Origin of the sequence: Streptomyces sp. NPDC005574, assembly GCF_040605435.1 — a bacterium.
Lineage (GTDB): Bacteria > Actinomycetota > Actinomycetes > Streptomycetales > Streptomycetaceae > Streptomyces.
On sequence record NZ_JBEXCW010000002.1, the window covers coordinates 225,974 to 274,173 of the forward strand.

Sequence of the window (48,200 nt, forward strand, 5' to 3'; positions counted from 1 at the left end):
GGGGCGGTCAACACGATCAGGGTCTCGCGGAGTACCTCGGGCACTCCGGCCCCAACACCAGGGGGCTGAGGTCCCAGAGGGGTTCCCGCGCATGAAAACGCCTCCCGCCCGCGCCGAATGCGCAGGTGGGAGGCATGATCACCAAACTTACTTCTTCTTGCCCTGGGTCTTGCCGGGGATCTTGGTGACCTGCGTTTTCGCTGCTCAGGGGCGGGGGACTCGTGCGCCTAGTGGTCGTTGTTGGTCGTCATTGGCCACTGTCGAGCGACGTCGGACGGCCCAGGGACGGCCCAGCTACGCCACACTCACTTGACGGCCGGCACCCTCGATGCGCCCCGTCTGAACCTCAGCTGGCGACAGCCAGCCACGATGCCGGGTGCGCCGACCGACCACGCACGCGTATGCCTCGCTACACCCCCACCGGCCTTGGCCACGCTGCCCTTGCCGTCGACCAGAGAGAGCCACGACGGCCGGGCCGCTATGACGGTGCTGAGCCATCAGCTTGGGAAGCTGCGGCGCTTGAAGGGGCGTTGTCACGCGGACCTGTGCAGATGCCGTCCCTGCGGGGTAGCGTGCCGGTCGGATCGCACCGCTGTTGACCGCGGTTGTCCGCGCTTACGGGCACGCTGTGGGCACGGTTTCGAAGGACGGCGGGCAGAGAACGCGGGCGAACGGGCTCTGGGGCCGGGTCCGACGCGGAGGGGCGTCGGCGTGCCTCCACGTGGTCATGCCTGTGCCTGGGCCGTGGTGTACGCAGGCAGGGGCCCCGGCAGCGGTTGCTCGGTCCATATGCACTTGCCGTCGGATGTGTAGCGCACGCCCCAGCGCTGGCTGAGCATGGCGACCAGTTGCAGTCCGCGCCCGCCTTCGTCGGTTTCCCGGGCGCGGCGGATGCGCGGGGTGGTAGGGCTTCCGTCGGAGACCTCGCAGATGAGGCTGCGGCTGCGGATCAGGCGCAGTTGCAGGGGACCTCTGGCATGGCGTACGACGTTGCCCACCAGCTCGCTGGCGAGCAGTTCCGTCGTCATCGCCAGCTCGTCGAGCTGCCATTCGGCGAGTCGGCGACGGATATGGGAACGGGCCTGGCCGGCCGCGATCGGATCTTCCGGGAGCGTCCAGACCGCCACGTCTTCGGGGCCCAGAGCGTGGGCCCGGGCGACGAGTACGGCCGCGTCGTCGCCGGTCTGCTCGCCCTCCGGCAGCAGGGCCGCGGTGAGCGAGGCGCACAGCCGGTCCAGGCGGTGGGCCTCCTCCGTCTGCTCCTGCCCGTCCGGCCGTGCCCCCGGTCCGGTCGCGGGGGCCGGGAGCGCAGTGGCGCCCGCGGTGGTGGCGAGGAGGGTTGTCAGGTGCGCGATGCCGGTGTCCATGTCGCGGCGGGCGGACTCGACGAGCCCGTCGGTGTAGAGCACCAGGAGACTCCCCTCGGGCAGCACCAGCTCGGTGGTCTCGAAGGGGGGTGTGGCAGCCCCGAGGGGCGGGTCGGCCGCCAGATCGAGGAGGCGGACCGTGCCGTCGGGGCTGACCACGGCCGGCGGCGGGTGCCCCGCGCTGGCGACGGTGCAACTACCGGTGGCCGGGTCGTACAAGGCGTACAGGCAGGTGGCGTAGAAGTCGTCGCCGAGATCGCTGACCAGGTCGTTGAGGTGCGAGACCAGCTCGTCGGGAGGCAACTCGAGGCCGGCGAGGGTGTGTACCGCGGTACGCAGCCGCCCCATGGTGGCGGCCTCGGACAGGCCGTGACCCATGACGTCTCCGATCACCAGCGCGACGCGGTCGCCGGAAAGCGGGATGACGTCGTACCAGTCGCCGCCGAGCGTGCCCTCGCTGGCGGGGAGGTAACGGGCGGCGACCGTGACGGCGGGCAGCAAGGGCAGTGCTCGTGGCAGCAGACCGCGCTGCAACTCCTGTGCGCGGTGATGCTCGGCGTCGTACAGCCGAGCGCGCTCGAGGGTCTGCGCGATCAGTCCGCTCAGCGCGATCAGCAGTCCGCGCTCGGTGTCCGCGAGGCGGCGCGGCCGTTCGAAGGAGATGATGCAGCCGCCCACGACGCGCCCGGAGACCGTCAGTGGGAGGAAGGCCCAGGCCCGCTTTCCGCCGAGGGCCGCGAAGGAGGCAAGCCCCGGATAGCGGGCCTCCATTTCCTGCGGTGAGTCGATGAACCGCGGCACACCGTCGCCGAGCACCTGGTCGAGAGGGTTGCTTTCGGGCCGTTCGGGGAGCCGGTCGATGTACGAGCGGGGGTAGCCGACCGACTGGAGCGTCCGTCCGCCGCCGGGGCTGGCGGCGTGCACGATCAGCCCCGTGGCCCCGACGAGCGGCAGCAACCGCTCAGCCACGGCGTCGATCACGTCCTGCACGGTGAGCGCCTCGGCGAGTGTCCTCGTCAGGTCCCCGATACGGGCGGTGCGCTCGGCGGCTGCCCGCTCCTCGGCGGCGCGTCGGGCCTGCATCTCGCGCTTCTCGGTGACATCGGTCAGATAGACCGTCAGCCCGTCGGGCACCGGGATGATCCGCAGGTGGTACGAGCGCCGGTCGGTCGGCGACCGTACGTCGAGACCGGTGGCGACGCGGTCCGCCATCGCGCTGCGGCACCGTGATTCGAGGGTGGGCACGGCGACCGTCGGCAGTTCCCACAGCGCGCGGCCGGTGAGGTCGTCCGAGGGACCGAGGAGCTTCTGGGCCCGCTCGTTGACGTACATGATCCGCCCGTCGGAGTCGACGGCGAGGAAGCCGTCGCTCATGTGCTGCAGGGCCCGGCCGACCGAGTCCATGGCGGCTCGCGTCTCGGTGGTCTCCCACAGACGGCCGACCATACGGGCCGCACGGCCGTCGTCCCCGTCGATGACCCTGCCCCTGGCCTCCACCCATCCGACGGTGCCGTCGGGGCGGAGCACCCGGTGTTTTACGCCGTATTCCCCGTCCTTGCGCAGCGACTGCTCCGCCTTGGTCACCACAGCCGGCAGATCTTCGGGATGGATCAGTCCCCGCCAGGTCTCGATCCGCCCGTCGAAGTAGTCCGGGGGTATGCCGAGCACGAGCGGCATCTCCTCGTCCCAGACGATGTCGCCGGTGCGGATGTTCCAGTCCCACGCGCCGATCCGCACGGCTTCCCGTGCTGCCTGGAGGGGGGCTGCCGCGTGCCGGTCAGCGGCGCCGGCCCCCAGCAGGTCGGCGATCCACCGTGCGGCCACTTCGAGAAGGCTTCGCTCCGCGGCGGTGGGTGGCCCTGGCCGGGTGATCACGACGGACAGCGCGCCGAGCGTGCCGTCGTCGCGGCACAGCGGAACGGCCGCCACGCCGGCGAGTGAAGCCGACGTCAGGCTGGGAGATGCCGGCAGCCACACCACCGTGCGCTCACGGATCGCCCGAGCGGTCGCCGCCGCCGTCTCGGCTTTGACCTGCTCCTCACCGAGGTGGAGACCCTCCGGATTTCCGCAGGTCAGCGCTGGTTGCAGACGCAGGCTGCCGCCGGGCCTGTCGAAGAGGTACACCATGCCGACCAGGGCGTCGACGGAGGTCACCGTCTGCTGCAGTGCCGATCGCAGCGGAGTGGTTTCCGATGTTTCGTACACTTTTATATCGTCGCACCGACGGACGGAAGTGGCGGTGCGGCTCCCCATCTCGCGTGGTGCGCACCTGGCGGCGCCGGGCGGCGGCTCTCCTTGCCCCGGAGGGCATGCCCAGCCCGGCGGGAGTCGGTGTCGGTCAGGGGCCGGTCGGCCGGCAGTTCGGTCAAAGACCCGGTGCAGGTCGGGACCGGTGAGACGACGACCGACCGCAGGGGCCTCGGCACGACTGTCCGTAAAGCACGCCGGAAGTGCAGGAAGACGCTCTCGGGCGCTCTTTCGGCGAAACGGTCAACGACCGCGTCACGGCTTACGCCTGCGACCCCATGGGCCGCTGTGTTCGCCGCGCGACTCCATCCGGACTGGTCTCGCCGTGGACGTACGACGCGTTGGGGCGGCCCTCGAAGCTTCGGTCGGAGGCGGGCGCCCGGGCCTTCACCATGATGCTGCCGGACACGAGACGGAGCGTCGTCTCGGTCCCGATGTTCTGCTGACCCAGACCTGGGATGAGGTCGGCCGCCTGACCGCCGGTCCCTCACCGCAGGTTCGGCCGATGCGCAGAACCTGATTCAGCACCGCGTCCATGCCTACCGCGGCGACGGCTGTCTGACAGAGATCCGTGAGCTCACCGCGGGCACCCGCCGTTTCGAGCTGGACACGATGTGCCGCGTCACAGACGGGCACGCCCGCGGCTGGACCGAGACATACACCTACGACCAGGCCGGCAAGGGAGAGCCGCGCTGATCCATCATCAGCACCCGACGAGGAGCGGCAACGCGAGGTCGCCTCCGAGCTGGATGACCTTGTCCGCGCCGAGCGGGAGAAGCACCACAAGGGCAACGCCGCGCACCACAACGAGGAACCCACGGGCGCGTAGCTCCGCCTTATGGTGCGGTTGTGGTGCGCGCCCCGCCCACCGGTCTGGACAACAAAGAACCCCCGGGTCATCGACCTGGGGGTTTCATCATGGAGCGGGTGACGAGAATCGAACTCGCGCTCTCAGCTTGGGAAGCTCGGGTTCTCCAGCCATGATTGCGGCGCTTGGCTGGGCGTTCGGGCCGACACTGACGTAGCAGTCGCCGCCCTGGTGGCGCTCGTCGTTTCGGTTCGCATGACGATCACCCGTATCTAAGCGCCACGGCCCAGCGACGGCCCCAGCGCAGCAACGAGCCCCCTAGCCGCGAAGAAACCGCAGGTAGGGGGCTTGTTCGGCTCTGCTTACTTCTTCTTGCCCTGGTTCTTGACCGCCTCGATCGCTGCCGCTGCCGCGTCCGGGTCGAGGTAGGTGCCGCCCGGGGTGAGGGGCTTGAAGTCGGCGTCCAGTTCGTAGGCGAGGGGGATGCCGGTGGGGATGTTCAGGCCCGCGATGTCGGTGTCGGAGACGCCGTCGAGGTGCTTGACGAGGGCGCGGAGGCTGTTGCCGTGGGCCGCGACCAGGACCGTGCGGCCGGTGAGGAGGTCGGGGACGATGCCGTCGTACCAGTACGGGAGCATCCGGATGACGACGTCCTTCAGGCACTCCGTGCGGGGGCGGAGCTCCGGGGGGATGGTCGCGTAGCGCGGGTCGTCCGACTGGGAGAACTCCGAGCCGTCCTCGATGGGCGGCGGCGGGGTGTCGTAGGAGCGGCGCCAGAGCATGAACTGCTCCTCGCCGAACTCCGCGAGGGTCTGCGCCTTGTCCTTGCCCTGGAGGGCGCCGTAGTGGCGTTCGTTGAGGCGCCAGCTGCGGTGGACCGGGATCCAGTGGCGGTCGGCGGACTCCAGGGCGAGCTGCGCGGTGCGGATGGCGCGCTTCTGGAGCGAGGTGTGGACCACGTCGGGGAGCAGGCCGGCGTCCTTGAGCAGCTCACCGCCGCGGACTGCCTCCTTCTCGCCCTTCTCGTTGAGGTTGACGTCCACCCAGCCGGTGAACAGGTTCTTCGCGTTCCATTCGCTCTCGCCGTGGCGGAGGAGGATCAGCTTGTACGGTGCGTCGGCCATGCGTATGAGCGTAATGGAAGGCTTCGACCGCCTGCGCGTCCGCTCGAGGGACGGACGGTTGACGGGATCTGTTAATCGGGTGGCCTGCCCCGACGCCCCCTTCGTAATGTGTGCCTACCGCCTGAGCCGCTTACATCGCTGACATCCGTGGGGGATCCGTCATGTCCGTCGCCGCCCTGAGACGTGCCGCCCGCGAGAGTGTCTCCGGTCTTCCCCGGGCGTTCTGGTGGCTGTGGATCAGCACCCTGGTGAACCGGCTCGGCGCGTTCGTCGCCACCTTCATGGCGCTGTATCTGACCCTGGACCGCGGCTACTCCGCCTCGTACGCCGGTCTCGTCGCCTCGCTGCACGGGCTCGGCGGGGTCGTCTCCTCGCTCGTCGCCGGGGTGCTCGCGGACCGGCTGGGGCGGCGGCCCACCCTGCTCGTCGCCCAGGCGTCGACGGCCGCGTCCGTCGCGCTGCTCGGCTTCGTGCACGACCCGGTCGCCATCGCCGGTGTCGCCTTCCTTGTCGGCATGACGTCCAACGCCTCGCGGCCGGCCGTGCAGGCGATGATGGCCGACATCGTGCGCCCCGAGGACCGCGTCCGTGCCTTCTCGCTGAACTACTGGGCCATCAACCTCGGGTTCGCCGTCTCCTCCATGGGCGCGGGCTTCGTCGCCGAGTACAGCTACCGCGCCGGGTTCCTCGTCGAGGCGGGGATGACGGCCCTGTGCGCGGTCGTGGTCTTCCTGAAGCTGCCCGAGTCGCGGCCCGCCGTACCGGTGGGCAAGGAGGCCGTGACCGGCGTCGGACTCGGCACCGTGCTGCGCGACGGGCGTTTCATGAGCGTCGTCGGACTGTGCTTCCTGGTCGCCCTGGTCTTCCAGCAGGGCGCCGTCGGGCTGCCGGTCGCCATGGGCGAGGCCGGCTTCACCCCCGCCGACTACGGCATGGCGATCGGCGTTAACGGTGTCCTGATCGTCGTGCTGCAGATCCCGGTCACCCGTCTCATCGAACACCGGGATCCCAGACGGCTGCTGGTCGTCTCGTCCCTGCTCGCCGGCTACGGCTTCGGGCTCACCGCGCTCGCCGGGTCCGTCGGCGTCTTCGCCCTCACAGTGTGCGTGTGGACACTGGCCGAGATCGTCAACGCGCCCACGCAGACGGGTCTCGTCGTCCGCCTCTCCCCCGTCCACGGGCGCGGCCGCTACCAGGGCGTCTACACCCTGTCCTGGTCCGTCGCGGGCCTGGTGGCCCCCCTCATGTCCGGGTTCGTCATCGACCGGTTCGGCGCGGACTGGCTGTGGGGGCTGTGCGCGCTGGTCGGCACCGCCGCGGCCGTCGGATACGGCTTCCTGATGCGACGGCTGCCGGACGAGGTGCCCACAACGCCGGCCGTGAGGACGGCGGCGACCGCACCGGCACCGCCACCGGTACACGCACCGGTCCCCGCCCCGGCCCCGGCCGACGGTCACCCCGCTCCCGCCGCTCCCTGAGCACGGCGGGCCCGCGCCCCGGTCCCCTCACGGATGCATCCGCGCGCCCTTCAGGACCTTGTCCACCGCGTTCTTCGGGCCGTGCACCGCGAGTCCCACCAGGTCGAGTTCCGCCGTGCCCACGGCCCGCACCGCCGCCCGGTTGTCACGGTCGTTGCCCGTGGCGAACAGGTCCGACGTGAAGAGGGCCCGGGGCAGCGCGCGGGACAGCGCGCGCGTGTGCGCGGCCTTCAGCGTCTCCTTGTCGCCCTCGAAGACCAGGACCGGCTGGCGGAACATGGGCAGGTACCGCACTCCGCCTGCGTCCTCGTACGGCTCGCCGATCACCTCCGGGACCTCCGTGCCGAGGCCGCTCACCAGGAACGCGGTGACGTTCAGACGCTGCCAGGTCTCCAGGTCGTCCCGCAGCAGGACGGCGATCTTGGTGTCGAAGCGGATCATGGGTTCGGGGTGTGTGCCTGCGTTCATGCCTTGAGACTGCCGACCGGGGTCCGACGCCGTCTTGTACGTTCTTTGCATGGCCGCTCAGCGTGAGGTCACCGCGTGGCGCCCCCGCATCCCGGGGGTCGTCGAGGTGTTCCACGCCCATTTCACCGAGTACGCCTACCCGATGCACGTCCACGACGCGTGGACGCTGCTCATCGTGGACGACGGCGCCGTACGGTACGACCTCGACCGGCACGAGCACGGCACCCCGCACGACACCGTGTCCCTGTTGCCGCCGCACGTCCCGCACAACGGTTCCCCCGCCACCCCGCACGGCTTCCGCAAGCGGGTGCTGTACCTCGACGACAGCCGGCTCGGCACCGACCTCGTCGGGGCCGCCGTGGACGCGCCCGACCTGCGGGACCCCGTGCTGCGGCGGCGCGTCGGCCGGCTGCACACCGCGATGACGCACCCCGGTGACGAGCTGGAGGCGGAGAGCCGGCTGACGCTCATCGCCGAGCGGCTGCGCGCCGTACTGCGGCCGGCCACGGGGGCGGGCACCCCGCGCCCCGACCCGGCGCTCGCCCGCCGGCTGCGGGAGCTGCTCGACGAGCACGTCGTGGACGGGATCGGCCTGGAGGAGGCCGCGGGACTCGTGCACGCCCATCCCGCGCATCTCGTACGGGCGTTCAGCGGCGCCTACGGCATCGCCCCGCACCAGTACCTGACGTCCCGCCGGGTCGACCGGGCCCGGCGCCTGCTGCTCGACGGCCGTCCGCCGGGCGAGGTGGCCACGGCGACCGGTTTCTTCGACCAGTCCCATCTCACCCGCCACTTCAGGAAGTTGGTAGGGGTGACGCCGGGACGGTACACGCGGACGGGGGCGGGGTGACCGCCACTCCGCGGACGCTCACCGGCGTACCGGCTGACGAAGGCCGGTGATCAGTCGGCCGGGCGCTGGGTCAGGTGGGCGAACGCCTCCAGGTTGCGGGTCGACTCACCGCGCGAGACGCGCCACGCGTACTCCTTGCGGATCGCGGAGGCGAAACCGAGCTCCAGAAGGGTGTTGAAGCTTCCGTCGGCCGCCTCCAGCACCTGGCCGAAGAGCCGGTCGATCTCCTCCGCGGTGACCGAGCCCAGCGGCAGCTTGCCGGTGACGTAGACGTCGCCGAGGGGGTCGACGGCGTAACTCACGCCGTAGAGCTTGAGGTTGCGCTCCAGGAGCCAGCGGTGGACGCCCGGCTCGTTCTCGTCGGGGTGGCGCACCACGAAGGCGTTGAGGGAGAGCGAGTGTCTGCCGACCAGGAGCGAGACGGTGGTGGACAGCTTGCGGGTGCCGGGGAGTTTCACGACGTAGTTGCCGGGAGCGGGGCTCTCCCAGTCGAGTTCGGCGTCCTTCAGGAAGCCCTCGATGACCTGGGCCGCCGTCTTCGCATCAGCCATGGTGGGAGCGTACGCGACGCCGGTGGGACTGGGTCGCGGCGGTGTAAACGTCGGCCGTGGCCGCGGCGGCGGTGTCCCAGCCGAAGGACTGGGCGTGCCGCGCGGCGGCCGCGCCCATGCGGGGCGACAGCGCGGGATCGTCGGCGAAGTCGCGCAGCACGCGCGCGTAGTCGGCCGGGCGGTGCCCCTGGACCAGGAAACCGGTCTGCCCGTCGCGTACGGCGACCGGGAGGCCGCCGACCGAGGCGGCCAGCACCGGCGTACCGGCGGCCTGGGCCTCTATGGCGACCAGGCCGAAGGACTCGCTGTAGGACGGCATGACCAGGACGGAGGCCGCCCGGAACCAGTCCGCGAGCTGCTCCTGCCCGACGGGCGGGCAGAACCGTACGACATCGGCGACGCCCAGGCGCGAGGCGAGCTTCTGCAGCCCCTCGGGCTTCGCGAGGCCGCTGCCGCTGAGGCCGCCGACCACCGGGACGACGAGGTTCGGGCGCAGGTCGGGGCGCTCGTCGAGGAGGACCGCCACCGCCCGCAGCAGGACGTCGGGGGCCTTGAGGGGCTGGATGCGGCCCGCGAAGAGCGGGATCAGCGCGTCCTGGGGCAGGCCGAGGCGGGCGCGGGCAGCGGCGCGGCCGTCGGCGGGGCGGAAGCGTTCGAGGTTCACGCCCGGGTGGACGACGGCGACCTTGCCGTGGTCGGCGGCGTAGTGCCGGACGAGTTCGTCGGCCTCTTCGGCGGTGTTGGCGATGAGGCGGTCCGCGGCGGCGACGATCTGCGTCTCGCCGATGACGCGGGCGGCGGGCTCGGGGGTGTCGCCGTCGGCCAGGTTGGCGTTCTTGACCTTCGCCATGGTGTGCATGGCGTGCACGAGGGGGACGCCCCAGCGCTGGGCGGCTAGCCAGCCGACGTGACCGGAGAGCCAGTAGTGGGAGTGCACCAGGTCGTAGTAGCCGGGGCGGTGGCCGGCCCAGGCCTGCATCACCCCGTGCGTGAAGGCGCACAGCTGGGCCGGGAGGTCCTCCTTGGCCAGCCCCTCGTAGGGGCCCGCGTCGATGTGGCGGACCAGGACGCCGGGGGCGAGGTCGACGGTCGGCGCGAGGCCGCCGGTGGTCGCGCGGGTGAAGATCTCGACCTCGATGTTGATCGCGGCGAGGCGCTGCGCGAGTTCCACGATGTAGACGTTCATGCCGCCGGCGTCACCGGTGCCCGGCTGGTGGAGCGGCGAGGTGTGCACGGAGAGCATGGCCACCCGCCGAGGCCGGCGGTGCAGCCTGAGCCGGGACGGTGCCGCCGGGGAGCGCCGCCCGAGCCTGCTGACGTACTGGCTCACGTGGCGTTCCTCCTTGCTGCGGACATGCCTGTCGGAGGGCGTGGGGCACCCCCCAGGGGCTTGCAACACCGGAGGACGCCGCTCCATTTCCCGCCTCCCCGTATTTGCCGAATCATTACCGAACCTCGCTCAACCGTTCGAGGGCTCCCTGCGTGGGTCGACGTGGCCCCGCCCGGTCGGGCGCGCGCGGGCAGGGCGCATGCGCTCGCGCGCGTTCGTGCCCGCGAGGTCGCGGTTCGGATCCCGTCCGCGCGTCCCGCGTCCGACGATTCACGGCCCGCGCCGGGTACCCGCATACCCTCGTACGCATGACAGCCCGCCCAGCCGCCCTCACCTACTCCCGGCTCCGCCCGGGCGGGGGGAGCCCCGTCGTGGGCACGGTGACACGCGGGACGACCAACCCCAACCGGCTGCGCCGCATGGACCGCTGGATCGCCGCCACGCACGGCGCGGAACTGCGCCGCGCCGCCGACCCCGTCGCCGTCGACCTCGGCTACGGAGCGGCCCCCTGGACGGCCGTCGAACTGCTCGCCCGGCTGCGGGAGACCGCCCCCCGCGCGCGGGTGGTCGGCGTCGAGATCGAACCCGCGCGGGTCGCCGCCGCGAAGCCCTACGAGCGCGACGGACTCACCTTCCGGCACGGCGGCTTCGAGATCCCCCTCCCCCAGCGGCCACTGCTCATCCGGGCGGCCAACGTCCTGCGGCAGTACGACGAGACGGAGGTCGCCGCCGTCTGGGAGCGGCTGCGGGCGCGGCTCGCGCCGGCCGATCCGGCGGCCGGCTCCCGGGGCGGGCTGCTGGTCGAGGGGACCTGTGACGAGATCGGGCGCCGGCACGTGTGGGTGGCGCTCGGCCCGGAGGGTCCGCGCACGGTCACCTTCGCCACCCGGCTCGGCTCACTGGAGCGCCCCTCGGACCTGGCCGAGCGGCTGCCGAAGGCGCTCATCCACCGCAACGTCCCCGGCGAACCGGTGCACGCGTTCCTGCGCGACTTCGACCGCGCCTGGGCGGCCGCCGCTCCCTACGTGTCGTACGGCGCCCGGCAGCGCTGGATCCGGGCGGTGCGGGAGGTGGCCGCCGACTGGCCGGTGACGGACGGGCCGGGGCGGTGGCGCCAGGGTGAAGTGACCGTGCGCTGGGAGGCGTTGGCCCCGCGCGGCTGAACCCACCGACCGCTCCTGCCCCTCACCCGACCTGCGGGGAACGATCTCCGTGAGTCGTTCGTCACACAGGCGGGGAGATCGTCGTGCCGCCGGGAGGGAGGGGAAGGGATCCGCCGAGCGCGGCCTTGCGGTACCTCTGTCGCTTTGCGCGACGACATGGCACGATCCCCGGGCGTCCGTAAGTTACTGACGGTAAATCAGGTTGCGGCCCAAGGAATGCGGGGGCAGGGATATGGGAGCGGGCAGGCGCGGGCTGATCACCGCGGCCGTGGCGGTGGTGTGCGCGGTCACCGTCCTCGCGGCACCGGGCGCGGCGTTCGCCGCCCCGGACCCCACACCGACACCGGCGGCGACACCGGCGGCCGGTTCGGGCACCGCTGCGGCGCTCCCCCCGAACAGGGACCTGGAGGCCGTCCGCGAGCGGCTGGAGAGGCTGTATCACGAGGCCGCCGTCGCCACCGACGCGTACAACGCGGCCGAGGAGAAGGCGCAACGGCAGTCCGCCCAGCTGGTCGAGCTGGCGAAGAAGATCGTCAAGGGCCAGGAGAGACTGGCCGAGTTGAAGGACCGCGCGGGCGCCGCGGCCCGCGCCCAGTACCGCGGCGGCGGCCTGCCTGACGAGGCCCATCTGCTGCTGAGCGACAACCCGCAGGAGTTCCTCGACGGCGCGGGCCGGGTGCTCCAGGGCCAGCACGCGGCCAGGGGACTCCTCGGCGAGATGACCCGCACCCAGCAGGACTTGGAGCTGTACGCGAAGGACGCCTCCGCCCAGTGGAAGAAGCTGGAGGCGGGCCGCAAGGCCAAGGCCGCGGCCACCAAGAGGGTCGAGCAGCGGATCGCGGCGGCCGAGGAGCTGGAATCGCGGCTGGAGAAGAAGGAGAAGGAGCGCCTCGCCGAGTTGGAGGAGGCGGCCGCCCACCGGGCGCAGACCACCTGGCTCGACACCGGAGTCCTCGACGAGAGCCACGGCAGCGCCAGCGAGCAGGGCAAGAAGGCGGTCGAGTTCGCCACCGCGCAGCTGGGCAAGCCGTACGAGTGGGGCGCCGAGGGCCCGAGGACGTACGACTGCTCCGGCCTGACCTCGCAGGCGTGGGCGCACGCCGGGCACCCCGTCCCGCGCACCTCGCAGGAGCAGTGGAAGCAGTTGCCGCACGTCGCCGTGCAGGACATGCGCCCCGGTGACCTGGTCATCTACTTCGCCGACGCCAGCCATGTCGCCCTGTACGTGGGGGACGGCGCGATCGTGCACGCCCCGCGGCCCGGCCGCACGGTGACGGTGGCGGGGGCCGGTTCCATGCCGATACTCGGGGTCGTACGGCCGGACGCGTGAGGGCGGGCGGCGGGCCGGCCGGGGGCCGGCGCCCCACGCGGGGACGCGTCGGGGCCGTACGGTCACAACCCTCCATCGCCACCGCGCGCCGCATGCGTGACGGCTGAACGGGCATACGCACCAGGTGAACCGGGCTCCTCGTCACGGTGAACCCCGCCACGTGATCTGCCCCACGCCCGGCCTGCCGCCGACGTGACGTTCGTCATTGCGGCGACACCCCTGACCAGTCCAACTGCGTTACCGACCGCGGCATATGACAGTGGCGGACGCCCGTGCGCCCCGTCTCACACCATTCCGCTGCGGCGCCGACTACCGCTATGGTCCCCGTCGGTGGGTCGAGGTCCCTCGCCCCGCCATGCCCTCGGGGGGAGGGAAGGAACCCAAGACGATGCCCGTACCCGTACCGCGGCAGAGAGCGATCCCGGCCGTGGAGAGTGGTCAGGCGCCGGCCGCGTCACCGAGCGGCCGCTTCAGGGAAGAGGCCCCGCGCACCGAAGCCACCCCGGCCGAGAAGACGGCCGAGAAGACGGCCGGCACCACCCAGGGCCCCACTCAGCCCCACCTGACGCTCCTGCTGATCGAGGACGACCCGGGCGGCTCCGCCGCCGTGCCCGAACTCCGGGACGCGGCCGGCCGGCCGTTCCGCATCCGTACCGCGCGCAACCTCACCGAGGCCGAGCGGCTGCTCACCGACGACGTCCACTGCATCCTGCTGGACCTCGCGCTGACCGTCCCCGGCCTGCCCGGTGACGACGAGGAACTGGCCGTGCTGCGGCACGTGCTGCGGCTCGCCCCCCGGCACGCCGTCCTCGCGCTGACCGACTCCGGCGACGCCGAACGCGGCACGGAGGCGGTGCGGGTGGGCGCCCAGGACTACCTGTTCCGGGACGAGCTGGACGCCCGGCTGCTGAGCCGCGCCATCCGCTACGCCGTCGAGCGCAAGCGTTCCGACACGGCCGAGCGGCGGCTCGCCGAGGGCCGCCTGCGCGCCCAGGAGAACCGCCGGCTGGAGCGGGGCCTGCTGCCCACGCCCCTCCTGGAGGGTTCCTCGCTGCGCTTCGCGGCCCGCTACCGCCCGGGGCGTTCGCGCGCCCTGCTCGGCGGCGACTTCTACGACACCGTCCGCACCCCGGACGGCACGGTGCACGCCATGATCGGCGACGTCTGCGGCCACGGGCCGGACGAGGCGGCGCTCGGCGTCGAGCTGCGCATCGCCTGGCGGGCGCTGACCCTGGCCGGCCTGTGCGGGGACCAGCTGCTGGGGACCCTGCAGCAGGTCCTCGAACACGAGCGCTCGGACGACGAGATCTTCGCGACGCTGTGCACGGTCGACATCGCGCCGGACGGCCGTCGCGCGGGCCTGTGCCTGGCGGGTCATCCCTCGCCGCTGATAGCCCGCCCGGGCCGGCCGGCCAAGCTGCTGCCGTACGACAACAACGGCCCGGCACTCGGTCTGCTGCCGGGCGCGCGCTGGCCGCGCACGCAGGTCGAGCTGGGGGCCGAGTGGAGCCTGATGCTCTACACCGACGGTCTGATCGAGGGCCACATCGGCCGCGGCCGGGAACGGCTCGGCCAGGACGGCATGGTGGAGATGGTCCGCCGCCAGCTGGCCGAGGGCCTGCGCGGCGAGGAGCTGCTGCGGGCCGCCGTCAACGAGGTCCGCGACCTGAACGGCGGGGAGCTGACCGACGACGTGGCGGTCGTGCTCCTGGACCGCACCCCCTGACCCGCCGGCCGGAGCACGGACACCGCGGGTGAGCGCGGGCCGGGTCGCCGCACGCGAAAAGCCGGCGCCCTGGGGCGCCGGCTCGCGGTCCTACGGCGTGGGGGCCGCGCGGCCCCCGGGTGTCACCGTCCGCCGTTGTACGGCCCGTACGGTCCGTCGCTGCTGGAGCCGCCGCCGCGGCGGCTGCGGCCGCCCCCCGGCAGTCCGCGCAGGGCGGGGCGCACGTCGACCATGTACACGATGGACGCGACGAGGCCGATGATCGGCAGGAACGACAGGATCGGGAAGATCAGGCTCACCACGAACGCGATCGCCAGGATGATCAGCCAGAACGGCTTGGTCTGCTTGTCGGCGGCGCGGTAGCCGTCCTCGCGGCGCACGGCCGCGTCGAGCAGTGCGAAGCCGCTGAACAGGATCATGGCGACACTCAGCAGCCACATGAACCCTGCGAACCCCTGCATCAGCACAACGTCCACCACCCGATTCGGCTTGTCTTCACGCGGTCACCGTACCCGGTCCCGGAAGCCCGTTACCCGGAGAACGGGCCGGGCACTCCAGGAGTGCCCGGCCCGTGTCATCGCCCCGTCGCCCTACTTGGCGGGCGGCGTCGTCTTCTTGGCGGTGGGCTTGCGCACCGGGGTCGGGGCCGGAGCCGGAGCCGGGGTCTTCTTCGCGGCGGGCTTCTTGGCCGCCGCGGGCTCGGGCCTGACCACGACGGGCTTCGCGACGGGCGTCTCCACCTTGACGGGGGCCGGCGCGTCGTTCGGCTCGACGGCGATGGCGAGCTCCTCGATCTCCTCGGCGGCCTCGCCACGCCAGGTCCGCACGGCCTGCTCGCCGTGCTCGGCGACCTTCTCGTAGGTCTCCCGGGCCTTCACGGCGTACTCGGCGGCGACGCCGACACCGCGCAGCGCGATGTCCTGGGCGGACTCGCCGAGCTTCTTGAGGTCCGCGTCGAGCGTGCTGCCCAGCTTCTTCAGGTCGCCGTCGAGGGCGCCGAAGAACTCGCCGACCCTGGCCTGCAGGCTCTCCTGGGCCTCCTTGGCCTTGGCGCTCGCCTCCTTGGCGCGGGCGGCGGCCTTCTCCTGCACGGCCTTCGGGTCGGTGCCGCGGACGGCGTCGATACGGGCCGGCGCCTCCGCGCGCAGCTGCTCCACCAGACCGGGCACCTTCTTGGCCTGCTGCAGGGCCAGGTCGGCCGTGCCGGCGGCGAAGTAGAACGGGGTCGGGTCGCTGAAGGTCTTGCGCAGATCGTCGGTGATGGCCATGGTGAGGGTCCTCCCGTGAATTCTTTCGGCTGAGGGTTGATGAAGGTCCGCGGTCAGGCGGCCGGTGCCCTGGTCCGGCTCAACCGGCCGTCTGCTGCGGATCGATGTCGGTGGTCGCGGTACCGCCGGCACGTCTCGCCGTGCCGGTGCCGCCGTCGACCGTGCGAACGGGCCGTACGACGGTGTCGCTCTGCGTGTGCTCGCTCACCGCGGTGTCCCGCGGTATGTCCTGCCCCGCGTCCCCTACGGCGATCTCGAATCCGTTCTCCTTGCGGAAGGACTCGTAGATCTGGAGCAGCACCTGCTTCTGCCGCTCGGTCAGCGTGGGATCGGCGAGGATGACCGCGCGTGTCTCCACCTCGTCCCGGTCCCGCTCGGCGTCGAGGATGCCGGCCCGCACGTACAGCGTCTCGGCGGAGATCCGCAGCGCCTTCGCGACCTGCTGCAGCACCTCCGCGCTCGGCTTGCGCAGCCCGCGCTCGATCTGGCTCAGATAGGGATTGGACACCCCGGCGGCGTCGGCGAGCTGCCGCAGCGACAGCTGCGCCGTGCGCCGCTGCTCGCGCAGGTACTCACCGAGATTGCCGACGTTGAGCGATGCCATGGCTCCACCCTGCCGCATCGCCGCTAACTATTGCAAGCATCTGCTTGCAATAGTGCGCCACGCCACTCGCACGGCGGCGCGGGGCCACCCGTTCGGCCCCGGGGCCCGCGGGTGGGGCGCACACCTTGCCGGACACGCAGGCCGCGCGTACCCAAGGTGGCGCGTACCCACGGAGGGCTCGCTCATCCCGGCCCCACGCCGCCTGTCCCTTGTGCCCCGACTCCCGTGCCCCGTCCCTGGTTTCCCGTCCAGGCGCTCCCCGTTCAGGCGCTCCGGTCCGGCGTACCCCGGTCTGGCGGAAAACCTTTCGGGGCCTCCGCGGTGCGGGGATCATGCAGCATGCGACCTGACGACTGGTACCTGACCGAAGACGTGGACGACTTCCTCGCCCGGGCCGGAGACTTCCTGCGCTCCCGGCCCGGTCGGCACGTCATGCAGCTGACCTGGGCCGAGCGGGTGCGCGTCCGGGGGGCCGAGGCGTTCGGCACGGAAGCTCCGGTCTTCGGCGTGCTGGAGCGTGCGGGTGCGGTGCACGCCACCTTCTACCGCCTCCCGCCCCGCGGTCTCGGCCTGTCCCCGCTCACGCCCGAACAGGCCGAATCCCTCGCCGTCCGCCTGGCCACGCTCGGCCACTCCCTTTCCCGCGTCAGCGCGGACCGCGACACCGCCGCCGCGTTCGCCGAGGCGTGGCAGAGGCACACCGGGGCGACGCCGTCGCTCCGCGACACACAGCTGCGTCTGTACCGCCTCGGCACGCTGACCCCACCTCAGCCGCTGCCGGCGGGCCGGGGCCGCGTCCTGGGTGAACAGGACCTGGAGCAGGCCATGTTCTGGTGCGGCGAGTTCGCCAGGGCCGTCGGGGAGGAGGTCGGCATCGACGCCGGCACCTGGGCCGGCACCCGCTTCGCCGACAAGACCTACACGCTGTGGGAGACCCCGGACGGCACCGCCGTCTCCGTAGCGGGCATGAACCCGATGATCGGCGGCCAGATCCAGGTGGACGTCGTCTACACCCCGGCCCACCTGCGGGGCCGCGGGTACGCGGGTGCCGTGGCGGCGGAGGTGAGCCGGGCGGCGCTGGCGGCGGGCGCGCGGGACGTCGTCCTGTTCGCGGACCTGGCCAACCCCACCAGCAACGCCCTCTACCAGCGCCTCGGTTACCGCACGCTCGCCGACTGGACCGTCCACGACTTCTCGTGAGCGGTACCGGGCCGTGTCACCGCGGGTCGCCGAGCCACTCCTCCAGGGTCGCGAAGTCCCGGTCGGTGAGTCCGTAGCGGTGGTCCACGCGGTGGAGGAGGGCCCGGCCGGGATGGTGGGCGGCCGTCCAGGTGCGGTCGGCGGGGGTGATCTCGTCGTCGACCCAGATGAAGGGGCGGCCGGCCGCCCAGGCGACCAGGGGGCGGGTCTTCCAGTGCAGCGCGCCCGGCGGTTCGTCCTCGTCGGGCCAGTCCACCAGGGGCAGCGGGGGCAGTCCGAGCCAGGGCGCGAGCACGGCGTTGGCCTCCTCCAGCCAGGTCGTGGCCCACATCAGCTCGCAGCCCAGCGCCTCCAGCCGGCGGCCGAGTCGCGGGTCGACGCGGGTGAGCAGGGGGTGCGCGGCGGGCCGGGCGGCGCCGGCGGCGGGCGCCGTGTAGCGCGGGTACGGCCGGGCCGCCCCGAAGGGGATCAGCGTCCCGTCGACGTCGAGGAAGAGGAGCATCGAGCAACAGCATCGCCCAAAACGGACACGCGGTGAAGCCCGCGGCCCGCGAAACCACCGTTCGCCTGCGCGGCGCGCCCCAGGGGTCAGAACGGCAGGGGCCGCGCGTGGACCACCTCCAGGCGCGACACCGCCCGGGTGAGCACGACGTACAGCCGGTGCGGGCCGCGCGGCTCCGCCTCCGCGATCGCCGCCGGTTCGACGGCGACGACGTGGTCGTACTCGAGACCCTTGACGAGGCTCGCCGGCACGACGGCCACCCGGGCGCCGAGGTCGTCCGGGCCCGCCGCTTCGACGCCGGCCGCGTCGAGGGCCGCCCGGAGCCGGCCGACCTCCGCGTCGGCCGCGACGACCCCGACGGACCCCTCCCCGGCCAGGGCGTCCCGTACGGCGGTCACGACCGCGTCCGGTACCGCGTCCGCCGCCGCCCGCGTCAGTCGCAACTCCCCGTCCCGGCGCAGGGAGCGGCCCGCCGGGACGTCCACGTCGAGGCGTTCCAGCAGACGGTTGGCGAGGGCCACGACGGCCTCGGGGACCCGGAACCCGGTGGTCAGGGGGATCACGGCGGCGTCCGGCTTGCCGAGGTGGCGCAGGGTCGTCCGCCATGACCGGGCGGCCCACGGTGTGGTGCCCTGGGCCAGGTCGCCGAGGACGGTCAGCGAGCCGAAGGCGGCGCGGCGGGCGATGGCCCGGCACTCCATCGGGGAGAGGTCCTGGGCCTCGTCGACGACGAGATGGCCGTAGCCCTCCGGATGCTCGACGAGTCCGGCCACCTCGTCGAGGAGGACGAGGTCGGCGGCCGACCAGCGGGCCGACTTCCACGACCGGGGCGGCCGCGCCCACAGCAGGGCCCGCTGCTCGCCGGCGTCCAGCAGCCCGTCGGCGGCCCGCGCCAACGCCTGCTCGTCGGCGAGGAGTTCGGCGACGACCTCCTCGGGCGCCACGCGCGGCCAGACGGTGTCGACGAACGCCGTCACCGTCCGTGCCCGAGAGACCGTCCGCACCCAGGCGTTGGTCTGCGGTCCGGCGCGCCGCTCGGCCTGCGCCTGGAGGCTGCGCGCGACCCGGCTGCGGACCCGCTCCCGCCCCACGCCGTACGGCGGCTCCTCGGCCCGGACGGCCGTGACGATCCGCGCCAGTTCGCCGCTCCCCACCCGCCAGCGGTAGGTGCCGTCGGCGACCACGAGCGGGGCGACGGCGTCGGCCGACACGCGCGCGTACAGCGCCCGGCGCAGCACCTCCGCCATCCGGGCGTCGTGCTTGACGACGGCGGTCCGCTCCGCGTCGGCTCCGGTGACCGGCCGCCGGGCGATCTCGTCCTGGACGGTGGACTGCCGTACGCCCGTCTCGCCGAGGGCGGGCAGAACCTCCGCGATGTAGGAGAGGAAGGTCCGGTTGGGCCCGAGGATCAGCAGTCCGCCGCGACGGAAGCGCTGCGGGTGCGTGTAGAGCAGGTAGGCGGCCCGGTGCAGGCCGACCGCGGTCTTGCCGGTGCCGGGGGCGCCCTGCACGCACACGGAGAGGGACAGGTCCCCGCGGACGAGGTGGTCCTGGTCGGGCTGGATGGTCGCGGCGATGTCCCGCATGGGTCCGACCCGTGGCCGCTCGATCTCACGGGCGACGATGCCGCTCGGGCGGACGCCCGCTTCGGAGTCCTCGCGGGGCTCCGGCCCGTCCAGGTGTTCGTCCTCCAGCCCGGTGAGGTCGGCGGAGTCGCCGCGGCTGCCGGGGGCCCAGCCGAACCGGCGCCGCACGGCGACGCCCTGCGGGTCGCGGGCGCTCGCCTGGTAGAAGGCGCGGGAGACGGGGGCGCGCCAGTCGACGACGAGGGGCGGGGCGGCGGGGTGCTCGGTGATCCGCAGCCGTCCGATGCGGTAGCGCTGGCCGGCGTGGTCGCCGGCGTCGGCGCTCCGGGCGAAGTCCAACCGGCCGAAGAACAAGGGGCCTTCGGGTAGTTCCCGCAGCTCCTTGGCCTGGCTGCGCAGGTGGTGTCCGAGGACTTCGGCGTCGGCACCGGAGGCGGAGACGTCCTCGCCGGTGACGACCTGCTCCTGGGCTCCGTCGATCATGGCGGCGAGGGCGGCCCGGCAGCGGTCGTGGTGGGCCCGCTCGCGGCGGAGGGAGTCCCTGAGCGGGCTTTCGAGGTCGTGGTCGGTCGACGTCATGAGGGCACACTACCGAAATAACGTGACCGGGTAACATTTTTAACCCGGTCTCTACGGCGGGACGCTCCGCGCGCCACGCCGGGCACGGCGTCGAGGCGCGAACACTCGCGAGGGACGCTCGGACTCGGCTGTCAGGCGCGGCACTGAGGCTGGGCGCTCGGGCTCGGCTGTCAGGCGCGGGCGCCGAGGCTCGGCGCTCGGGCTCGGTTGTCAGGCGAACCGCGGCAGCCCGGCCGCCAGCAGCGCGAACGCCCGCTCCGCCGCCGCCACCGCGTCCGCCCGCACCTCGGCCACCCGCTCCCCCGCCACGATCCGCCGCCAGTTCTCCTGCGCGAGGACCCGTCGTACGGCGATGATCTGGCCGGCCGCCAGCCGCGCGTCCAGGTCGTCGCCGAGCGCCTCGGCGAGCGCGGCCTCCGAGCGCTCCAGGTAGGCGTACATGCGGGCGACCAGGGACGGGGTGCCGTAGAGGAGGGCGTAGAAGGCGCGCACCCGCGGGTCGTCGTTGAGCCCGGTGATCGGATCGCACCGCTCCAGGCCGTCGAGGAAGTGCAGCCGCAGCGCGTCGACCGGCCGCGCCCGGCCGGCCACCACCCGCGCGGCCTCGCCCTCGTGATCGGCGATCCGGTACAGGACGAGGTCCTCCTTGGCGGGGAAGTACCGGAAGAGCGTCGGCTTGGAGATCTCGGCCGCGGCGGCGACCTCCGCGACCGACACGGCGTCGAACCCGCGCTCCAGAAAGAGCCCGACGGCGATGTCGGACACGCTCTCGTACATCCGCCGCTTCTTGCGCTCACGCAACCCGCCCTCACCCATGCCGCCGAGCCTACGCACCGGGCGCCGGGCCACCGCTCGACCTCACGGCGGGTCGAGGTCGAAGACCGCGTGCACCCGCGTGCAGATGCCACGGGTTCGCCCGGGGGCGGGTGGGCAGGCCCAGGGAGGCGGTGGCGGCGGCCAGGGTCATCGCGTAGGAGTCCACGGCCCGGCGGACGTTGGGGGCGTCCAGGTCGGCTCCGGTCACCAGGCGGTCGAGATCGACATAGGCGGACCGGACGATCTCGATCCACCGGTAGACCCGCCAGTCCTGCTTCCAGTTCCTGCTGAACTCGATCGACAGCCGTCGTTCCCAGCGGCGGAACATCCGGTCGCGGATCTCCGGCCGGGTCGGTGTGAGGTGCATGTGCCGGACCAGGTCGTAGAGCGGATCACCGACCACGGCCATCTCCCAGTCGATGACGGTCAGGGCGAGCGGGTCGTCACGGCGCACCAGGTTCCACGGGTTGAGGTCGCCGTGCAGCAGGGCCGGAGCGCGGTGACCGACCCGGTGCCGGGAGAGGATCTCCCGCAGCCGGGGGGCGTCCGGCAGGCCGAGGAACCGCGCGAGCTGCTGCGACTCCTTCGGCAACTGGGCGACGAGCAGCACGAGTTGCTCGCTCAGCCAGTGATAGAAGCCCGCCTCACCGGCGGCCGGGTCGACCTGGATGTAGTCCACCTCGGTCAGCGCGCCGAGCTGGTCGACCAGGGCGTCCGCCTCGTGCGGCAGCAGGCCGTGCACGGGATGGCTCGGCGCCGTGCCGCCGGGCCCCTCGTAGGTGTGGATGGCGAACGCGTCTCCCGGCTGGCTCTCGCCGAGCGCCAGGACCGTCGGCGCCGCCACCGCCACCCCGGACCGCTCGATGGCCCGCAGCACGGCGTGCTCGCTGAGGAAACTGCGCTCCAGCCGGCGCGGGTGCCTCACCTTGCGGCGCACGACGACGGGAAAGTCCGCGCGCGAGACCTGGACCACCGTGTTGAGGTGCGCGGTGCCCTTGAACACCTGGCCGGCCGGTGCCGCGCCCTCCAGGGTCAGGGCCTCCGCGACCGCGTCGAAGGAGAACCGGGCATGCTCCGGAACCCGCCGGTCCGGCCGCCACGCGACCCGCCCCGGCGTAGGGTCCGCGCCGACGGCGGTCCTGCCCGCCGGCCGGGACGCCCGCCACCGGAAGAGGATCCGCCGGATCTCGTCCTCGCCGGGCACGTTCCGCAGCCCCAGGGGTTTCGCGCCCGCCAGCAGCGCCCTGTGGACGGAGGCGGTCGCCCCGTCCAGGGTGTCGGGGTCGGTGGAGTCCTCCAGGGACTTCGCGGCCCGCATGACGTCGGGGTAGACGGACTGGGCGTGCTCGAAGGCCAGGTAGTGGGGCAGATCCCTGGTCAGCCCGGCGACGGCCGCGGGGCGGACCCGCCGCATGGCCTCGGCCCACGCCTCGATCACCTCGCCCCGCTGGTGTTCCGGGTAGTGCATCCGGACCAGATGGGTGGCCAGGTCGTGTAGGGGGTCCCCGTAGGTCGCCAGCTCCCAGTCCACGCAGACGAGGGGCGGATCGCCGTCGTAGGACATGATCAGGTTGTCGCGGTGCAGGTCGCCGTGGAGCAGGCTGTAGGGGCGGCGGGTCATCGACGGCGCGCTGTCGGCCAGCCTGACCAGTCCGTCGTCGGGGATGCCCAGCGCCGCGAACAGGCCGCCGAAGAAAGGCCAGTTGGGCCGGCGGATCTGGATCTCCGCCGTGCGGGCCAGCGCCCGCAGGAAGCCCTGGCTGTCCGAGTGGTTGGCCGGCCACAGGGCGGGCAGCGGCGGCAGTGCCCCCTTGCGGACCTGGGACATCCCGGCCAGGAGTTCGGCCAGCGCCTTCACGAGCAGGGTGTCGACGGGTTTGCCGTTCGCGCAGACGCTGGAGAGGGGGACGCCCTCCACATGGCTGTGGAGGGCGAAGCCGTCGCCCTCCACCAGGCACTCCGGCACGCCGGGCAGCACGCCCTTCACGGCCCGGAGGATCGACGCCTCGTTCTCCCAGGTCCTGATCACCACCGGCAGGACGTCGGCGCGGCGGACACGGACGGTCACCGCCGTGCCGGGGTCCCGCCCCAGCAGACGCGCCACGGGTCCCGTCACCGGCAGCACGTGGTTCTGGTTGTGGAAGCCGTTGCTCGCCTGCCCCGAGGCGGCCGCCCGCCCCATGAACGCCCGGTAGACGGCTTCGGGCAGGGGGCCGGCGGCACGTCTCCCGACCACGGAAGGGGAGACAGGTACTGCAGCCACTGGCCGCTCCGGGGTGATCGCGCGAGAGGAGAAAGAGTATGACAAACGGTAACCAGAGATGATCCGGTGCACGACCAGAGAACCAGTCGAATGGCCACAACGGGTGGTGTGCCGCGGTTCTCTGTCAGATCGATCGAGGCCGGCCTGTTCGCCATCTCTCACGCATCAACGGGAGCGGTTGCTCACACGGTTCGGGCATGGTAGCGCACGGCGGAAGCCCCCTCCGGCCGCGCGCCGGGACCGCCGTGGCGCCCGTCTCGTGCGGGCTCAGCCGTGCGACCGGAGCTGCTCGAGGACCGGTTGCAGCGAGCTGACGATCTCTTCTGCTCCCTCGTCGCGAAGGAGTTTCGCCTTGCGTTCGTTGCGGGCGTAGCCGAGGAACGGGACGCCGGCCGCGCGGGCGGCCAGGAGGTCGGACGGGGTGTCGCCGATCATCAGGGCGGCCGAGGCGGCCGAGCCCATGGCGCTCAGGGCGCGGGTCAGGCAGTGCGGGTCGGGCTTGAGCCGGCTGAGGGTCCGGGTGCGGCCGTAGACGTGCGGGGCGAAGCACGAGGTGAGCCCGCGGGTCGCCAGGTACGCGCGAACCACCCGGGGGGAGTTGTTGGTGGCGATCGCCAGGCGCGAACCCACCGCCTTCCAGGTCTGTATGAGCGGGTCGGCGTACGGCGTGGGCATCGCCGTGGAGGTGGCCCGCAGCTCCTCCTGGGTGAGGCGTTCCTCCAGCTCGTCCACGAGGTCGCTGCCGGGGTGCCTGCGGTCCACCGCCCGGAGCACGATGTGCGGGTCCAGGGACTGCCGTTCGGTGTCGGTCAGCAGCCCGTGCAGGCCCCTGCCCTCGAGCCACTCCACCAGTTCGACCGCCACCCGCTGTGCCGAGTGCCCGGCGAACAGGCGGCAGATCGGACCGTCGAAGTCCCACAGGACGACCCGCGCCTCTCCGATCAGGGCCCGGAGCCGCTCGGGCTCCAACGCCGTCTGTGCTGCCGCCGGTTGGGTCTGCGTCGTATCAGAGGTCACTAAGAGAGTGTCAGGTCAGTCGTGATGGTTTCCCAGAGGGCGTCGAACCACTTCTGGGATTCCTCCACGAAGGCCGCGTCCCGCTGGCCGGTGCGTTTCTCGAAGGAGAAGAGGAGGGACTCGGTGCCCAGGACGTCGTACATGTCGAGCGTTCCGCTGTCGGAGGTCTCCTCGCGGCGGGTGACCATGTAGTACGCGATCAGCGCCTCCTCCTCGTTCAGCAGGTACAGCTTGACCGGTGGGGTGAAGGGCAGCGCGCGGAACGTCACCCGTACGTCGACGCCGTGCGAGGAACGCAGGGTCAGCAGGTTGTGCCGCAGGACGTGACCCTGGGCGTTGCGCTGGGCCAGCCACCGCTGGTGGACCGGGTCGTCGTCGCCGCGGCCGCCGACGGGGACCGGGAAGGCGAGGGTGATGTCCCGCGACGGCAGGAGGATGCGGACGTCGAGGGACTCGGGGCGGATGCGGCCCTCGTGGATCAGGCGGACCGGTTCGCCCAGCGCCATCATGAGCGTCTCGGCCGTCAGACAGGCCGCGTCCACCCGTACGTGCGGGGCCGCGAAGGCCTCCGCCAGTCGCGGCGCGAGTCCGACCATCGTCGGTTGCGGTTCGGCCCGGCCGGGAGCCGGTTCGGCGATGCGTGGTGGGCTGCCCTTGCTCACGTTGCTGAGGAGGCCGTCCTCCTGGAGTGCCCGGAGTGCCTGGCGGACGGTGCCCCGCTCCACGCCGAACTCCTCGGCGAGTTCGGCCTGGGTGGGCAGCCGGTCTCCGGCCCTCAGGTCCCCGACACGGATGCGTTCCCGCAGGCTGTCGGCGATTTCCTGCGGCGAGAGCTTTCTGCTGCCGTTCACTGCCACGTTCTCCTGGGTCACGACCAAACGCTACAACTTCGATCCATCTATGTGGAGTTGTTTGAAAGTTGTTTATGAGTAGGTACCAAGTGGGGACAACTATAGAAGAGTTGGCAACCAACTTAACCGAGTTGGCGGAAGGTTTGCCTCCTCGTCGCCCCACCGCTCGAACACCAGCGCACCCGCCCCCCACGACCGCCCGCACCGGAAGCCTGAAGGAGGAACCCCCGTGCCTGTCCTCGCCCTTCTCTCCGCCGTCCTCGTCGTCGTCATCGAGCAGACCGTCCAGGTGAAGTACGGAGTCACCGGCGCCGTCGGCCTGCTCCTGCTCACCGTCGGCATCAAGGCCAACAGCCCGGCCGTCAGCTCCGCCGGGGCCGTGGTGCTCGCCCTCCTCCTCGCGGGCCCCGCCCTATGAGACAGGAGTCACCTGGTCAGCCGCCGTGGGAGGCGGTCAGTTCGTGAGCACGAGCTCCGAACTGATCGTCTCCCACAGTGCGTTGAACCACAGGTGCGACTGCTCCACGAACGTCGTGTCGCGCAGCCCGGCGCCCTGCTCGAACGCGAACAGCATCGACTGGGTGCCCTCGGCGTCGTACAGCTCCAGGCGCTCGTGGTCGATCTCCTCCGCGCGCCGCGAGAGCGTGTAGTACGCGAAGAGCGCCTCCGAGCCGTTGAGCAGGTACAGCTTCACCGGCGGGGTGAAGGGCAGGGCGCGGAAGGTGACGTGCACGTCGATGCCGTGCGTGGACCGCAGGGCCAGCAGGTTGTGCCGGAGCACCTGCCCCTGGGCGTTGCGCTGGGCCAGCCAGCGCCGTTGCAGCCGGCCGTCGGCCGAGGGGTCCACCGGGGTCGGGAAGGCGAGGTCGATGTCCCGGCTCGGCAGCAGGACGCGCACGTCGATCTTGGCCGGATTCAACTGCCCGGCGTGGATGCGGCGCAACGGCTCGCCGATCGCGAGCGTGAGCGACACCGAGGTCAGACACAGGGCGTCGATCTCGACGTGCGGGGACGCGAAGGCGGTCGCTATGCGGGGCGCGAGGGCCACGGTGGTGGGCAGCGGCGGGGCTGCCGGGCCGGTCAGGAGCCGGTCGAGGCCCAGATCGGGGGCGACCGTGGCCGGGCTGCCCTTGGAGACGTTGGTCAGCAGGTGCTCCGCCTGCAGAATGCGCAGGGCCTCGCGTACGGCGCCGCGCTCCACGCCGAACTCGTCGGCCAGCCTGGCCTGCGTGGGCATGCGCTCGCCCGGCCGCAGCGCACCGGACCTGATCCGGGCGCGCAGCTCGTCGGCCACCTCGTGGTGTGTTCTCTGTGGCCGCTGCGACCTCGCCCGTCCATTGACGGAGGCATGTTTCGGGTCCACGGCCAAACAGTACAACTTCTCGCCATCTTTAGGCAGTTCAGTGGAAGGTGGTTATGAGACGCGTCCAAGCGGAGATAAGTACAGTTGAGTTGGTCGCCAACTTGAGCAACGTGGTCACACCTTCCCAAGGTTGGCCGTTCGTTCTCCCTTCCGGAGGGGAGCCGGGAGTCCGATCGGTCCGCAACACCGCTCAGCCACAACTGAACACCGAGGACCAGCCACAACTTCATACAGCGCGCACGCAGAGCCCGTGCGCGGGAACAGCCACAACTGAACAGCACCACCAGCAGAACCAGCACAGCAGCACAGCAGCACAGCAGCACAGCTACGGATGGATCAACCGATCGGATCAGCACCACCCCGTCGCCGACACCGAGGAGCGTTCAGAACATGTCCGGGCACCACGGTCGCCCGGACGTCCGCAGCAGGGCGTCGGCCTCACGGGCGGCGCCCGCTCGTTCTTCCCGGACCCGGCCCAGCGCCGCCAGCCGCAGCGCCGACTCGTCACCCAGCCACAGCGAGGCCAGGTCGGCCACGTCGAGGACGAGTTCCGCGTCCCGCGTGGTGGGCGTGCAGCTCGCGTCCCGCGCCGACACCTCCAGCAGGAAGCGGCCGCCGGCCAGTCCCGCCCGGTCGACGACCTCCAGCACCAGGGCGCCCGCGCGGTCGTAGGTCCGCGCCTCCAGAGCCCGTACGACGTCGAGGATCCGCACCCACAGCCAGTCCGACCGCGTGGTGATCCTGGCCGCCCTCGGGTCCGGCAGGTACAGGGGGAGGAGGTCGTCGGGCCCGCGCCAGCCGCTCTTGACCTGCGTGATCCAGTCGATCGAGCACAGGTAGTGCCACAGGGCGCGTTCGCCGGCCGGCGTCGCGGCTATCAGCCAGTTCACCTCCACCGTGTTGTGCGGCCGCTTGTCGTGCCAGTTGTCGTCCGACTCGTACGAGACCAGCCCCTCGACCTCGCCGGAGGCCGAGCGGTACACGGCGTAGAAGGGCTCGGTCCACGAGGAGCCGTAGCGCAGGGCGCCGGTGTTGACCCGCCACCACACCTCGTCTCGGCTGACCGCGCCCGGCTGCGTCCGGCGCAGCCGCTCGTGCAGCTCGGGCCCGAACTTGCGGACGTCCTCCGCCTCGACGAGGTCGATACGGCCGCCGTCCTCCGGGGCCGGACGGCGGCGGTCCAGGCCGGTGCGGGGGACGTCGACGGTCCACTCGCTCATCGAGGTGGCGGGGCCGAAGCCGTAGCGGCCGTAGATCGGGTACTCGGCGGCGATCAGGGTCGCCACGACGTCCCCGCGCTCCTTCGCGGCCGCCAGGTCCTGCGCCATCATGCGGGTGAGCAGGCCGCGGCGGCGGTGCGTGGCGGTGACCGTGACGCCGGTGACGGCGTCGGCCGGGACCGGGGCGCCGCCCACGGCCGTGAGTTCCTGCGGGAAGGACTTGAAGGTCGCCACACAGCGGTCGCCGTCGAAGGCGCCCAGGTAGCGGCCCGGAGTGAACTGGGCCCGGCGGGCCGCCAGCTCGGTGTCGGAGGGGGTCGGCGGGCGGAGGAACCCGGTGTTCACCGCGCGGAGCCAGTCGGGGAACTCGTTCTCGGTGATCGGGCGTACGTCGATGTCGGGGCGGCTGCTCATGAGGTCACGGTAGGTGGGCGGGGGATGGCTGTCGCGGGGATTTCGCCGCCCCCGCGCGGGAGCGGCGAACCGGTCCCGGCCCCTCCGGCGGCGACCCGGGGTTCCCCCGGCTCACGCTCCCGCCGCGGTCGCTCGCCGAGTGACCGGCCGGTCGGAGCCTCGCCTTGGTCGCCGCCCCCGCGCGGGAGCGGCGAACCGGTCCCGGCCGCTCCGGAGGCGACCCGGGGTTCCCCCGGCGCCCGCTTCCCGAGTGTCCCTCCGCTCAGAACGTCGCCCTGATCTCCCCCACCTCGCGCTCCCCGCCCGTCAGCGGTGCCCGGCCGATGCGGGCCAGCACCGGGCTGTCCACGCCCATGAGGGTCAGGGTGCGGGCGAGGACCGGGCCCAGTGCCCGGCCGGCGCCGTCCTCGATCTTGAAGGCGAGGGCCCGGCCGTCCGGCAGGGCGACCGCCTGGACGGCCTCCGCGCCCATCTTGGACAGCGCGCCGGGGATCTCGCGCATCAGCCAGGTGTCGGGGCGGCGGGTGCCGGCGACGTACTCGGGGTGGGCGCGCATGGCGTCGGCGACCCGGCGTTCGGCGGTGCCGGGGGCGGCGAGGGCGAAGGCGCGGAAGGCGCGGGCCAGGCCGGTCAGGCCGATCGCCATCAGGGGTGCGCCGCACCCGTCCGTGCCGACGGCCGCGACCGGTTCGCCCGCCGCTTCCTCCACCACGTCGTGGACGAGCCGCTGCAGCGGGTGCGCCGGGTCGAGGTAGGAGTCGAGCGGCCAGCCGCGCAGCACGCAGGCGGCCAGCATCGCGGTGTGCTTGCCGGAGCAGTTCATCGTCACCCGGTCGCGGACGGCGCCCGACGCCAGGTAGGTCTCCCGCTCCACCGCGTCCAGCGGGAGGTCGGGCGGGCACTGCAACCGGTCGGCGGTCAGGCCGTGTTCGCTCAGCATCCTCCGCACGAGGTCGCGGTGGAAGAGTTCGCCGGAGTGGCTCGCGGCGGCCAGCGCCAGCCGTTCGCCGGTCAGCTCCAGGCCGGCCCGCAGCACGCCCGCCGCCTGCATCGGCTTGTTGGAGGAGCGGGGGAAGACCGGCGATGTCACGTCACCGAGCGCCAGCTCCACGGATCCCTCCGCGTCCAGCACCACGAGACCGCCGCGATGCCGCCCCTCGACGAACCCGGAGCGCACCACCTCGGCGAGGACGGGCGCGGGGCCGGAGGGGCCCGGGGCGGACGGGGTCGAGGGGGCGGAGACGGACATCGGCGGTGGCCTTCCGGTGCTCGGCGCCCGGCCCGGAAAGGGGCCGGCGCCCGCCGCCCCCGGGAGGGGGCCGGTGCGCGGGACCCGCCCCCGTGGACCGGGCCGGTGCGCGGGACCCGCCCCGGAAGGGGCCCGGGATCGCCGGGCCGCCGCCTCAGACGAGCAGGTCGTCGACTTGTGCTTCCCCTTCACGGTACCTGCGGGTGATCTCCGCGCCGCAGTCGTCGGCGGTCCGCTGCAACCGCTGCCGGCGCAGGGACGCCTCCTGCTCGTACCGCACGAGCCGGCCCATCGCCGTGTGCAGCTCCAGATCGGTGCGGGCGGCCAGGTCGGAGAGCTCGACCTCGGCGAGCGTCTCGGCGGCCAGCAGCCGGTACTCCTCGCCGCAGGGGGTGCCCAGCGTCACATGGCGGGCGGAGGAGCGGTACCGGGCCGGGGCGTCGGTCAGGATCTGCGGGAGCCGCTCCATCAGGGAGCCCTCCTCGGTGGCCGGGACGGACGCGGGTCCGCGCCGGACGAGTTCGGCCCGCAGGATGTCGATACGGCCCTGGAGCAGCCGCCGTACATAGCTGAGGTCGGCCTCGTCCCGCTGGGCCTCCCGGCGCAGGGTGCGCAGCTCAGGCAGGCTGAGCGGGGTCAGGTGGTGCTCGTCGGCGTCAGCCGTCGGCAGCGCGCTGTCGACGCGCTGGACGGGCGGCCGGAGCGTCCGGAGGTCCCCCGCGGGATCTCCCGCACGGACCTCTCCCGCGCGGGTCAACGGGGCAGCCCCAGGCGGCCGCCCGGTACTCGGTGTGCTCATGTGCCTCAACCGTCCCCTCGACCGGAGTGTGGAAGCATCGTGCCACCCCAGGTGGCCACTATGTGACCGAGTGCCCCCGATCAGCCCCAGATGGCCGGGTACGAGTGGTAAAGAAGCCCCCGTACGAGCCGGTGGGGGCCGCACGGCATGATGGTCGCCATGCGTGCGGTGGTGCAGAGGGTGGACGGCGCGAGCGTCGTCGTGGACGGCGAGACGGTCGGGGCGATCGAGGGCGAGGGCCTGTGCGTCCTGGTGGGCGTGACCCACGAGGACACCAAGGAGAAGGCGGCCCAACTGGCCCGCAAACTCTGGTCGGTCCGGATGCTGGCGGAGGAGAGGTCGTGCTCCGACATCGACGCCCCGCTGCTGGTCGTCAGCCAGTTCACGCTGTACGGCGACGCCCGCAAGGGCCGCCGCCCCACCTGGAACGCGGCGGCACCGGGCGAGGTCGCCGAGCCGCTGGTCGACGAGGTCGTCGCGCAGCTCCGCGCGCTCGGCGCGACGGTGGCGACGGGCCGCTTCGGCGCGCGGATGAGGGTCTCGCTGACGAACGACGGCCCGTTCACCGTCCTGATCGAGATGTGACCGCCGGGAGCGGACGCGGGGAGTCGGCTCCCGCGCCCGCAGTCGTCTACGGCTCCACGACGACTTCCTGGGCGGCGGCCGTGCTGTCCGCGACGAGCGGCGCGTCCACCGGGACGTTCCGCTTGACCAGCGCGAGGGCGACCGGGCCGAGCTCGTGGTGCCGGGCGGACGTCGTGATGAAGCCGATCTTGCGGCCGTCGGGGCCCTCGTCGGCGCGCCGCAGTTCCGTGCCCGCCGCCGGCAGGTGGACCTCGCTGCCGTCGAGGTGGAGGAAGACGAGCCGGCGCGGGGGCTTGCCCAGGTTCTGGACGCGGGCGACCGTCTCCTGCCCGCGGTAGCAGCCCTTCTGCAGGTGGACCGCCGAGCCGATCCAGCCCAGCTCGTGCGGGATGGTGCGGTGGTCGGTCTCGAAGCCGAGGCGGGGGCGGTGCTGCTCGACGCGGAACGCCTCGTACGCCAGGATCCCGGCCGGCGGACCGGCCTTCTCGGCGAACACCTCCAGGCCGGAACGCGGCAGGAAGAGGTCACGGCCGTAGGGCGTCTCGCGGACCACGGCGTCCTCGGGCACCTCCGCGATCGAACCGGCCGGCAGGTGCACGACGGCGAACTCGGCGGTACGGTCGGCGACTTCGACGCGGTAGAAGAACTTCATCGACTCCAGGTACGCGATCAGCGCGTCCTGGGTGCCGGGCTCGACGTGCGCCCAGACGGTGTCGCCGTCGTCGACGAGGTACAGCGCGTGCTCGATGTGGCCGTTCGCGGAGAGGATCAGCGCCTCGGTGGCCTCGCCGGTGGGCAGGTCGCTCACGTGCTGGGTGAGCAGCAGATGCAGCCAGCTCAGCCGGTCGTCACCGGTGACGGCGACGACTCCGCGGTGCGAGAGGTCGACGAAGCCGGCGCCTTCGGCGAGGGCGCGCTGCTCGCGGAACAGGTCGCCGTAGTGGGCGGCGACGTCTTCGTCCACGCCCTCGGCGGGAACGGCACCGGGCAGGGACAGCAGAGGGCTCTTCATACGGTCAAGCCTACGACTCGGTACTTGAACTCTTGGAAGTTGAACTTTTGAGCTGACAGTCCCGGCAGCGGCCGAAGATCGCGAAGTGCTTCATGTCCGTCTCGAAGCCGAAGGTCTCCCGCAGCGTGGCCGTGAAGCCGGCGGCCACCGCGATGTCGGCCTCGATCACGTTCGTGCAGTCCCGGCAGACCAGGTGGATGTGGTGGTGCCGGTCGGCCAGGTGGTACGTCGGCGCGCCGTGGCCCAGATGCGCGTGGCTGACCAGCTCGAGCTCCTCCAGGAGTTCCAGGGTCCGGTACACCGTGGAGATGTTGACCCCCGACGCCGTCTTCCGTACTTCCACGAGGATGTCGTCGGGGGTCGCGTGCTCGAGGGTGTCCACGGCTTCCAGCACGAGTTGCCGCTGCGGCGTCAGCCGGTAGCCGCGCTGCCTGAGGTCACTCTTCCAGTCGGTGCTCACCACACCAGAGAGTCTAGGACTACTTGAAGAAAGCGATCCCGTCGTCCGGCATGTCGTCCGGGAGGGCCTTCGCCCAGCGTTCGACGTCGTCGGGGGTGACGACCTTCTTCAGGTGGGCGGACATGTAGGGGCGCAGCTCGACCTCGGGGGTCTGCTTCTCACCCACCCACATGAGGTCGCTCTTGACGTAGCCGTACAGGCGCTTGCCGCCGGTGTACGGGCCCGAGGCGGCGGTACGCGCGACGGCGTCCGTGACCAGGTCGATCTGCGGCTTCTGGTGTGCCAGCTCGCCGTACCAGATCTCGACGACGCCGTCGTCGCGGGTCATCGTGACCTCGACCTTGCGGTCGGCGTCGATGCGCCAGAAGCCGGACTCGGACTCCAGCGGCCGGACCTTGTTCCCGTCGTTGTCCAGCACCCATGAGTGGGAGCGGTACTCCAGGAAGTCCCGGCCGTCGTGCGCGAATTCGACCTCCTGCCCGAAGTTGCACTTCTCGGAGCCCGGGAAGTCGTGCACGCCGGCGCCGGCCCAGGTTCCGAGCAGGAAGGCGAGCGGGACCAGGTCCCGGTGGAGGTCGGACGGGATCTCGATCATGATCGGCAGTTCCTAGACGGAGGTCAGCGCTGGCCCTGGTACAGCTTCTTCACGGTCAGTCCGGCGAAGGCGAGGACGCCGACGCAGACCAGGACCAGCAGGACTTCGTAGAAAGCCTCAAGCACGGGGTGCTCCTCGGTGAGCGGGGTGGGCGGTACAAGAGCCGGGGCCCAGCTTACGCGGCCGGGCCCCGGCCCTCCTTTCCAGGTACGCCCTCGCGGCGGTCAGCCCAGCAGCTGGCTCTGCAGGGTGACGGTCTGCTGGAAGGGCACGGCGGCGGTGGTGCCCTTGCGGGACTGGAGGACCAGGGCGACCACGTCGCCCGCGTGCAGGAACGCCTGCCGGAGGTGCTCCGCGCCGTACGGCTTCACCTCGTCGTAGGCGTACCGCGTGACGCTCCCGCTGTCGGCGTCGGTGGGGTACGCGTCGTCGAACTCCGTCTCGGTGGCGCCGGCGACGGCGTGCCGCGGGCCGGAGTACTCGGTGAGCTCGCCGTACAGCGTCTCGGCGACCGCCCCGGTGTCGAACTGCAGCAGGTAGAGGCGGGTGCGGGTGCCGTCGCCGGTGGTCCAGCCGCGGGCCGCGATGTGCCGCAGGCCGTGGTCGGTGAGCAGCCGGCCGACCTCGTCCCGGTCCTCCTTCGCCGCGAACACCGGCAGGAAGTCCTTCGTGGGCAGCCAGCCGCCGGTCCCGCGCAGCGCCTTGTCGTCCATCGCCCCGTCGGGCGCGGGCAACAGCAGGGCGCGCAGGTCCGCGTAGTGGGCCTCGGCCCAGTTCACGGTGGCGAACGGGCCGGGGCTGCCGGAGGGCAGAGGCGGCCTGGTGATCTCGGGGTACGCCCAGCGGCCGTCCGACTCGGTGGCGAGACCGGGCACGTCGGTGCGTTCCATACGCGTGATGCCGTACGCCGTTCCCGTGCCGAACGCGGCGAACGCCGTGACGACGGCGGTCCAGCGGAGGACGGCGCGGAGGACAGGGCGGTCCCTGGGGCCGGCGGCGGCCGGAGGTGGGTCGGTCGCCGCCGGTTCGGCCGGCGGGACGTCGGCGGGCACGACGCCCACCGGGACCACGTCCGCCAGCATGGTGCCCGGCGGCTGGGGCTGGGGCTGATCGGTCATACGGCCTGTCCCTGCTCGTCGATGCGGTCGAGTTGTGCGGTGAAGAACCTCGCGACGAACTTGGCGTCCAGCGGGTCGGGCGCCTGCGCGTCGACGCTCACCAGGACGTCTCCCACGTTGGCGGTGCACAGCGCGACTGCCAGGTCCTCGTCCTCGCCCCTGGGGCTCAGGAAACACCGGGCGTCCTTGTGGCCCTCGATGTCCGGCCCCTTGCGGAAGACCTTCGCGGCGGCGAGGAAGTCGTTGAAGCTCACCGCCGACCGGTGCACGGTGGTGACGTTCTCGAGCCGCGACAGCGTGACGCCGAACGTGATGCCGTCCCTGCCGTTGTAGTCCGGCGGGTCGACCACATAGCTCCGCATCGCCATGCCCTTGATGCGTTCCCTGTCGATCAGCTTCTCCATCTCCCTGCGGGAGGGGACGGGCAGGTCCTTGATCGACTCCTTGCGCAGGGCGGTGGCCTGCGCTCCGCTGAACTCGGCGTCCGGTCCGAACTCCCGGAGGTCGGGGCCCGGCTTGAAGCCGTCGGTCCCGAACGGCACCAGCAGGGCGCTCAACCCCGACCCAGCCGCACCGCCCTTGCCCGCCTTGCGCGATGTGCCGGCCTTTCCGCCGTCGTCCTCGGCGGCCGCCGGCGGGAACTTCCATGTGGGACTTCCGGGGGCTCGGTCGGCGTGCTGCACGGTCACGACGGTGTAGCCGACCCCGCCGACGAGCGCGCAGGCGAGCAGCGCGGAACCGGCCAGGGCGGCGATCCGGCCGCGCCGACGGCCCCGGCGGACGGGCGCCACGTCCTCACCGACCCCCGCGTCTCTGGGGCTCGCGGTGTTCTCGGGACTCGCGGTGTTCTCGCGGGTCTCGCTCACAGCTTCCCCACCTGCCGCCGGGCCAGGTCCATGATCTTCGCCTTTGAGATCGGCTTGCTGTCGTGGATCCAGATCTCCACGTAGACGTCACCCCGCCAGGCGTGGGCCTCGGCCGCGTAGAGCGGGAGGTAGCCCGACCGCTGTCCGGGGGTGTCGTGCACGTACGCCTTCCCGTTCTCGCTCCCGGTGCCGGGCACGTGCCAACCGCGGGTGTTCTCCTGCTTCTCGGCCCAGAACCGGCCGCTCTCGGCCCACTCGGACGCCGCCGGTTTGCTCTCCTGGCGGAACTGCACGAGTTCGATCTCGACGCTGTACGTCTCGCCCACCTGCCACGAGGTGACGGCCGCACGGCGGAACTCGCCGTCGACGAGGTTGTTGAACGTGGTGGACGTCCGCTTGTACTCCCGCGCGTAACCGGCCAGGCCGGACCAGCCGTCGCTGCCCACCGCGAACGAGGTGTCCTTGGCGCCCTTGGGGCGCGTGATCAGCAGCTTGCGCAGGTCGCCGTCCGTCCTGACCCGCCGGTCCTGTGCCGCCGACAGCGGCTCGACGTCCCCCTCGGCCTGTTCGATTCCGGGTTGCGAGAGGGACGGGAGCGCGGTGGGCGGGCGGTCGGCCTGGACGAGGTAGCCGGTGCACGCGCCGGCGACAACACCCAGCGCGGCGGCTGCGGCGATCATCAGCGTCGTACGGCCCCGGGGGCGCCCCCGGGGCGGGCCGGCGGCCCCGGCTCCCTCCGCCTCCTCGGTCCCGTCGGCCTCGGTCGTCCCGACATCGGTGCCCCCGACCTCGTTCCCGGCCCTTTCCGGACCTTCCACGACATCCCCCTCACACGCGTGAAGCGCGCGTTCCGTGACGCGCCGCACAGGAGACTCATGGTCGAAGACCGGAGTTGTAAGGGTGTTGATTACGATTCGGGCATGGCGAAGAAGCTCGTGATCAAGGTGACCGCGGGGGCCGATGCCCCCGAGCGCTGCTCTCAGGCGTTCACGGTGGCGGCGGTGGCCGTGGCCAGTGGCGTGGACGTCTCGCTGTGGCTGACCGGCGAGTCCGCTTGGTTCGCGCTGCCGGGGCGGGCCGCGGAGTTCGAGCTGCCGCACGCGGCGCCGCTGCCCGACCTGCTCGACTCGGTGCTGGCGGCCGGCCGGATCACGCTGTGCACCCAGTGCGCGGCCCGCCGCGACATCACGGAGAAGGACGTCCTGGAGGGCATCCGGATCGCGGGCGCGCAGGTCTTCGTGCAGGAGGCGATGGAGGACGGCACGCAGGCGCTGGTGTACTGAGCGGGCGGCGGGCCGGACGGTGTCACTGCCGCCGTTTCCGCCCGTCCAGTTCGTCCCACCAGTCGTCGGACTTGGGGTCGCCGGACGGGGCGTCCCACCAGCGGTCCTCGGGGCCGCGCCGGTTGGCGACCATCGCGGCGACCGGGGGGATCACCATGGCGACCAGGCACATCCCGACGGCCGCCGGGACCGACCAGATGCGCACGATCCCCCAGGCCGACACGAACAGCGCGATGCAGATGCCCATCATCACGAAGTAGGCGTGCCGTCGTCGGGCGTACATGGCTCCAGGGTAGGACCGGCCCGGGTCCAGGGGCACGCGAAGGGCCGCACCCCGGTGTACCGACACCGGGATGCGGCCCTTCGCTCACCTGATGCGGATCAGACCGCGATCGCGACCTCCGCGAGGCCGCCCTGCTGGGCGACGACGGTGCGGTCGGCGGTGCCGCCGGGGACGAGGGCGCGCACGGTCCAGGTGCCCTCGGCCGCGTAGAAGCGGAACTGGCCCGTCGCGGAGGTGGGGACCTCCGCGGTGAACTCGCCGGTCGAGTCCAGCAGCCGGACGTAACCGGTCACCGGCTCGCCGTCGCGGGTCACCTGACCCTGGATGGTGGTCTCACCGGGCTTGATCGTCGAGGCGTCCGGGCCGCCGGCCTTCGCTCCGCACATGTCGTACTCCTGTAGAGGTCTTGAAAGGTCGGTCGGGTGACTTACTTGTTGGCGCCGAGCTCGATCGGCACGCCGACGAGGGAGCCGTACTCGGTCCAGGAGCCGTCGTAGTTCTTGACGTTCGGGACGCCGAGCAGCTCGTGCAGCACGAACCAGGTCAGCGCGGAGCGCTCACCGATGCGGCAGTAGGCGATGGTGTCCTTGGCGAGGTCGACCCGCTCGTCGGCGTAGAGCTCCTTGAGCTCGTCGTCCGACTTGAAGGTGCCGTCGTCGTTGGCGTTCTTCGACCACGGGATGTTGCGCGCGGACGGGACGTGGCCCGGACGCTGCGACTGCTCCTGCGGGAGGTGGGCGGGGGCGAGCAGCTTGCCGGAGAACTCGTCGGGCGAGCGGACGTCGACCAGGTTCTGCTCGCCGATCGCGGCGAGGACGTCGTCGCGGAAGGCGCGGATGGCCTTGTTCTGCGGCTTGGCCCTGTACTGCGTGGTGGGGCGCTCGGGCACGTCCTCGACCAGCTCGCGGGCGTCGAGCTCCCACTTCTTGCGGCCGCCGTCGAGGAGCTTGACGTTGTCGTGGCCGTAGAGCTTGAAGTACCAGTAGGCGTACGACGCGAACCAGTTGTTGTTGCCGCCGTAGAGGATCACCAGCGTGTCGTTGGCGACGCCCTTGGCGGACAGGAGCTTCTCGAAGCCCTCCTGGTCGACGAAGTCGCGGCGGACCGGGTCCTGGAGGTCCTGCGTCCAGTCGATCCGGATCGCGTTCCTGATGTGGTTCTTCTCGTAGGCGGACGTGTCCTCGTCCACCTCGACGACGGCGATGTTCGGGTCGTCCAGGTGGTCCTGGACCCAGTCGGCATCCACCAGGACGTCGCTGCGGCTCATGCTCTTTCTCCTCCGGGGCAGTTACGGCGGGGCGTGCGGTGAGAGAGGTGCGCGCGCTCGTGGCGCGAGGGCAGCGCACGGCGCCCGTCAGAGGGCGCGGGGAACGCGGAAGTCGGCGCTTCCGCTCAGAAGGTGCGACAGAGCATGGCGGCGACGCGGCACAGGTCTACTGCCCGCCGCTTCGTGAGATCCGCCTGTCGCTTCATGCGTCGATCGTAGGGACGGACAGCGGGACATGTCACCGCCGTGTCGTATTTTGAGATGCGATCGTCCGGGATGTGAGACGCGTGCGGCTGTCAGGCCGTGCCCGCGGGGTCTCCGGGCGGGTCGTGGGGGTGACGCATCTGCGGTGCGGACGACGACGTCTCACAGGTCGGACAGGCCGGTCCGGCCGACCGTCGTCCTACCCGGCCAGTCGGACGTTCGAACCCCGCACGGAGATCTTCACACCGTCCGGCTCGGCCCGCACCTGGTCGAGCCGGATGCCGCCGGGCAGCCCGTCGATGGTCTGCCGGAAGTCGGTGACCGAGCGGATCCGGGTCTCGGCGAGGTCGATGCCGAGGTCCGGCAGCGAGTCGGCGTGCACCTTGACGGTGTCGCCGTCGACGACGGTGGCCGAGCTGAGGACGGAGACGGTGCGGGGCAGCTTGGCGCCGAGGACGGTCGCGTCGAGCTCCACCTTGATCTTGCCGTTCCCGCCGTCCGACAGGCCCACGATCTGCGCGGTGACCCCGGGCGCCACCTGGCCGGGCTCGGCCTTGGCCGCCTTGAGCAGCGTGTCGTAGCCGAGGGTCGCGGAGCCGGTGGCGGTGGCCGCGGTGGCGGAGCTGTAGTCGCCGGAGAACCTCACGTCCTTCATCTCGGCCCTGAGGCCGTCGATGCGGATGGTGTCGTCGCCGCCGGTGCCGGTGGACGCCTCGTAGCCCTTGATGCCGACCTCGACGTCGTCCAGCTCGCCGCCGGCTGCCTGGGTGAGGAAGGGGAAGCCCTTGATGGAGACGTCCGGGGTGGTGGCCAGGTTCTCCGTGGTCCGGAGTCTGTCGGCCGCCTTGTCCTCCGCGAAGTTGACCGCCACCCGGTCGGCGATCACGAAGAGGCCGCCCAGGATCACGACGACGATCAGAAGTATTCGCAGTGCGCGCATGCGCTGGTTCCCCCACCGGATCGGTCCGTGACGACCGGGTGGCCGCCCAGCGCGAGACTAGTCCCGCCGCGGACGGGGAACCGGGAATTGTCGATCACCTGTGACAGGGGACCGCCGCGGCCGGACACCGCTCGTACGGGCGTGGCAGACCGCCCGGACGGGCCGTGGCGGGCCGCCCGGACGCGCCCCGGGACGCCCCCGGGCGGGCTCCGGCAGGTCATCCGGCAGGTCGGGGGGCACGTCCGGCGTGACCGCGCCGGCGCCCCCGGGAGGCCGCCGGTCCGATCCTCCGGTCCGGCCGCCCTCGGTGGGGTGGTTATCCCAGCGCCCGGCCCAGTACCCACACCGCGGGCGCCGCGGCCGCGAGGGGCAGGGCGACGCCGGCCGTGAAGTGCACGAACCGCGAGGGGTAGTCGTAGCTCGCCACCCGGTGTCCGACGAGCGCGCACACCGCCGCCCCCGCGCCGAGCAGCGCGCCCTTCGCGCCGAGGCCGGTCATGCCTCCGACCGCGATGCCCGCGCCCGCCGCGGCGAGCACCGCGACGACGACGGACGCCGGCGTGGGCAGCGGCAGGGCGCGGGCCAGGACGGCAACCGCCACCGCGGCCGCGCCGACCGTGACCGCGTCCGGCTCGGCCGCGAGGTACCCGGTGGCCACGACGGCCAGGGCCGCCGAGACGACCGTCGCCATCAGGCCGTACATCCGCTCGTCGGGCGAGGCGTGCGAGCGGAGCTGGAGTACGAGGGTGAGCAGGACCCAGACGCCGAGGGTGCCCAGGATCGCGGCTGGCCCGTTCTCACGCCCCGCCGCCAGCAGCGCCACGTCGGAGGTGAGCGCGCCGGCGAAGGCCAGCGCGATGCCCTGCCGGGCGGGCCACATGCCGTTGAGCCGGAACCAGCCCGCGGCGGTCAGCGCCTGGAGGAGGACGAGCGGGACGAGCAGGGCGTACGGGCCGACAGCGGCCGTGCCAGACAGCAGGAGCCCCAGCAGCGCGGTGAGCGCGGCGGGCTGCATGCCGGGTTCGATGACGGGTGACCTGCCCTCCAGCCGGGCCCGCTGGGCGTCGGTGATCCGGGCGTTGCCGGCGACGGTGGCGGGACCGTAGCCGGCGGCGCCGGGAGCCGCCGGCGCCTCGGGCGGGACCGCGTGCGCGACCGGCTGTGCGACCGGCGCGGCGGGAGCGGCCCGGTGGCCCTGGTCGGGGCCGGCGTCGTACGTCTGCGGCGGGAGGTAGGAGGTCTCGGCCGCGGAGACCGGCGCGTGCACCTGGGTCTCCCAGGTCTGTCCCTGCCACTGCTGCGTGTACTGCTGGGCGGCCTGCGGGTCCTCCTGCGGCTGCTGCTGCCCCGGCCACGCCTGCTGCCGCGCCTGCTGGTCCTCCCACGGCTGCTGCTGCGCGTACGGCTGCTGCGGTGCGTACGGCTGCGGCTGCTGGTAGGGGTCGTGACCCTCGTACCCCTCCTGCTGCCCGCCGTACCCTTCCTGTCCCTCGTACCCCTGGCCCTGGTACGGCCGGCGTCCCTGCTGCTGACGCCCCTGCTGCTGGTGCCCCTGGTACGGAGCACCGCCCTCGTACGGCTGGTCGGTCATCTCACCCTCCTGCGAACGGCGGGAGCACCTCGACCGTGCCGCCGTCGGCCAGCCGTACCGTCTCATGTCCGCGGGTGCCCACGGGGTCGCCGTCGACGAGGAACGAGCAGCGCCGCAGGACCCGCACGAGTTCACCGGGGTGCCGCTCGCGGGCGGCGTCGAGCGCCTCGGCGAGTGTGGCCGCGTCGTGCGGCTCCTCGGCGATCCCGGCCGCGGCCTTCGCGGCGGCCCAGTAGCGCACCGTGACCTTTGGCATGTCATTCCTCTGTGATTCGGCGGTCGACATCGGCAGTCGACAGGATCAGGCTAGCCCGCCTGTGCGGTGGCCCAGTCCCCGATCCGGGCCAGCAGTTCGTCGGCGGCCGCGTGTTCGGCGTGCCCCATGCCGGGTTCCAGCCAGAGTTCGCCGTGGTCACCGGCGGCCTCGGCCAGCATGCGGGGGTGGTCCACCGGGAAGTAGCCGTCGCTGTCGCCGTGCACGATCAGCAGCGGCGTGGGGGCGATCCCCGGGACCGCCTCCACCGGGGACAGCGGGACCGGGTCCCATTCCCGGTGGTGGATCCGGGTGCGGAGCCCGTAGCGGGTCACCACCCGGCCCGCGGGCCGGGTCACCAGCCAGTGCAGCCTGCGCATGGGGGCCGTGCCCCGGTAGTACCAGCGGGCGGGCGCGCTCACGGAGACCACCGCGTCGGTGTGCGCGTCCCGCACGTCGCCGTGGGTGTCGGCGGTTCCCGGGCCGTCCGGCCGGTACATCGCCGCGTGCCGCAGCACCACCGAGCCGCCCATCGAGAAGCCGACGGTGACCACCCGCGCGTGGCCGAGCTCACGTGCCCAGGCCACCGCGGCCGCGAGGTCGAGCACCTCCCGGTCGCCGACGGTGGACCGCCCGCCGGACGCCCCGTGCCCCCGGAAGGAGAACGTGACGACGGCGCCGTACCGCGCGAACGCCTCCGCCACCCGGCGAACATGCGGCCGGTCCACGTCGCCGGTGAATCCGTGCGCGACGACGAACACCAGGTCACCGGAAGGTGGCGCGGAGGCGTCGTATACGGCTCTGACCGGGTCGTATACGGAATCGATCGTCACCCCGTCGACCGTGTGCAGAAACGTCCGGAAACGGGGCTGTCTGCTCGTCTCGGCATGCGGACGATCGGCGGAACGCGCCGCATGACCTGCCGAACCAGTGCTCATGTGGGCTATTCTGCTCGGCAGAGGACTCGGGCAGCGCAGCCCCCGGGTCCTTTTGTGCTTTCGGAAGCGTTGTATACGAAGCGGGAAACCGCAGGTGTACAGGGTCTCGGGGAGCATGGCGGGCCCCCGGGGCGCGGGAGCCGCACCAGTACCACGGCTGCGAAGCAGTGCCGCAAACGTCCTCGCAGGGACCGAGGAGGAACCAGACGTTATGGGCGAGCGAACCGTGTACGTACGTATGACGAGCCAGGCAGGTGGGGCGCGATGAGTTCTCTACTCCTCCTGACGAACGCCCTCCAGCCCTCGACGGAGGTGCTCCCCGCTCTCGGACTGCTGCTGCACAACGTGCGCGTGGCGCCCGCCGAGGGACCCGCACTCGTCGACACCCCTGGTGCCGACGTCATCCTGATCGACGGGCGCCGTGACCTCCCGCAGGTCCGCAGCCTGTGTCAGCTGCTGCGTTCCACCGGCCCGGGCTGCCCCCTCATCCTCGTCGTCACCGAGGGCGGCCTCGCCGCCGTCACCGCCGACTGGGGCATCGACGACGTCCTCCTGGACACCGCGGGACCGGCCGAGGTCGAGGCGCGGCTGCGGCTGGCCATGGGCCGGCAGCAGATCGTCAACGACGACTCCCCGATGGAGATCCGCAACGGCGACCTGTCGGTGGACGAGGCGACGTACTCGGCCAAGCTCAAGGGCCGCGTCCTCGACCTCACCTTCAAGGAGTTCGAGCTCCTGAAGTACCTCGCGCAGCACCCGGGCCGCGTCTTCACGCGCGCCCAGCTGCTCCAGGAGGTCTGGGGCTACGACTACTTCGGCGGCACCCGGACCGTCGACGTCCACGTACGGCGGCTGCGCGCCAAGCTCGGCGTGGAGCACGAGTCGCTGATCGGGACCGTCCGCAACGTCGGGTACCGCTTCGTCACGCCCGAGAAGGGCGACCGCGGCGGCGACGACGCGAAGGCCAAGGCGGCCGCCGGACAGTCCTCCGCCTCCGCCCCGGCGAAGCCGCAGGACGCGGACGAGACGGCCGCCCTGGACACGGCCGAGGTGGCCGCCGAGGCCTAGGGTCTCTCGGCCTGATCCTGATGTGAGGCCCCGGGGGCTCTCGGCCTGATCCGGCCTCATCCGGCCTCATCCGGACGGAAGACCCCAGGGTCTCCGGTCCGGATCAGGCCGGGCTCCCCGCGGCTTCCGCACCGGGAGCCGCGGGGGAGGGTCCCACGGGGCCCGCCCCGAGTGGGCCGTCCGCTTTACGCCCTGCCCAGAGCGGGTCCATCCGCGTAGACTCCGCGCGTGGCCAAGGTGACTCGGGATGACGTAGCGCGGCTGGCAGGGACATCCACTGCCGTTGTCAGTTATGTCATCAACAACGGACCCCGGCCGGTCGCACCGGCCACGCGCGAGCGTGTACTCGCCGCGATCAAGGAGCTGGCCTACCGGCCGGACCGGGTCGCGCAGGCGATGGCGTCGCGGCGCACCGACCTCATAGGCCTGATCGTGCCGGACGCGCGCCAGCCCTTCTTCGGTGAGATGGCACACGCCGTGGAACAGGCGGCCTCCGAGCGCGGAAAGATGGTCCTCGTCGGCAACTCCGACTACGTCGGTGAACGCGAGGTCCACTACCTGCGCGCCTTCCTCGGCATGCGGGTGTCCGGGCTCATCCTCGTCAGCCACGCGCTGAACGACCTGGCGGCCGCGGAGATCGACGCCTGGGACGCCCGGGTGGTCCTCCTGCACGAACGGCCCGAGGCCATCGACGACGTCGCCGTGGTCACCGACGACCTGGGCGGCGCCCAGCTCGCCGTCCGCCACCTCCTGGAGCACGGCTACGAGTACGTGGCCTGTATGGGCGGCACCGCGGACACCCCGGCGGTCGGCGACCCGGTCTCCGACCACGTCGAGGGCTGGCGGCGCGCGATGAAGGAGGCCGGGCTCGCCACCGAGGGCCGGCTCATCGAGGCCCCCTACAACCGCTACGACGCCTACCAGGTCGCGCTGGAGTTCCTCGCCCGGCCCGACCGGCCGCCGGCGGTCTTCTGCTCCACCGACGACCAGGCGATCGGCGTGCTGCGCGCGGCCCGCGAGCTGCGCATCGAGGTGCCGGCCGAGCTGGCGGTCGCCGGCTTCGACGACATCAAGGAAGCCGCGCTGGCGGACCCGCCGCTGACCACGATCGCGTCGGACCGCTCGGCGATGGCGCGCGCGGCGGTCGACCTCGTCCTCGACGACGGGGTGCGGGTCCCGGGCTCGCGCCGCGAACGGCTGAAGGTGTTCCCCTCGCGTCTGGTGCCGCGCAGCTCCTGCGGCTGTGTGTGAGACTCCGCACCCGTTCCTGAGGGTTGTCTGAGAGAGTCCGCCAAGCTGCGAGAACGACCTTTACATCGGGCATACGAGGTTCTGCCGGGCTTCTCAGGCGGCACTCAGCAAGCTCTCATGGTCGGCGGACAAGCTCTGTTGCATGACCGAGAGCTTCCGCCGCAGCGGCGAGTACGAGAACCCCCAGGGTCACGGCGACCAGACCGCGTACCCCCAGCAGCAGCATGCCTCTTCCCCCGTCGACCCCGCGTGGCCGCCGCCGCCCGCCTACGAGCCGGCCCGGCCGGTCACCGCGGAACCCGGCACCACGGTGTGGCCCGCGCAGGGTGAGCACCCCGCGGCCCCGGCCGGGTTCGGCGCCGAGGGCGGCCCGCAGGCCGGCGCTCCCGGCGCCCCGCAGACCGGTTTCGCCGCCGGCGGGTACACCGGCGACCACGGCGGGGACGGCGGCGGTACGGCCCTGCTCACCGCGGTCCCGGCGGAGCCCGCGCCGAAGCGGAAGCGGGCCCGGGGTCCGCTGTCCCTGCTCGCCGCCGTGGCGCTCGTCGCCGCAGCGGTCGGCGGCGGCACCGCGTACGCCGTGCAGGAGCTGACCGGCAGCGACACCGTGGCCGCCGCCAGCAGCACCAGCACCAACGTGGTGCCCTCCAGCAAGAAGGGAGACATCGCCGCGATCGCCGCTGCGGTCAGCCCCAGCATCGTCGAGATCAACGCCACCTCGAACGCCGGCCAGTCCACCGGCTCCGGCGTGATCATCACCGGTGACGGCGAGATCGTCACCAACAACCACGTCATCTCCGGCGCCTCGGCGATCAAGGTGAGGACCAGCGACGGCAAGCAGTACACGGCGAAGGTCGTCGGCACCGACAGCAAGAAGGACCTCGCGCTGATCAAGCTGGAGAACGCCTCCGGCCTCAAGACCGCCACCCTCGGCAACTCCGCCGGCGTCCAGGTCGGCGACACGGTCGTGGCGATCGGCTCCCCCGAGGGCCTGACCGGCACCGTCACCAGCGGCATCGTCTCCGCCCTGGACCGCGACGTGACCGTCTCCACGGACGAGAGCCAGGGACAGAGCCAGGGCGGCAGCGGTGGCGGCAGCGGCCAGTGGCCGTTCGAGTTCGGCGGTCAGCAGTTCAACGGCCAGACCGGCTCCTCCACCACCACGTACAAGGCGCTCCAGACCGACGCGTCCCTCAACCCGGGCAACTCCGGCGGCGCCCTGATCGACATGAACGGCAACATCGTCGGGATCAACTCCGCGATGTACTCGGCCAGTTCCGACTCCTCCACGGCCGGCAGCGCCGGGCTCGGCTTCTCCATCCCGATCAACACCGTCAAGTCCGACCTGAGCACGCTGCGGGCCGGCGGCTCCGACAGCTGACCCGTCCCTCCCCCGAACCGGCACCGAACCAGCAGGGAGCACGTCATGATCAAGCAGGTCTCGCACACGGTGGCCGGTACCGGCCCGGCCGACCTCGCCCTGGCCCTCGAGGTGGCGTACGACCTCCACGCGCCGGTGACCCGCGTGCGGGAGTCGCGGGCGCCGGAGGTGGCTCCGCCGCAGCTGATGGGGCTGCGCACCACCGCCGCCCGCCCGCACCGCCGCAAGGTGCGGCTCGACCGGCTCGCCGCGATGCGCGGCTGACCCCACCCCGCCCGTCCTTGACCCGCCGGCCGGGAAGCGTGCGAGGCTGAAAGCGTTCACCCCTCCCGGCCCGTCCCACCGCACCCGAGGAACCCGAAACCCATGAGCCCCGCCGAAGGCGACCGTGACATCCAGCGCATCCTGATCGTCGACGACGAGCCCGCGGTGCGCGAGGCGCTCCAGCGCAGCCTGGCCTTCGAGGGCTACGACACGGAGGTCGCCGTGGACGGCGCGGACGCGCTGGAGAAGGCCACCGCCTACCAGCCCGACCTCGTGGTCCTCGACATCCAGATGCCCCGCATGGACGGTCTGACGGCCGCCCGCCGGATGCGCGGCGCGGGCACGACGACCCCGATCCTGATGCTCACGGCCCGTGACACGGTCGGCGACCGGGTCACGGGTCTGGACGCCGGGGCGGACGACTACCTCGTCAAGCCGTTCGAACTGGACGAACTCTTCGCCCGGGTCCGCGCGTTGCTGCGCCGCAGCTCGTACGCGGCGGCCCTGGCCGAGAGCGCCCAGCCGGACGACGCGCTGACCTTCGCCGACCTCCGCATGGACCTGGCGACCCGGGAGGTGACCCGGGCCGGCCGGCCCGTGGAGCTGACCCGCACGGAGTTCACCCTGCTGGAGATGTTCATGGCGCACCCGCGTCAGGTCCTCACCCGTGAGCAGATCCTGAAGGCGGTCTGGGGCTTCGACTTCGAGCCCTCGTCCAACTCCCTCGACGTGTACGTCATGTACCTGCGCCGCAAGACCGAGTCGGGCGGCGAGTCCCGGCTCGTGCACACGGTCCGGGGCGTGGGGTACGTGCTGCGCCAGGGCGGGGCGGAGTGAACAGGCTCGTACGCCGGTTCCGCTCCCTGCCGATCCGGTCCCGCCTCGCCATGCTGGTCGCGGCGGCGGTGGCGTTCGCGGTGGCGGCGGTGTCGGTGACGTGCTGGTTCATCGTGCAGGGGAAGTTGTACGAGCAGGTCGACGCAGACTTGAAGGAAATGGCGCGGCGGCCCGGTACGGTCCAGGCGCTCCTGCAGAGGTGCACGCAGACCCCGCAGAAGAACACGCAGGTGTTCCCCGGCCGGAACGACTACGTCCAGGCGATCAAGGAGGAGGGCGCCCCCTGCGTCGACCCGAACTCCCCGGGCACGGTCAAGGTCACCGACGCCGACGAGAACGTGATCAAGAACGCGAAGAGCAACGAGGCCTTCTTCCGCGACGGCACCGACGGGGACGGCAACACCGTACGCGTGCTGACCCTGTATTTGGGCGTCGACCAGTCCGACTCCAAGGGAGTGGCCGTGCTCCTCGCGACCCCCCTGAAGAGCACCGAGTCCACCCTCAACGACCTGGCTCTCGTCCTCCTCCTCGTCTCCGGCATCGGAGTTCTCGGCGCCGGCGCCGCCGGTCTTGCGGTCGCCCGGGCCGGCCTCCGTCCCGTCGACAAGCTCACCGAGGCCGTCGAACACGTGGCCCGGACCGAGGACCTGAGCATCCGCATCCCTGTGGACGAGGACAGTGACGACGAGGTCGCCCGCCTGTCCCGTTCCTTCAACTCGATGACGTCGTCGCTGGCCAACTCCCGCGACCTGCAGCAGCAGCTCATCGCGGACGCGGGCCACGAGCTGCGTACCCCGCTGACCTCGCTCCGTACGAACATCGAACTCCTCACCCGCAGTGAGGAGATCGGCCGGCCGATCCCCGCCGCCGACCGCAAGGCGCTGCTCGCCTCGGTCAAGGCGCAGATGACGGAACTGGCGTCGCTGATCGGCGACCTCCAGGAGCTGTCGCGTCCGGACACCGGGTCGCACACCGGCAGGACGCGGGTGCTGGCCTGGCAGGACGTCGTCGAGTCGGCTCTGCGCCGGGCGCGGCTGCGCGGTCCCGAGCTGACGATCACGGCGGACGTACATCCCTGGTACGTGCGGGCGGAGCCGTCCGCGCTGGAGCGCGCGGTGGTCAACATCCTCGACAACGCGGTGAAGTTCAGCCCGGAGGGCGGCACGGTGGACGTGCGGCTCGGCGACGGCGTCCTGACCGTCCGCGACCACGGACCGGGTATCCCCAGCGACGAACTCCCGCACGTCTTCGACCGTTTCTGGCGCTCCCCGAGCGCCCGCTCGCTGCCCGGCTCCGGTCTCGGCCTGTCGATCGTGGCCCGCACGGTCCAGCAGGCGGGCGGCGAGGTGTCCCTGACGCAGGCCGACGGCGGCGGCACGGTCGCCACGATCCGTCTGCCGGGCGCCCCGACCCCTCCCCCGGACCTGCCGTAGCCCACCCGGAAACGCCCGTGCCCGCCCTCGACGAGCGGGCACGGGCGTTTCTCCGTGGGTGGGTTCACCGGCGCAGGACCAGGGTGTCGTCGGGCCGGGCCGGCCGGTCCGTCAGGGTGGTCGGCAGCGGGCCGGCCAGCCGCGCGTACGCGCCGCCCCGTGCGAGCAGTTCCGCGTGCGTGCCCGCCTCCACCAGCCGGCCCCGGTCGACGACCAGGACGCGGTCGGCGTCGGCGGCGAGGCTCAGATCGTGCGTGATCATGATGGTCGGGAACCGGACCGGAACTCACACAGGTCTTGATACGGCGAGGCGGCCGCGTCGGTGACGCGGCCAACGACGCGATCCGGCACGGCGTGGTCACCACGGCCGGTGTCGTCACCAGCGCCGCGGTCATCAT

General features: G+C 72.2%; 48 protein-coding genes. 15 read left to right on the plus strand and 33 right to left on the minus strand.

Annotated elements, in window-relative coordinates:
• Positions 1–725: 725 nt before the first annotated feature.
• On the minus strand, positions 726–3,572 hold the full coding sequence (locus tag ABZT03_RS02685) for a SpoIIE family protein phosphatase (protein ID WP_356032482.1): 2,847 nt from the start codon (positions 3,570–3,572) through the stop codon (positions 726–728).
• A gap of 1,212 nt (positions 3,573–4,784) precedes the next feature.
• A complete protein-coding gene (locus ABZT03_RS02690) occupies positions 4,785–5,546 on the minus strand; it encodes a phosphoglyceromutase (RefSeq protein WP_356032485.1) in 762 nt (253 codons plus the stop codon).
• A 161-nt stretch (positions 5,547–5,707) separates the two neighbouring features.
• On the opposite strand from ABZT03_RS02690, the gene ABZT03_RS02695 reads away from it, so the two are divergent.
• Entirely contained in the window at positions 5,708–7,024 is a 1,317-nt protein-coding gene (locus ABZT03_RS02695; RefSeq protein ID WP_356032488.1) for an MFS transporter, read from the plus strand.
• A gap of 27 nt (positions 7,025–7,051) precedes the next feature.
• On the opposite strand, the gene ABZT03_RS02700 is transcribed toward ABZT03_RS02695, so the two are convergent.
• Positions 7,052–7,492, minus strand: coding sequence for a DUF2000 domain-containing protein (locus ABZT03_RS02700; protein WP_356032490.1), 441 nt, complete (start codon positions 7,490–7,492; stop codon positions 7,052–7,054).
• A 49-nt stretch (positions 7,493–7,541) separates the two neighbouring features.
• On the opposite strand from ABZT03_RS02700, the gene ABZT03_RS02705 reads away from it, so the two are divergent.
• Positions 7,542–8,342, plus strand: a complete 801-nt coding sequence (locus ABZT03_RS02705; protein ID WP_356032493.1) for an AraC family transcriptional regulator — start codon at positions 7,542–7,544, stop codon at positions 8,340–8,342.
• A 50-nt stretch (positions 8,343–8,392) separates the two neighbouring features.
• Here the strand turns inward: ABZT03_RS02705 and ABZT03_RS02710 are convergent, their stop codons facing one another.
• Both ABZT03_RS02710 and mshA read right to left on the minus strand, forming a co-directional pair.
• Positions 8,393–8,893, minus strand: coding sequence for a YbjN domain-containing protein (locus ABZT03_RS02710; RefSeq protein WP_356032496.1), 501 nt, complete (start codon positions 8,891–8,893; stop codon positions 8,393–8,395).
• Positions 8,886–10,223: a D-inositol-3-phosphate glycosyltransferase gene (gene mshA / locus ABZT03_RS02715; protein WP_356032499.1), complete on the minus strand. Its 1,338-nt coding sequence runs from the start codon at positions 10,221–10,223 to the stop codon at positions 8,886–8,888. Before mshA ends, ABZT03_RS02710 begins: the two co-directional genes overlap by 8 nt.
• A gap of 371 nt (positions 10,224–10,594) precedes the next feature.
• Here mshA and ABZT03_RS02720 point away from each other — a divergent pair, with 371 nt between their 5' ends.
• The 3 genes from ABZT03_RS02720 (at position 10,595) to ABZT03_RS02730 (ending at position 14,442) form a co-directional block, all read left to right on the plus strand.
• A complete protein-coding gene (locus tag ABZT03_RS02720; protein ID WP_356032624.1) occupies positions 10,595–11,386 on the plus strand; it encodes a class I SAM-dependent methyltransferase in 792 nt (263 codons plus the stop codon).
• Between the two features lie 232 nt (positions 11,387–11,618).
• Positions 11,619–12,716, plus strand: a complete 1,098-nt coding sequence (locus tag ABZT03_RS02725; RefSeq protein ID WP_356032500.1) for an NlpC/P60 family protein — start codon at positions 11,619–11,621, stop codon at positions 12,714–12,716.
• A 388-nt stretch (positions 12,717–13,104) separates the two neighbouring features.
• Positions 13,105–14,442, plus strand: coding sequence for a SpoIIE family protein phosphatase (locus tag ABZT03_RS02730; protein ID WP_356032503.1), 1,338 nt, complete (start codon positions 13,105–13,107; stop codon positions 14,440–14,442).
• Between the two features lie 122 nt (positions 14,443–14,564).
• On the opposite strand, the gene ABZT03_RS02735 is transcribed toward ABZT03_RS02730, so the two are convergent.
• The 3 genes from ABZT03_RS02735 to ABZT03_RS02745 form a co-directional block, all read right to left on the minus strand.
• Positions 14,565–14,903 carry a DUF2516 family protein gene (locus ABZT03_RS02735; protein WP_356032506.1) on the minus strand — a complete coding sequence of 113 codons (339 nt, stop codon included), beginning with the start codon at positions 14,901–14,903 and terminating at the stop codon, positions 14,565–14,567.
• Positions 14,904–15,032: 129 nt separating this feature from the next.
• Entirely contained in the window at positions 15,033–15,710 is a 678-nt protein-coding gene (locus tag ABZT03_RS02740; protein ID WP_356032508.1) for a hypothetical protein, read from the minus strand.
• Between the two features lie 79 nt (positions 15,711–15,789).
• On the minus strand, positions 15,790–16,314 hold the full coding sequence (locus tag ABZT03_RS02745) for a helix-turn-helix domain-containing protein (RefSeq protein ID WP_356032511.1): 525 nt from the start codon (positions 16,312–16,314) through the stop codon (positions 15,790–15,792).
• A 339-nt stretch (positions 16,315–16,653) separates the two neighbouring features.
• On the opposite strand from ABZT03_RS02745, the gene ABZT03_RS02750 reads away from it, so the two are divergent.
• Positions 16,654–17,514 (plus strand): GNAT family N-acetyltransferase, encoded by an 861-nt coding sequence (locus tag ABZT03_RS02750; RefSeq protein WP_356032513.1) that lies wholly within the window; start codon positions 16,654–16,656, stop codon positions 17,512–17,514.
• A 16-nt stretch (positions 17,515–17,530) separates the two neighbouring features.
• On the opposite strand, the gene ABZT03_RS02755 is transcribed toward ABZT03_RS02750, so the two are convergent.
• The 6 genes from ABZT03_RS02755 to ABZT03_RS02780 form a co-directional block, all read right to left on the minus strand.
• Positions 17,531–18,016 (minus strand): HAD domain-containing protein, encoded by a 486-nt coding sequence (locus ABZT03_RS02755; RefSeq protein WP_356032516.1) that lies wholly within the window; start codon positions 18,014–18,016, stop codon positions 17,531–17,533.
• Between the two features lie 86 nt (positions 18,017–18,102).
• On the minus strand, positions 18,103–20,181 hold the full coding sequence (locus ABZT03_RS02760; protein ID WP_356032518.1) for an AAA family ATPase: 2,079 nt from the start codon (positions 20,179–20,181) through the stop codon (positions 18,103–18,105).
• 210 nt (positions 20,182–20,391) lie between these two features.
• Positions 20,392–20,997: a TetR family transcriptional regulator gene (locus tag ABZT03_RS02765; RefSeq protein ID WP_356032521.1), complete on the minus strand. Its 606-nt coding sequence runs from the start codon at positions 20,995–20,997 to the stop codon at positions 20,392–20,394.
• Positions 20,998–21,007: 10 nt separating this feature from the next.
• Complete coding sequence (locus ABZT03_RS02770; RefSeq protein WP_356032627.1) at positions 21,008–23,179, minus strand: aminoglycoside phosphotransferase family protein; 2,172 nt, start codon at positions 23,177–23,179, stop codon at positions 21,008–21,010.
• A gap of 348 nt (positions 23,180–23,527) precedes the next feature.
• Positions 23,528–24,229, minus strand: a complete 702-nt coding sequence (locus ABZT03_RS02775; protein ID WP_356032630.1) for an HAD family hydrolase — start codon at positions 24,227–24,229, stop codon at positions 23,528–23,530.
• A 47-nt stretch (positions 24,230–24,276) separates the two neighbouring features.
• Positions 24,277–25,155 (minus strand): winged helix-turn-helix domain-containing protein, encoded by an 879-nt coding sequence (locus tag ABZT03_RS02780; RefSeq protein ID WP_356032524.1) that lies wholly within the window; start codon positions 25,153–25,155, stop codon positions 24,277–24,279.
• Positions 25,156–25,357: 202 nt separating this feature from the next.
• On the opposite strand from ABZT03_RS02780, the gene ABZT03_RS02785 reads away from it, so the two are divergent.
• Positions 25,358–25,546, plus strand: coding sequence for a hypothetical protein (locus ABZT03_RS02785; protein ID WP_356032527.1), 189 nt, complete (start codon positions 25,358–25,360; stop codon positions 25,544–25,546).
• A 36-nt stretch (positions 25,547–25,582) separates the two neighbouring features.
• Here the strand turns inward: ABZT03_RS02785 and ABZT03_RS02790 are convergent, their stop codons facing one another.
• From ABZT03_RS02790 to ABZT03_RS02805, 4 genes are all read right to left on the minus strand, one after another.
• Positions 25,583–26,497 (minus strand): GntR family transcriptional regulator, encoded by a 915-nt coding sequence (locus ABZT03_RS02790; protein ID WP_356032531.1) that lies wholly within the window; start codon positions 26,495–26,497, stop codon positions 25,583–25,585.
• Between the two features lie 377 nt (positions 26,498–26,874).
• The gene (locus ABZT03_RS02795) at positions 26,875–28,125 is read right to left on the minus strand and encodes a GNAT family N-acetyltransferase (RefSeq protein WP_356032534.1); all 1,251 of its coding nucleotides are present in this window, start codon (positions 28,123–28,125) and stop codon (positions 26,875–26,877) included.
• A 262-nt stretch (positions 28,126–28,387) separates the two neighbouring features.
• Positions 28,388–29,374, minus strand: coding sequence for an asparaginase (locus tag ABZT03_RS02800; RefSeq protein ID WP_356032537.1), 987 nt, complete (start codon positions 29,372–29,374; stop codon positions 28,388–28,390).
• A gap of 154 nt (positions 29,375–29,528) precedes the next feature.
• Positions 29,529–30,173: an aerial mycelium formation protein gene (locus tag ABZT03_RS02805; protein ID WP_356032540.1), complete on the minus strand. Its 645-nt coding sequence runs from the start codon at positions 30,171–30,173 to the stop codon at positions 29,529–29,531.
• A gap of 159 nt (positions 30,174–30,332) precedes the next feature.
• On the opposite strand from ABZT03_RS02805, the gene dtd reads away from it, so the two are divergent.
• Positions 30,333–30,758, plus strand: coding sequence for a D-aminoacyl-tRNA deacylase (gene dtd, locus ABZT03_RS02810; RefSeq protein ID WP_356032543.1), 426 nt, complete (start codon positions 30,333–30,335; stop codon positions 30,756–30,758).
• 46 nt (positions 30,759–30,804) lie between these two features.
• On the opposite strand, the gene ABZT03_RS02815 is transcribed toward dtd, so the two are convergent.
• The 6 genes from ABZT03_RS02815 to ABZT03_RS02840 all read right to left on the minus strand — a co-directional run bounded on the left by ABZT03_RS02815 (position 30,805) and on the right by ABZT03_RS02840 (position 35,627).
• The gene (locus ABZT03_RS02815) at positions 30,805–31,770 is read right to left on the minus strand and encodes a folate-binding protein (RefSeq protein ID WP_356032545.1); all 966 of its coding nucleotides are present in this window, start codon (positions 31,768–31,770) and stop codon (positions 30,805–30,807) included.
• Positions 31,771–31,780: 10 nt separating this feature from the next.
• Entirely contained in the window at positions 31,781–32,233 is a 453-nt protein-coding gene (locus ABZT03_RS02820) for a transcriptional repressor (protein ID WP_356032548.1), read from the minus strand.
• A 16-nt stretch (positions 32,234–32,249) separates the two neighbouring features.
• Positions 32,250–32,825: an FABP family protein gene (locus tag ABZT03_RS02825; RefSeq protein ID WP_356032551.1), complete on the minus strand. Its 576-nt coding sequence runs from the start codon at positions 32,823–32,825 to the stop codon at positions 32,250–32,252.
• Between the two features lie 224 nt (positions 32,826–33,049).
• Positions 33,050–33,943, minus strand: coding sequence for a hypothetical protein (locus ABZT03_RS02830; RefSeq protein ID WP_356032553.1), 894 nt, complete (start codon positions 33,941–33,943; stop codon positions 33,050–33,052).
• Complete coding sequence (locus ABZT03_RS02835; RefSeq protein ID WP_356032556.1) at positions 33,940–34,809, minus strand: hypothetical protein; 870 nt, start codon at positions 34,807–34,809, stop codon at positions 33,940–33,942. Before ABZT03_RS02835 ends, ABZT03_RS02830 begins: the two co-directional genes overlap by 4 nt.
• Positions 34,806–35,627, minus strand: coding sequence for a hypothetical protein (locus ABZT03_RS02840; protein ID WP_356032559.1), 822 nt, complete (start codon positions 35,625–35,627; stop codon positions 34,806–34,808). Before ABZT03_RS02840 ends, ABZT03_RS02835 begins: the two co-directional genes overlap by 4 nt.
• A gap of 102 nt (positions 35,628–35,729) precedes the next feature.
• On the opposite strand from ABZT03_RS02840, the gene ABZT03_RS02845 reads away from it, so the two are divergent.
• Complete coding sequence (locus tag ABZT03_RS02845) at positions 35,730–36,092, plus strand: DsrE family protein (protein ID WP_356032562.1); 363 nt, start codon at positions 35,730–35,732, stop codon at positions 36,090–36,092.
• 22 nt (positions 36,093–36,114) lie between these two features.
• Here ABZT03_RS02845 and ABZT03_RS02850 read toward each other — a convergent pair whose 3' ends face one another.
• The 8 genes from ABZT03_RS02850 to ABZT03_RS02885 form a co-directional block, all read right to left on the minus strand.
• The gene (locus ABZT03_RS02850) at positions 36,115–36,375 is read right to left on the minus strand and encodes a DUF3099 domain-containing protein (protein WP_356032565.1); all 261 of its coding nucleotides are present in this window, start codon (positions 36,373–36,375) and stop codon (positions 36,115–36,117) included.
• A gap of 98 nt (positions 36,376–36,473) precedes the next feature.
• Entirely contained in the window at positions 36,474–36,761 is a 288-nt protein-coding gene (locus ABZT03_RS02855) for a DUF1416 domain-containing protein (protein ID WP_004986406.1), read from the minus strand.
• Between the two features lie 41 nt (positions 36,762–36,802).
• The gene (locus ABZT03_RS02860) at positions 36,803–37,642 is read right to left on the minus strand and encodes a sulfurtransferase (RefSeq protein ID WP_356032569.1); all 840 of its coding nucleotides are present in this window, start codon (positions 37,640–37,642) and stop codon (positions 36,803–36,805) included.
• Positions 37,643–37,767: 125 nt separating this feature from the next.
• A complete protein-coding gene (locus ABZT03_RS02865; protein WP_350310325.1) occupies positions 37,768–37,848 on the minus strand; it encodes a putative leader peptide in 81 nt (26 codons plus the stop codon).
• A gap of 197 nt (positions 37,849–38,045) precedes the next feature.
• Positions 38,046–38,786 carry a DUF2993 domain-containing protein gene (locus ABZT03_RS02870; protein ID WP_356032572.1) on the minus strand — a complete coding sequence of 247 codons (741 nt, stop codon included), beginning with the start codon at positions 38,784–38,786 and terminating at the stop codon, positions 38,046–38,048.
• A gap of 316 nt (positions 38,787–39,102) precedes the next feature.
• Positions 39,103–40,377 (minus strand): hypothetical protein, encoded by a 1,275-nt coding sequence (locus ABZT03_RS02875; RefSeq protein ID WP_356032575.1) that lies wholly within the window; start codon positions 40,375–40,377, stop codon positions 39,103–39,105.
• 1 nt (position 40,378) lies between these two features.
• Entirely contained in the window at positions 40,379–40,633 is a 255-nt protein-coding gene (locus tag ABZT03_RS02880) for a MoaD/ThiS family protein (protein ID WP_356032578.1), read from the minus strand.
• 50 nt (positions 40,634–40,683) lie between these two features.
• A complete protein-coding gene (locus ABZT03_RS02885) occupies positions 40,684–41,568 on the minus strand; it encodes an alpha/beta fold hydrolase (RefSeq protein WP_356032582.1) in 885 nt (294 codons plus the stop codon).
• 264 nt (positions 41,569–41,832) lie between these two features.
• Between ABZT03_RS02885 and ABZT03_RS02890 the strand changes: the two genes are divergently transcribed.
• From ABZT03_RS02890 to ABZT03_RS02915, 6 genes are all read left to right on the plus strand, one after another.
• Positions 41,833–42,636, plus strand: a complete 804-nt coding sequence (locus ABZT03_RS02890) for a response regulator transcription factor (RefSeq protein WP_356032585.1) — start codon at positions 41,833–41,835, stop codon at positions 42,634–42,636.
• Between the two features lie 228 nt (positions 42,637–42,864).
• Positions 42,865–43,887 carry a LacI family DNA-binding transcriptional regulator gene (locus ABZT03_RS02895; protein ID WP_356032588.1) on the plus strand — a complete coding sequence of 341 codons (1,023 nt, stop codon included), beginning with the start codon at positions 42,865–42,867 and terminating at the stop codon, positions 43,885–43,887.
• A 142-nt stretch (positions 43,888–44,029) separates the two neighbouring features.
• A complete protein-coding gene (locus tag ABZT03_RS02900) occupies positions 44,030–45,268 on the plus strand; it encodes a trypsin-like peptidase domain-containing protein (RefSeq protein ID WP_356032590.1) in 1,239 nt (412 codons plus the stop codon).
• 45 nt (positions 45,269–45,313) lie between these two features.
• Positions 45,314–45,532, plus strand: coding sequence for a hypothetical protein (locus tag ABZT03_RS02905; RefSeq protein ID WP_356032593.1), 219 nt, complete (start codon positions 45,314–45,316; stop codon positions 45,530–45,532).
• Between the two features lie 102 nt (positions 45,533–45,634).
• Entirely contained in the window at positions 45,635–46,369 is a 735-nt protein-coding gene (locus ABZT03_RS02910; protein ID WP_356032595.1) for a response regulator transcription factor, read from the plus strand.
• Positions 46,366–47,802, plus strand: coding sequence for a HAMP domain-containing sensor histidine kinase (locus tag ABZT03_RS02915; protein WP_356032598.1), 1,437 nt, complete (start codon positions 46,366–46,368; stop codon positions 47,800–47,802). The genes ABZT03_RS02910 and ABZT03_RS02915 overlap by 4 nt, the downstream gene beginning before the upstream one ends.
• A 64-nt stretch (positions 47,803–47,866) precedes the next feature.
• Here ABZT03_RS02915 and ABZT03_RS02920 read toward each other — a convergent pair whose 3' ends face one another.
• Complete coding sequence (locus ABZT03_RS02920; protein ID WP_356032600.1) at positions 47,867–48,064, minus strand: hypothetical protein; 198 nt, start codon at positions 48,062–48,064, stop codon at positions 47,867–47,869.
• Between the last annotated feature and the right edge of the window lie 136 nt (positions 48,065–48,200).

Bases quoted from the DNA above. Each gene is read 5' to 3' on its own strand.
- ABZT03_RS02690 (WP_356032485.1), bottom strand. From the start codon at position 5,546: ATGGCCGACGCACCGTACAAGCTGATCCTCCTCCGCCACGGCGAGAGC.
- ABZT03_RS02695 (WP_356032488.1), top strand. From the start codon at position 5,708: ATGTCCGTCGCCGCCCTGAGACGTGCCGCCCGCGAGAGTGTCTCCGGT.
- ABZT03_RS02700 (WP_356032490.1), bottom strand. From the start codon at position 7,492: ATGAACGCAGGCACACACCCCGAACCCATGATCCGCTTCGACACCAAG.
- ABZT03_RS02705 (WP_356032493.1), top strand. From the start codon at position 7,542: ATGGCCGCTCAGCGTGAGGTCACCGCGTGGCGCCCCCGCATCCCGGGG.
- ABZT03_RS02710 (WP_356032496.1), bottom strand. From the start codon at position 8,893: ATGGCTGATGCGAAGACGGCGGCCCAGGTCATCGAGGGCTTCCTGAAG.
- ABZT03_RS02725 (WP_356032500.1), top strand. From the start codon at position 11,619: ATGGGAGCGGGCAGGCGCGGGCTGATCACCGCGGCCGTGGCGGTGGTG.
- ABZT03_RS02730 (WP_356032503.1), top strand. From the start codon at position 13,105: ATGCCCGTACCCGTACCGCGGCAGAGAGCGATCCCGGCCGTGGAGAGT.
- ABZT03_RS02735 (WP_356032506.1), bottom strand. From the start codon at position 14,903: ATGCAGGGGTTCGCAGGGTTCATGTGGCTGCTGAGTGTCGCCATGATC.
- ABZT03_RS02740 (WP_356032508.1), bottom strand. From the start codon at position 15,710: ATGGCCATCACCGACGATCTGCGCAAGACCTTCAGCGACCCGACCCCG.
- ABZT03_RS02745 (WP_356032511.1), bottom strand. From the start codon at position 16,314: ATGGCATCGCTCAACGTCGGCAATCTCGGTGAGTACCTGCGCGAGCAG.
- ABZT03_RS02750 (WP_356032513.1), top strand. From the start codon at position 16,654: ATGCGACCTGACGACTGGTACCTGACCGAAGACGTGGACGACTTCCTC.
- ABZT03_RS02755 (WP_356032516.1), bottom strand. From the start codon at position 18,016: ATGCTCCTCTTCCTCGACGTCGACGGGACGCTGATCCCCTTCGGGGCG.
- ABZT03_RS02760 (WP_356032518.1), bottom strand. From the start codon at position 20,181: ATGACGTCGACCGACCACGACCTCGAAAGCCCGCTCAGGGACTCCCTC.
- ABZT03_RS02765 (WP_356032521.1), bottom strand. From the start codon at position 20,997: ATGGGTGAGGGCGGGTTGCGTGAGCGCAAGAAGCGGCGGATGTACGAG.
- ABZT03_RS02770 (WP_356032627.1), bottom strand. From the start codon at position 23,179: ATGGGGCGGGCGGCCGCCTCGGGGCAGGCGAGCAACGGCTTCCACAAC.
- ABZT03_RS02795 (WP_356032534.1), bottom strand. From the start codon at position 28,125: ATGAGCAGCCGCCCCGACATCGACGTACGCCCGATCACCGAGAACGAG.
- ABZT03_RS02800 (WP_356032537.1), bottom strand. From the start codon at position 29,374: ATGTCCGTCTCCGCCCCCTCGACCCCGTCCGCCCCGGGCCCCTCCGGC.
- ABZT03_RS02805 (WP_356032540.1), bottom strand. From the start codon at position 30,173: ATGAGCACACCGAGTACCGGGCGGCCGCCTGGGGCTGCCCCGTTGACC.
- dtd (WP_356032543.1), top strand. From the start codon at position 30,333: ATGCGTGCGGTGGTGCAGAGGGTGGACGGCGCGAGCGTCGTCGTGGAC.
- ABZT03_RS02815 (WP_356032545.1), bottom strand. From the start codon at position 31,770: ATGAAGAGCCCTCTGCTGTCCCTGCCCGGTGCCGTTCCCGCCGAGGGC.
- ABZT03_RS02825 (WP_356032551.1), bottom strand. From the start codon at position 32,825: ATGATCGAGATCCCGTCCGACCTCCACCGGGACCTGGTCCCGCTCGCC.
- ABZT03_RS02830 (WP_356032553.1), bottom strand. From the start codon at position 33,943: ATGACCGATCAGCCCCAGCCCCAGCCGCCGGGCACCATGCTGGCGGAC.
- ABZT03_RS02845 (WP_356032562.1), top strand. From the start codon at position 35,730: ATGGCGAAGAAGCTCGTGATCAAGGTGACCGCGGGGGCCGATGCCCCC.
- ABZT03_RS02850 (WP_356032565.1), bottom strand. From the start codon at position 36,375: ATGTACGCCCGACGACGGCACGCCTACTTCGTGATGATGGGCATCTGC.
- ABZT03_RS02855 (WP_004986406.1), bottom strand. From the start codon at position 36,761: ATGTGCGGAGCGAAGGCCGGCGGCCCGGACGCCTCGACGATCAAGCCC.
- ABZT03_RS02860 (WP_356032569.1), bottom strand. From the start codon at position 37,642: ATGAGCCGCAGCGACGTCCTGGTGGATGCCGACTGGGTCCAGGACCAC.
- ABZT03_RS02865 (WP_350310325.1), bottom strand. From the start codon at position 37,848: ATGAAGCGACAGGCGGATCTCACGAAGCGGCGGGCAGTAGACCTGTGC.
- ABZT03_RS02870 (WP_356032572.1), bottom strand. From the start codon at position 38,786: ATGCGCGCACTGCGAATACTTCTGATCGTCGTCGTGATCCTGGGCGGC.
- ABZT03_RS02875 (WP_356032575.1), bottom strand. From the start codon at position 40,377: ATGACCGACCAGCCGTACGAGGGCGGTGCTCCGTACCAGGGGCACCAG.
- ABZT03_RS02880 (WP_356032578.1), bottom strand. From the start codon at position 40,633: ATGCCAAAGGTCACGGTGCGCTACTGGGCCGCCGCGAAGGCCGCGGCC.
- ABZT03_RS02885 (WP_356032582.1), bottom strand. From the start codon at position 41,568: ATGAGCACTGGTTCGGCAGGTCATGCGGCGCGTTCCGCCGATCGTCCG.
- ABZT03_RS02890 (WP_356032585.1), top strand. From the start codon at position 41,833: ATGAGTTCTCTACTCCTCCTGACGAACGCCCTCCAGCCCTCGACGGAG.
- ABZT03_RS02900 (WP_356032590.1), top strand. From the start codon at position 44,030: ATGACCGAGAGCTTCCGCCGCAGCGGCGAGTACGAGAACCCCCAGGGT.
- ABZT03_RS02905 (WP_356032593.1), top strand. From the start codon at position 45,314: ATGATCAAGCAGGTCTCGCACACGGTGGCCGGTACCGGCCCGGCCGAC.
- ABZT03_RS02910 (WP_356032595.1), top strand. From the start codon at position 45,635: ATGAGCCCCGCCGAAGGCGACCGTGACATCCAGCGCATCCTGATCGTC.
- ABZT03_RS02920 (WP_356032600.1), bottom strand. From the start codon at position 48,064: ATGATCACGCACGATCTGAGCCTCGCCGCCGACGCCGACCGCGTCCTG.